Source organism: Butyricimonas sp. Marseille-P3923 (assembly GCF_900184685.1).
GTDB lineage: Bacteria > Bacteroidota > Bacteroidia > Bacteroidales > Marinifilaceae > Butyricimonas > Butyricimonas muris.
In genome coordinates, this window is sequence record NZ_FXXL01000006.1 from 1,326,442 (window position 1) to 1,384,112 (window position 57,671).

A 57,671-nucleotide genomic window follows, 5' to 3' on the forward strand; every position below is an offset into this window, starting at 1 on the left:
CTGACGGGGAGCATCGGGTGATTTTCGATGAGATGCGGAGATTGCACGAGCAAGCGAAATTGTTGCGGCGGGAGTTTAACCCGGACGTGGAGGGTACGCTAAGGAGATTGAAAGTACGCGGGGGAAAACGGATCGGGTTGCACGCATGGTGGAAGTACGCGGCGATGTTTGTTTTGCCGTTGGGTATTGCTTTTGCTTTGTGGCAGGGGTTGAAAGAAGAAAAGATTGTTTTGCATCGGCAATTCGGCGAGGTGGCTCGCCCGGGGGCGGAGCGTGCCGTGTTGAAACTTTTTGACGGGAAAACCGTGGTGTTGGATAGTACGTCTGGGAATATGTTGATTGCGCGAGGTGAGAATGTTCGGGTGGAAGTGGATTCGAATCGCTTGTTACGTTATTCCCGGGAGGATACTATTGTGACTTCGCGGGAAGAGAGGAAGAACGAGTTGATTGTTCCGAGAGGGGGGGAGTATCAGATCGTGTTGGCTGACGGGACGCAGGTATGGTTGAATTCGGCGACTAAGTTGATATTCCCTCAAAATTTCACGGGAAAGGAGAGAAGGGTGATGTTGTCGGGTGAGGCTTTTTTTGAAGTGGCACGGGACGAGAGTAAACCTTTTATCGTGGAGACTTCCAGAATGGACGTGAAGGTGTTGGGAACCCGGTTTAACGTGAATGCTTACACGGATAGCGAGATGGTTTCGACCACGTTGGTGGATGGTAGCGTGGAAGTGGCTTCCGGTACACAGAAACCCATTACGCTGGTTCCGGGAGAGCAGGCGTATGGGGAAGCGGGAGAGTTGGAAAAACGGGAGGTGAATGTGAGGTTGTATACTTCGTGGATAGATGGCAGGTTCATGTTTAATAACGTGGAGTTGGAGGAGATTGCGAAACAGATTTCTCGTTGGTATGACGTGGAAATTTTTTTCACGAACGAGAACGTGAAGAAAATCCGTTTCACGGGTGGAATGGTGAAGTTCAAACCGTTGGATGATTTGATCCGGATGATAGAGAGCACGAGTTCGGTATGTTTCAGCGTGAAAGGGAGAACGATAGTGATTTCGGAAGGATAAATAAATACCGGAAACGTGTGATGGCATTCCGGTATTTAATAGATAAATGTCTTGCCCGACGTTTGGCGATGGAGGACAAGACGAGTTATAAATCTTAAAAACAAATGTATGGAAAAAAAATGTGATTTGGGGATTAATCCCCCCAGATGGCTAAAAAAATTTTTATTGGTCATGCGAATAACAGGTATTTTGTGTTTGGTGTGCGTGATGCATTTGTCGGCGGCGGTGTACTCACAAACGGCACGTATCAATTTGAAAATGAAGGATGCGACGATCGAGCAAGTGTTGAACCGGATTTCGGAGTCGACGAAGATGGATTTCTTTTACAGTAATTCGAAGATTGACGTGGCGAAGAAAGTGAACGTCGATTTTTTTGACGCCACGTTGGAAGAGGCTTTACGTGCCATATTTAAGGGATGTGATGTTAAGTTCGAGATTGCGGATGATTTTGTGATCATTCATGATGTGCGGGCGAAGGTTGCAGTAGCGGTTGATACACTGAAGAATACGATTTGTTCCGGTAAGGTGACAGACAAGGAGAACAATCCATTGCCGGGGGTAACGGTGATATTGAAAGGGACATCTATCGGAACAACAACAGATGTGAAGGGATGCTTTGAGTTTCCGATACCTCAGACCAAGAATCCGGTGTTGATTTTCACGTTTATCGGGATGAAGAGCACGGAGAAGGCGGTTAAGGTCGGGGAAATTTTGCATGTCCAATTGGAAGAGGAGAACACGGAATTAGAAGAAGTGGTTTCCTACGGTTATTACAACGTGGATAAACGTCTTTTGACAAGTTCCGTTACTTCATTGAAAGCAAGTGATATTATGATGCCGGGTGTGAGCACAATTGATCAAATGCTGGAAGGGCATGTTCCCGGTATGATCTTTATGCAAAATTCGGGACAAGTCGGCGCCTCTCCGAAAATCAAAATCCGGGGGACTACCACGATACTGGGAAAACAAGCCCCGTTATGGGTATTGGATGGTATTATTTTATCTGATCCGGTAAATGTTGATGCTTCTCAATTGAATGATCTGGATTTCGTTAATCTATTGGGTAACGCGATTTCCGGATTGAACCCGGAGGATGTTGAACAAATTGATGTATTGAAAGATGCTTCAGCTACAGCTATTTACGGTCCTCGTGCTTCGAATGGGGTTATTGTTATTACCACGAAAAAAGGAAAAATCGGTAAACCAAGTGTTTCTTATTCATTGTCCGGAACATTTCGGAGAAGACCTCGATATTCGGATCGAGCCGTGAACGTGATGAATTCGCAAGAGCGTATAGCGTATTCGCGTGAAGCTATCGAGAGTAAATTGCCGATTCCTAATATTTCCACTTGGATAGGCTATGAAGCGGCGTATTATGATTATTCTAAAGGAATTTTGAATCATGATGAATTTACTCGGCAAGTACGTCGAATGGAAACTGTCAATACGGATTGGTTGGGATTATTGATGAACGATACTTATTCTAATTCTCACACGTTAAGTCTTTCCGGTGGAACCAATAATATGCGTTATTATGCATCGCTCGGTTATAGTGACGAGCAAGGAAATATTAAAAACGAGGAGAACAAAAGGTATTCCGGTATGGTGAAATTGGATCTCAATTACAATAAATTCATCGCTCGCTTCGGTCTTTCTGGTAGTCTGTCAAAACGCAATTACACGCCGGAAGTCATTGGAGTTACCAATTACGCATATAATTCATCTCGCAGTGTGCCGGCTTATAATGAAGATGGTTCTTTGTTTTTTTATCAAAGAGAGGTAAGTGATTTATTTGATCACTCGTATAATATCTTGAATGAGATGAAACATTCGGATCAAACAATTAGCACTAATTTATTGGGTCTGAGTGTTGCGTTAGCTTATAAATTTTTCCCTGCGTTAAAAGCTGAAGTAACATTCGGTTATAATATTTCAGATACGGATCAAGAAACTTACTTCGGGGAAAAAAGTTGGCATATCATGTCAATGAAGGGTATATTGAAGGAAACCGGACAACAGAGTGAATATGCGTCATGTCCTTCCGGGGGAGAATTAAGTTTGTCAAATACCAATAATGAAGGTTGGACTACACGTTTCTCGCTTTCTTATAATAAGATGTTGGATCATGAAGAATCACATTTGTTGAACGCCACTATGATTGGTGAGATCAGTTCTGTTCGCTATCATGGTTTCTCTATCACGAAACGAGGTTATTTACCTGATCGAGGGTTAAGTTTTGACATTATAGAGCCGGGGAAATTTAAAGAATACGATAAATGGCTATTGACGGATGAAGCGAGAGGGATCATGACGGATAATTTGACAAGGCTTGTGGGGTTGGTCGGTAGTATCAATTATTCTTATAAAAATGAATTCATACTGAATGCTAATGCTCGTATTGATGGTTCGAATAAATTTGGCGATCGAAGTAACAAAAAATTGAATCCTATCTGGTCTGTTTCCGGTAGATGGAACTTTGAAGAAAAACTCTTGTATCACGTGCATTGGGTTAATCGGTTGGCATTAAGAGCTTCTTTTGGGTACCAAGGTAATATGTCGGCGCAGGAATCCCCTCGTTTAATCATAAAAAAAATGGGAACCGATCGTTATTTTAAAGAATTCTACTCTACGATTAAAAATTATCCTAACCCGAATTTGAAGTGGGAAAAAACGTCGAATTTGAATGTCGGGTTAGATTTTAGTTTGTTTAACGAGAAATTGCACGGTTCGATAGAGTATTATTATCGTTACACGAAAGATGCTTTCTTGGCTAAACAAGTTTCAGTGGTAAACGGGGTTGAGTCTTATCTCGTAAATGGGGGAAATATTAAGAATCAAGGGGTTGAATTTTATTTTAATTTTGTCCCAATAAATAATTTGAATGCGGGTGGAAGTCGAAAAGGGTTTGTTTGGAAAATTGACCCTAATTTCGGTTCGGTGTTTAATCAGTTGGTTGACAAGATTAAGCCTAAAAATAAAGTTTTACAAGACGAGATCACGTATCGTGATTATCTTGATGGTAAGGTGCAAGTGGTGGGACGTCCGGTAAATACATTTTATTCTTACCGTTTCAAAGGTTTGAATCCTGAAAATGGAGCTCCCATGTTTTATAATACGGATAGAGTGACTATGGTGGACGGGGAAGAAGTTGAAACAGCTACGATATATCAAGATATGGATAAGGAAGAGGTGTTTACTACTGTACTTGCGCATTCCGGTTGTCGAGAGCCTTTTTTGCAAGGAGGTGTTTATAATTATTTAGGGTACGGTAATTGGGGGCTTTCTTTTAATTTGAGTTATAGTATCGGTTCTAAAATACGATTATTCAGGTTATATCCGAATGATGGTCAGATTGTTTCGCCGGAAAAGAATCTTCGAAAAGAATTATCAAATCGATGGAAACGTCCTGGGGATGAGAATATTACAAATATTCCCGGTATTTTGAGCGGATTAGATCAATTCTATGCTACTAATTTGTGGTGTAATGATAAACCTTATGTTTTTGCATCCAATATTTGGCAGATGTATGACGAATCAAATATACGGGTTGTTTCGGGCAATTATTTGAAATTATCTTCTATTTCTCTACGGTACGTGATTCCCGAATCTTTGTGTAAAAAAGTATATATGCGTTCGGCTTATCTGAGTTTTAGTGGAACAAATGTATTCACTTTATGCAGTAAAAAACTTAAAGGTCAGGATCCTTCGCAATCAGGTACAACGGATTTGATTAATATTTCCGTTCGCCCGACGTACTCACTTCAATTAAATGTAACATTTTAATTATGATCGATATGAAAAAGTATTACATGATATTGTTTTTTGCCATTAGTTGCGTGACATTTCTTTCGTGTGGCGATTTTTTGCAAGAATATTCTCAAGATCTGGTTTATGCATCTTCGTGTACTGATTTGGACGAAATTATGATTGGGGACGGATATATGCAACGTATGCCGGAAGGTAGTTACGGGGCGACAAGTATTACATATTCTCGAACCAGTCACTATTTCCCGCATCTACATGTGATGGATGATGATGTAGAAGAATTTGTTTCGGGATATTTTTCAGAAACTAGTTTAATAAGTCCGGCTTCTTGGTGTAGGAATTTGTATACGTGGCAAGAAGAGCCGTTTATGACATTAAGTAATAGTCCGATTGACAATTATGATTATGCTCGCCTTTACAAGCATATTGGCTACTTAAACGTGATTATATCCTATGTCAAAGAATTTCAAGATGATCCAGAAGAGCTTCGTCGTAGAGTGTTGGGCGAAGCTTTGTTTTTGCGCGGAGCTTATTACTACTTGTTGGTGAATCTTTACGCGAAACCTTTTTCAAAAGAAACTGCAGATTCGGATCTTGGTGTTAGTTTGAATCTCACGGAATATATAGAGGACAAGCATTTTAGTCGAGATCCGGTATCCCATGTTTATAAACAGATCGTGAAAGATCTGAAAGGTGCCGCTGAAAATTTAGCAGGTATTAAACAGCCGACAATTTATAGGGCTGATGAGCAAGATGCTAGATTGTTGTTAAGTCGTGTTTATTTGTACATGGGAGAATGGCAATTGGCGATAGAGGAATGTGATAAGATCATTGAACAAAAGGTGACTTTGTACGATTTTAACGAGTTGGCAAGAGGACAAGTTATAAACACATCGAAATCTCCCGAGATATTGTTCACGCAAGGTAGTTCAAGCGTGCAAATTTTAATGACTGACGATTGGATGAAGCCGGCAATCGGACGTTATCGGGTGTCAGATGAATTATATAATTTGTATTTCAAATATGCAGATCAGGGTGTTGTTGACCTTAGAGCTAATTTCTTTTTTAAGAGGTCAGAAAAAGAAAGTGGTAAGTATCTTTGTATAAAAGGTACTAAAGCTTATAATGGAGCGACCTCTGTGTTTGATGCTTTTGTTATGCGTGCGGCAGAGGTGTATTTGAACAAGGCAGAGGCGCAAGCCATGCTTGATGAGGCTGAAGCTAAAAATACGATCAAAATATTGATGGATAAGAGATTCGCGTACAATCAGTCGCCTAATATTTCTAATTTGAGTGGTCAAGAATTGGTAAATTTTATTCGGGAAGAACGTCGAAGAGAGTTGTGTTTTGAAGGACATCGTTGGTTTGATTTGCGTCGTTATGCGGTGTCACCAAAGTATTCGCATGCAAAGGAAATAGTGCATAAGGTATTCGATGCTGCGTCTAGTTATGGTGGAGCGGGAGTGTACAAGGGGACCTATGTTCTGAAACCCTATCCGAATGATAACGCATGGGTATTGCCTATCCCTAATCGAGAGCTGGTGTTTAATGAAGGAGTGACGGTTGATAACGAGAAACGAGAGGAGCGTACGATGATTGGTAACAACAATTAAAAATCACGAAATTATGAAGACATTATATTTTATAACATGCATAATTATAATTAGTTTTTTCGCTCGTTGTACAAATGGTGACGAGGATGTGGTAGCAACGGAAAGTTCCCCGGATTGGTTTGAAATTGAAGATAGACCGGGGGAGTTGAATCAACTGTTATATCAGATATATAGAGATTATCAGTTTTCTATTTTTGTGAATGATACCTTGGGACAAAGAGATTTGGGGGTAGATGCGTATGGTAATCCGATTATTTATATACAATTATTTGATCCGGGTTATTATGTTTGGGGTACTTATTCTGATTTGGGGACAATGGCTTTGTCCAAAGATACGTTGGCGATGATTAAAGCGGTCACTACATTTAAAGAACGTTTTCTTGCGGTTCTTCCGGAAGAAATATACCCTAGATCTTTATTGTTCGTTGATACCATAAATTCTCGAATTGAGTATCAATATGAAGCGTACAATGCTGAAAATTATGTGTATAGTAATGGGATAAGAGGATATGTTGTAGGAAAGTTATATTCGATACTTCAAATGGATGATTTGGAATTGAATCATTGGGTTGGGGAAATATTTGCCCCTCATTGTGTTAATTGGATAACAGCCAACATAAATAAGGACGAATTAGACAAGTTTTATACGATTACTGATGAGAGTGCTTGGGCATCGAAATATGATTATATGTTTGGATATAATGATGAAGAATATAAAAGAGACTCTAAATATATAGGATTTTGGCGTTGGAAGAAAGAGTTTGCAGAAAAGAATATGAAGAAGTCTATAACTAAAATAGATGATTTGCATGACTTTGCAGCTTGGGTATTTGCTTATTGGAACAGAAAAGAAGAATTTTATGAAACATATAAAGATTTTGTATGCTTAACTCAGAAATTTGCTATGTTTGAAACCTTCTTTGAGGCTTATTGTGAAAAATATAAAATTGATCTTTCAAATTAAAAGAAAGGGGAATATCACAAACATATTCCCCTTTCTCGTTTTTGTATATTATAAATCACTATGTTTATGAAAAAAAATATTTTTATCGTATTAATTGTAACTACTTGTATTACAGCCTTTGGACAAGATGGGATTCATTTTGAATCATTAACTTTTAAAGAAGCTTTAGCAAAGGCAAAACGAGAAAAGAAGTTGGTGTTCTTAGATTGCTATACATCATGGTGTGGGCCTTGCAAAAGTATGGAAGATAATATATTCCCGCTAAAAGAAGCTGGGGATTATTTTAATCCAAGGTTCGTGAGTATTAAACTTGACATGGAAAAAGGTGAAGGGGTTGAGTTGGATAAAAAACTTGGAATTGCAGGATATCCGACATTTTTTATTTTTACCCCGGATGGAAACATACAGCATAAACTCATGGGGGGTGCCCGGAGTTTGGAGATTTTTATTAGTAGGATAGAGAAAGGCATGAAGAAAGAAACTTCATACGGTTATTTACGAGATCTTTATGACGCCAATAAAATTGGTAAGAAGCAATTGATTAATTACAAGATTGCTTTAATGGATGCTTTTGAAATAGATAGACTCCGTCAAGTAGAGCACTTGCTTGACTCTCTTTTAACGGTAAAAGACAAACAGAGAAAAGAATATTGGCCTATCATAAAAGGTTATGGTTCGGATGATTTTAAGTTGGTGATAAATAATTTGTCAAAATTTCGGAAATGTATAGGTACTCAAGAAGTCAATCAATATCTATCTAACAATTTTCGTTCAGCTATTCCTCGTCCGACAAAATATAAATCAGAAGCAGATGATAAAAGGCTACAACAACTTCTTTTGGAACTTCAAATGCTAGACCTGCCACAAAAAGAAGTATTGTTAATTGAGATAGAGCTTACACAAGCTATAAAAAATAACGATTTTCCCCGTATAATTCTGTTATTAAAGAAATATGTTGTGCATGATAATCTCAACTTTGAATTAATATTTTCTATTATGAGAGAATTGTATTCATCCGTTACAACTGAAGAAAGTCAGGAACTAATGGCATTGCGAGAGTTGTTAATTGAAAAATGTCCGGAAGCGCAACAAGGATTTCTCAACTTCTTTTTTGGAAAGTTACTAGAGAACTTAAATAATTCTTCAGAATGATGGGTATTATAAATGGATTTTCTAAATTATAATTTTGTGGGAGGTTTAGGTAATATAAGGGAGGATAAAAATCACAAGTGGTCAGATGAAATTCTGGCCACATTTTTTATGTTGTTTGGGATAGTGCCTTGTTTGCGTGGGTTATATCTCCCCTTGCTTGTTTTCTTTGAATTAATTCACGTTATTTGTGCTTGTTATGATTACAGAAGATAATATAGAGTACTTTGTGACCCAAGCGCACCGGTATGGTGAGGCAGGGTTGATGCTTTGCAGTAGCGGGAATTTGTCATGGAGAGTCGGGGAGAAGGCTCTTGTTTCGGGAACGGGTTCATGGTTGCCTGTTTTGACGGGGGAGCGGGTGGCGGTATGTGATGTGGTGAGCGGGCTGTCGGAGAACGGGGTAAGACCTTCCATGGAGAGTGTTTTTCATTTGGGGGTTATGCGGGAGCGGGCGGACGTGAACGTGGTGTTGCATTTCCAATCGGAGTACGCGACTGTTGTGGCGTGCATGAAGGAGAAACCGGAAAGTTTTAACGTGACATTGGAGGTGCCTTATCACGTGGGGGAGATTGTTGTTATTCCTTATTATTGTCCCGGCTCACCGGAATTGGCGCAAGCGGTAATTGACGGTATGCGGGAACACGATGCGGTGCTGATGAGTAATCACGGGCAGGTGGTGTGCGGGAAGGATTTTGACGATGTGCTTCAACGGGCGTTATTTTTCGAGATGGCGTGCCGGATTATCGTGCAGAGTGGGGGTGAATACGATGTGCTTGGAGAAAAGGATGTGGAGAATTTGAAAAGATTGCGTTTTAATTCTCGATAATTATTTGCATCTTTGTTTTCAAATATCAAGAATATGAGCAATCTGCAGATGTACACAGAAGCCGTGAAAGTCATCAAGGAAGCGATATTACGGAGTCAATATCGTGCGGCGGCTTCTGTAAATAAAGAGCAGTTGTCATTGTATTATGGAATTGGCTGCTATGTGTCGAAGAATTCCCGTGAAGGTTTTTGGGGTAAAGGAGCAATAGAAACTATCAGCCAACAGTTGCAGAAAGAATTGCCTGGGCTTCGTGGTTTCTCTGTTGCTAATATTAAATTTATGCGTCAGTTTTATGAAACATGGTGTGATGATTTAAAGTCGCTAACCGTGGTTAGCGGAATAGGTGAAGACAAATCGCTAACTGCAGTTAGCGAAATTGATATCCAACTGTTAATACCCAGTGAAAGCATAGAAAAAGAGAATTTTGAACTCACATCGTTTTTAGCATTAGGTTTTACACACCATATGATTATTGTCCGTAAAACGGCATCACTTACAGAACGCCTGTTCTACATTCGACAATCTGTTATAAACAAATGGAGCAAAGAAGTTTTATCAGCAAGAATTGAAGATGATTTATTTCATCATCAAGGAGAGATTGCCCATAATTTCATTCAAACGATACCTGATGTCCGACAATCATTGAAAGCCATAGGTATGTTTAAGGATGAATATCTTTTAGATTTTATCAATGTCGAAGAACTTGCTGAACGGGATAAAGAAGATATAGATGAACGGGTAGTAGAGCAAGAAATCATACATAACATAAAGAAGTTTATTCTTACTTTCGGACGTGATTTTGCATTTGTTGGTAATCAATATAAGTTAGAAGTGTTCGGAATAGAGCATTTCCCCGATTTAATATTCTTCAATCGTGAGTTGAATGCATTGGTTGTAATTGAATTGAAAAAAGGTGCATTCAAATCCACTTATTTAGGACAATTGTGCACTTACTTACGTCTTATGGATGATCAAATGCGTAAACCTCATGAAAATCCGTCTATCGGATTGGTGTTATGTAAGAGTGCAGATAAGAAGTACGTGGAATATGTAATTCAAGACTACGATAAACCTTTGGGTGTTGCTACCTATAAGACCTCGGACAATATGCCCGAGAAATTAAAACGGGCTTTGCCTGATATTGAAGAATTGAAAAAATTGTTATAAGTGAAGTATTGAGGTGATAGAATTTTAGTTTGAATTGGTTATGTAGCATGGATCATTTTATTGAAAATGTGAACAAGAAGCGAGAGGGAGCGTGGAGAGAGTTGTACAGGAGATTTTATCCTGCACTCTGTAACTATGCCTTGAAAATCGTGAAAGATACGGATGTCGCGGAGGATGTTGTTCAGGATTGTTTCATTAAAATATGGGATTCATCTATCCGGTTTGAAGATGGTCCTTCATTAACAGCTTATTTGTATCGGGCGGTATATACCCGTTCATTAAATCTGGTACGGGATCAAGGGTACGCTCAAGGACTTTACGAGAAATGGGGAGAGAAAGTGCTGGAGGAGCAGGAAGAGTTTGATCCTGTGATCGAGATTGCGGTGGAGGAAGATGTCGTGAACAGGTTCTACGCGATAGTGGACGAGTTGTCCGAGCAGCAGAAGGATGTGCTGTTGATGAGTATGAATGGCGATAAAGTGAAAGAGATTGCCGAAAAATTGCAGATAAGCGAAAATTCCGTTAAGACGCAGAAAAAGAGGGCGTATGCTTATGTACGTGAACGTTTGGGTGAGGGGTGGTTCATTTTTTTGATTTTTTTTGTCACCCGTTTTTTAAAGTCATGTGTTCTTTAAATGAGAAGAAACATGAAATGATACGAGATTGGAAAAATATAGCGAATAGATCCAAGCGGGTTACGGATTATCTAAAAGGACTTTTTTTAGAAGAGGAAAGTTCTGACAGAGAATTTGTTGGTGATTCGATGGAGGAACGGATTGCCGGGAGGCTTTCCCGACCGGATTATCTGAAACAAAAGTATGAGGAACAGCGACGTTTTGATGCTGATGCGGCTTTCGGGAAATTGAGAAGGCGTAATCGTCGCCGGGTGATGATTCGGGTAAGTTCGGTAGCGGCTTCGGTAGCTGTTCTTTTAGGGGTGGTTTGGATGTTCCAAGTGGAACCGGAGCAACGGGGGAATGTGCCTTCGGTGAAAAAGGTGATTACTCCCGGGGAACGGAAAGCGATGCTCGTGTTGAATGACGGGCGGACGCTTGACCTGAAAGAGGCTCGTTCCTCGAGGATTGAAACCATGGAAGGAGTTATTCATATTGATTCCGCGGGAGTGATACGCGGAGAGGAGGCAAGTGAAGTTGTCGTGACGGAAAAGAGTTATAATAAATTGATTATTCCCCGTGGAGGAGAGTATCATCTGGTTTTGTCAGACGGTACGAACGTGTGGTTAAATTCCGAGACGGAGTTACATTTCCCGCTTCAGTTCAAGGGGGATTTCCGGCAGGTTTATTTGAAAGGAGAGGCTTATTTTGACGTGAAAAGTAATCCGGGTAAACCTTTTATCGTGAACACGGCTGCCGGTGACGTGAAAGTATTGGGTACGGGATTCGACGTGGCTGTCTACGACTCGACCACGATGATTGCGACTTTGGAACGAGGGGCAATCAGTTACGTGCATGAGTCGCAACCGGAAATCGTGTTGCGTCCCGGGGAACAATTAACTTACAAGGTGGGGGACGAATTACCTCGTGTCAGTAAGGTGAATACAAGATTGTACACGGCATGGAAAGATCATCTTTTTTGTTTCGAGGAACAGCGTTTATCGGAGATTATGGTCGTTTTAGCCCGTTGGTACGATTTGAAAGTGCAGTTTGATTCGGAGGATTTGAAAAACGTGGAGTTATCCGGAACGCTGGATAAATATTCGGATGTAAGACCGTTATTGAATTTATTCGAGTTAGGAACAAACGTGAAATTTGAAATAGAAGATAATGTTGTGATAGTGAGAAAAGCAAAATAAAAAAAGGGCTCGAAACAGAGCGACCAAACCATGTATCGAATCCCTTTTTGTTCTAAGTGTTAAACTTATAAAATCAAACAAAGTTATGAAAAAAAATCCACCCGAAGTGTGGGTACGACCACATTGTGTCAAAAAAATTTTTCAAGTGATGAAACTGACGTTATTTTTTGTGATGTTTTTCTTTATTTCAGCCAGTGCATTTACCCAAAAGGTGAATATCTCGGTAAAGTCCGATATGAATTTGAACGAGGTGCTGAAGCAAATAAAGAATCAGTCGGGAATCCGTATTCTGTATGATGCGGGTAAGACGAAACAAGTGCAGTGCCGTGAGATGAAAATCACGGAAATGGATGTAGTCGAAGCGTTGCGACAAGTGCTGAAAGATACTCGTTTCGAGTTTTTCGAAGAGGGAGGAGTGTATATTGTTCGGGAACTTGCCGTGCAACAGGCAAAGGTTATTCGTATTGTCGGAAAAGTGACGGACGCTAAGAAGCAACCTCTACCCGGTGTTACCGTTCAGTTGAAGGGATTCCCGATAGGAACGGCAACGAATAGCACGGGAGATTATCAGCTTTCAATACCGAATGCCCCGGAGAAGTTTTCTCTCGTGTTTTCTTTTATCGGTATGGAAGCGCAAGAGATTGTCTATGCCGGGAAGGATACGATCAACGTGGTAATGAAGGAGGATGTGGCGACATTGGATGATGTTGTCGTGACCGGATATATGACAGTAAATAGAGGTAGTTACGTGGGAGCCGTGACCACGGTAAAAGTGGACGATATCAAAATTGCGGGTATGACTTCTATTGATCAAATGTTGCAAGGTGTGGTTCCCGGTATGACAGTTCGGATGAGTACCGGGCAGGTCGGTGCTTCTCCGAAAATTAGGGTAAGAGGAACTTCCACGTTGTTAGGAAATAAGGAACCTGTCTGGGTGGTCGACGGCGTGATTCAGCGTGAGCCGATCCCGATGCAGGATGAGTTGTCCGGGGATATCGAGGATTTACGTTTGATTGTATCGAATGCTATCTCTTGGTTGAATCCGAATGATATTGAGACTTTGACTGTGTTGAAAGACGCTTCCGCCACGGCAATTTACGGATCGCAAGCAGCAAACGGCGTGATCGTGATAACCACGAAAAAAGCAGAAACGGGAAGACTTTCCGTGTCTTACAGTGGGAGTGTGACTGTAGGTCAACGTCCTAAATACGGGATGTACGACCGGATGACTTCACAAGAAAGAATGCAATTATCCCAAGAAATCTACGAGGAACGGGTATCGTTTCCTTTTTCGATATTGCCTATCGGGTACGAGGGACTTGTAGAGAAATTGAACAATAAGGAAATCACGGAGAGTGAAATGAAAGAGGAGTTCCGGAAAATGGAGCGGATGAATACGGATTGGTTTAGTATTTTATTCCGTAATTCTGTCAGTCACCAGCATTCGCTTAGCGTGACCGGAGGGTCGGAAAAAATTTCAAACCGGACTTCAATCAATATCTCCGAAACGCTCGGAGAGGCTATTGGGAATGAAATGTCGAATTTTTCCGTGAGTTCAAATACAACGATGAAGTTCCTGCCTACTTTACAAGCCAGTTTTTTGGTTAACGGGAGTTTGCGGAACACGGAGGGATTTGCTTATAACGTTAGTCCGTTTGATTATGCTTATAATACATCTCGGGTGATTCCTGCTTATAATGAGGACGGAACGTTGTTTTATCATGAAAAGGTAGGTGCCTCGAGTAATTCTATACCTTTGAAAAATCGGTATAATTATAATATTCTTAATGAACGGAATAATACGGGGAATGAAAACACGACGAAAAAGATTTCTACTTCTTTGGATTTAAATTGGACGATTCTTCCGGGATTGCAGTATCAAGGCGTGTTCTCCTATGGGCTGTCTTCTTCCAATATTAAATCGTGGGCTACGGAACAATCATTTTATATCACGAGTATGAGGGGATATGAGTTTGGTTCCGTGTTGGCGAATCAGGCGGAAGAGAAAGGTTCTCGTTTGCCTTGGGGGGGATTGTTGTACACGGAGGAATCATCTGTAAGGGATTATACTTTCCGGAATAGTTTGGTGTATGACAAGACGTTTAAGGATGTTCATCGTATGACTCTGCAAGCTGGAATCGAGATCGCATCGGCAAAAACGACAGGAACGAGAAACAAGAATTACGGTTACTTGAAATACCGGGGTGAGTCGTTTGCAAGTGTTCCGCTGATGTATACTCCTGTTGGGGCGTCGGCTACAAATAATGAGCTTTATGAAGAGATGCGAACGAACCGGAAAGTGGTAAATCGTAAATCAAATTCTTTGAGTGAATATTTCACGGGTATATACTCGTATGATAATCGTTATGTGGTGAATTTTAACGCTCGTTTGGATGCTTCCAACCGATTCGGGCAGGATCCGGATAAGAAATTCAGACCTACTTGGTCAGTCGGGGCTAAATGGAGAGTTGCTAATGAGCCTTTCACCCGGGGATGGAATTGGATTGATGGGTTGGATATATCGGCTTCATATGGTTATCAAGGGAATGCCGTGGAAAATGTTTCTCCTTATCTGATAGCGTCAGATGGTGGTTTCCATGAACAATATAAACAATATACGTTGAATATTAAAGGCTTGCCTTATGATAATCTGGGTTGGGAGAAGACGAAGAGTTGGAATTTCAGTGTGGATTTAGCTTTCTTGAATGGACGGTTGAACGTGTTGGCAAATGTTTTCGGTAAGAATAGCGACGTGCTTTCTTCCCGGGATGTGCCGGCGGAGAATGGTATGTTGAATTCCGTGATTTTCGGTTCTAAAATGGAAAATAAGGGGTACGAATTAACAGTAAATGTCGTGCCTGTCCGGACAAAGGATTTCTTGTGGCAATTTTCCGTGAATACGGGTGTTACGAAAAATAAACAGACGAATAACGAGCGGGTGAATACCGTGGACGATTTCCTGAACGGAACTTGTATTGTCAACGGTGAGGCTTACTCGGCATTTTATTCATTTGAATTTGACGGGCTTGACCCGGAGAACGGAACACCGTTGTTTAAAAATCTGGATATAGATGACACGGAAGATTTCACGAAATTTTTGGTGTTGAGCGGTAAGGATGAACCAGACTTCAGTGGTGGTCTTTCCACTTCGTTCAGGTATAAGAATTTCCGTTTCCAAGCTAATTTCTCCATGCAGTTCGGGGGACAGGGGCGTATTCCGGACTTCTATAATACTTCCAGCCAAAAGGGACTTCCTTCCCCGGAACAAAATGCTTCCCGAAAATTGTTGAACCGTTGGAGAAATCCCGGTGATGAAACAATATATCCTTCTTTACCCGGGCGAGGCAGTACCATGGAACTGCGTTTGCCGACAAGCGGAGGAACATATAAGTCTCCTTATCAAATGTATAATATGGCGAATATTCGGGTGGCCGATACGGATTTGATCCGGTGTACTCAATTGTCGTTGTCTTATCAGTTTGGAGAGCAAGTGTTACGGGTGCTTCACGTGAGGAACTTGAACCTGAGCGCGAGTATGGCAAATCCGTTTATGATCGTGTTCGATAAAAAATGGAAAGGCATTGATCCGGAAACGGGAGGATGGCCTACCCGGCGTACGATGTCACTCTCGTTGAGTGCTGCATTCTGATGTTGAAATTGAAAAAAAAGAAGATATGAAGAAAAGAGATATATTAAGATTGGCTGTTGTTACAGTGGGATTATTTTTGAGCGGGGGATGTTCTGATTTTTTGGAAGAAGAATCCCAAGATGAAGTTATCCCGAAAACAGTGACGGATTTTAGTGAATTGCTCATGGGATCCGGTTATCCTTCCACGGCATATTATCCGGGATCGATACTTGCCCAATTGGATGATGATAAGATGCTTGACAGGGATGGAGAAAATGTGCTTGGAAGTACTAATGCCGAGGCGTGGTTTCCTGCCTTTACATGGCAACCGGATTTGTACCGGAGAGATGAGGGGACGCCTTTGGCCTCAACGGAATACTATATGTGGTACGAGCGGATTAAGGGATGTAATGCCGTGCTGGATTATATTGACGATGCTATCGGTACGCAGTCAGAACGTGAGCAAGTGAAAGCGGAGGCTTTGGCGTTAAGAGCTTATTATTATTTCTGGTTGGTAAACCTGTACGGGGAACCGTATAATTATAATAAAGAAGCGTTGGGAGTTCCTTTGAAATTAACTTCTACGGTGCAGGAGGAAGTCGGGGGAGTCCGTAGCACGGTGAAAGAGGTGTACGAACAGATATTGAAAGACTTGGATGCTTCTGCCAAGTTGTTTGAAAAATATAACGTGGTGATTGGAAATTACCGGATGAATCTCCCTGCCGTGAAGATTTTGTTGTCCCGGGTATATCTTTACATGGAGGAATGGCAGAATGCGGTTAACGCGGCAAATGATGCGATAGAATTAGGACGGGGATTAACTGATCTTACTTTAGTGGATGAAAACGTGAACTATTGCATGAACAGTTATGATGTGAATGAGACGGTTTGTATTTTCGGTGCAAGAATAGATAATTATAGCATGGCTTACGTGGTTAGTTCAGATTTATTGAAGTTGTTTAATAGTAAAGACAGAAGGCTAGGGATTTATATTATTGCTCAATATTCTTGGATTGGAGATTTTACGGGTTGGCTAATAAATAAAAATGCTGCAGCCGGAGAGCCGGGACAGTGTTTGCGTCTGGCGGAAGCTTATTTAAACCGTGCAGAAGCTTATTCGCGGTTGACCGGAAAGCAATCCGATGCGTTGGCTGATTTGAATACGCTTCGTAAGCATCGTATTATGGATTACAGGGATGTATCGATTACCGATCCGACGGCTTTGTTGGATACCATCCGGAAAGAACGCCGTTTGGAACTTTGTTACGAGGGACACCGCTGGTTTGATTTGCGTCGTTACGGGATGCCGGAGATTACGCATATTTATCAAGAGAGTACAACCAGTCCGGCTATGGTGTACACGTTGAAGGAGAAAGATCCGATGTACACGTTGCCATTACCGAGTAGCGTGATGGATAAAAATAAGGAATTGGTACAGAATGCTTCCGACAAGGAACCGCTGAGAGTGGGTGTTAGTATGTAATGATTTAAAAAATAAGACGTTATGCGAAAGATATTTATATTTGTGATTGTCGCTTTGAGTTCGTGGACTGCCTGCACGGACAATGATAATGACTTGGGACCGGATATCCCGTTTGGCGAGAGTTATAAATTGCCGCAGGGGAAATCTCCGGCAGACGATCGGGTGGTGGCTTTGTTCGAGAAGTATGGTTCTTATTTCTTGTACGAATATTCGCAAAAGGATTTTAACTGGACGCAGGTTGCGGTCTCTACCGGTAATAATATATTCGGAACGGTATTGGGGGATCCGCAGTATTTAGGAGGGATGTTGGATTTGCTGGAAGAAGTTTGGTTGAATTATTATCCGGATGATTTTTTAGAAAAGAATCTTCCTTACCGGATACTTCTTGCCGATTCCGTGAAACAGACCTATACTTACGAGAGGCCTGCAACTTACCTTAAGTTATATCTGACGACGAATACGTTGGCTATTGCGGGATTAAATGAAGATGTGGGTTCTATGTCGCTTGCTGACAAAAAGTCGACGAAGAATTGGATACAACAGGCTTTCTTGGATCATTTATTAAATATTAATGCTATTGAAGCTCCCAATGAATTTTATCAAGTTAGCGATTACACGAAAGCTACTGAACGAGATCCGACGAATGCTCGGGAGCGAGGTTTTATTCCTAGTATAGATTTGGAGGAGCAATATGGTTCTGCGAGTGAATGGTGTTATTTCGTGGATTATTACACGAAGATGTTATCGAAAGACACTGATTTCAAGCAGTACGTGAAAAATATGATTAGTCATGCTGTGACAGAGGAGAATTCATGGGCAACTTATCTGACTTTTCCGTTGGTAAAGAAGAAACATGACATTTTGCAAGCGTATTTCCTCGAAAAGTACGGCATTGATTTACAAGCGATCGGGAATGCCAACGCCGGTTATGTCGAGTAGTTTTTATTAGTTTATAAATAATTATACTGAAAGTCACTTGTGCTATCGCCTTTCGGCGATAGCATGGGACGACTATGTCTTTTGAATTTCGTGTTCGTTGTATGGAATAATTTAAATAAATCACTAAATGGAAAATTCAATTGTAAAAGTAGAGCATTTATCTCATCGTTACAGTGTCCAATGGGCTATCCGGGATATTAATTTCGAGATTAATCAACGGGGTATCATGGGACTCCTTGGCTCCAACGGAGCGGGAAAATCAACGACGATGAATATTATATGCGGGGTGTTGAAGCAGACAGAGGGAAACGTGTTTATAGACGGGATTAACCTGCGGGAGAATCCGGTGGAGGCGAAGAAGAATATCGGATTCTTGCCTCAAAAGGCTCCCTTGCATTTAGATTTCACGGTAGACGAGTATCTGACGTATTGTGCGGATCTGCACATGGTGGATAAGAAGCAGATTAAGGCGGCGGTGGATGAGGCGAAGGCTCGTTGCGGGATTACGCATTTCAGCAAACGGGTGTTGCGGAATCTTTCCGGGGGATACCAGCAACGTGTGGGTATCGCGCAGGCAATCGTGCATAAGCCGAAATTCGTCGTATTGGATGAACCGACGAATGGATTGGACCCGAACCAAATCACGGAAGTACGCCATTTGATAAAGGAAATAGCGGAAGAGCGTTCGGTGTTGTTGTCTACCCATATTCTTTCCGAAGTACAGGCTACTTGCCGGAATATTAAGATGATCGAGAACGGGCAGATGATATTTTCGGGCAGTATCGAGGAATTTGATAATTATATCCAACCGAATACCCTGCTAGTGGAATTGGATACGCCGCCGATGGAGTGCGATTTGCTTATGCCGGGAATCTCCAAGGTGGAAACCTTGTCGGAAAGACGATTCCGTTTGCGGTATGACGGTGATCAGGATACGGCTAAACGTGTGGCTGAAACTTGTGTCACGAGAGGATGGGGATTGATCGAGCTGGTGATCGAGAAGAGTTCGCTGGACGCGATATTTGCCCAATTATCAAAAAGTGCTTCCAAGGGGAGAAAGTAGTATGTGAATTTATACGAGAAGAATATTATGAGAAGAATATATAAAATTGCAAAAGCGGAGTTGGCTACCTTGTTTTATTCTCCGGTAGCATGGTTTATTTTGGTCGTGTTTGCGTTTCAAGTAGGGATGACGTTTGTCGGGTTGATGGAAGAAAAGGCTCAGGCGAATACCTTAGGTTACGCGTGGGGGATGCAAACGGCTTCGTTATTAGGTGGTATGCGCGGCTTGTACACGATCGTGCAACAATATCTTTACTTGTATATGCCTTTGTTGACGATGTCGTTGATGAGCCGGGAATATAGCAGTGGTTCCATTAAGTTGCTGTATGCGTCGCCGGTGACTTCTACCCATATCATTCTGGGAAAATTCCTTTCCATGATGCTTTACGGGTTGGTGTTGATGGGAGTGTTGTTTATCATGGTGTTATTTGCCGGTTGTGTTATTGATAATTTCGGATTCAAGGAAGCCTTGGTCGGTTTGCTAGGACTTTACTTGTTACTGTGTGCTTACGCGTCTATCGGTCTGTTCGTGTCTTCGCTGACTTCCTATCAGGTAGTTGCCGGTATCGGGACACTGGTGATTCTGGCCGCGTTGAACTACGTGAACCAAGTAGGACAGAGTTATGATTTCGTGCGTGATATTACCTATTGGCTTTGTATTTCAGGACGTTCGGGAGAGATGATTGCCGGATTGATTTGCAGCGAGGATATAATCTATTTTATCGTGGTGTCGGCAATGTTCTTGTCACTAGCTATTTTGAGGTTGAATTCAACCCGCCAGTACGCCCCGAAGGGCGTCATGTGGGGAAAGTATCTGGGAGTGATTGCGGGAACTTGTCTGATCGGTTATATCACTTCTCGCCCGATGATGATGTGTTTCTATGATTCGACGGAAACGAAACGGATGACACTGACGCCTGTAAGTCAGGAAATCATGAACTCGCTGGAGGATGGAATGACGATAACGACTTATGTGAATTATTTGGATCGAGATGCTTATTACGGGTGGCCCGAGATGGTGAACGATGATAAAAGGCGTTTCAAGCAATATCTTCGCTTCAAGCCGGATATTAAGATGAAATATGTTTATTATTATGATACGGTGACTACTAATCCTTGGCTGATGAGTCGCTATCCGGGAAAAACAATTGACGAAATCGCAAAAGAGGAGTCTGAAAAAAGGGACTGGGATATCAAAAAAATGCTGACACCGAAACAGATTAAAAAGATAGTCGATTTGGAACCGGAAGGGAATGTTTTCGTGCGGTTGGTAGAACGGAAAAACGGACAAAAGGCTTTCCTGCGGTTGTTTAACGATATGGAAAAACACCCGAGTGAGGCGGAAATCGGAGTAATGTTCAAACGTTTTGTAATGGATATGCCCAAAGTGGGATTCCTTACCGGACACGGGGAACCTTCCATCACCGGAGAGCGGAAACGAGATTATTTGTTGTTTGCCGGGGAGAAAACATTCCGCCATTCATTGCTGAATCAAGGATTCGATACGGAAGAGGTTTCTATTTCGGGTGATGCTGATATTCCCGGTTATATAAATATTTTGGTTATTGCCGATATGTCAGAACCTTTGACTCCGGGAGAGATGACGAAATTGAACAAGTATATCGAGCGTGGCGGCAATTTGTTGATCGCGGGGGGAGCCGGGAAACAGAGCGTGATGAACCCGATCGTGGAATCGTTAGGCGTGCGTTTGTTACCGGGAACGTTGGTACAGAAAAAGGTGGATATTCTTCCGAATTCCATGATGGTGAATGCCGTGCCCGAAACGGTGAAAGAGCTTTCGTATCATTACGAGTTCATGTGGTTGGTACGTAGGTTTAAAGTGAACATGAAGGATGCCGTGGGACTGGATTACACGACGGATAAGGGCTTTACCGTGCGGGAGTTATTGCGAACCGATTCTACCGGATGTTGGAATGAGATGGAAACACGGGATTTCGTGAATGATTCCGTGGTATTGAATCCCGCGGCGGGAGAGATCGAACGAATGTACCCGACGGCTTTGGCTCTATCCCGTAAAATAGGTGATCGTGAACAACGAATCATGATCTTGGGAAATGCCAGTTGTATCAGTAATGACGGGGTAGCCGGAGAACGAGGGGTAGCCGTGGCGAATTATCCGTTGGTAACCGGGACGTTCCATTGGTTCTCTTACGGGGAGGCGCCTTTGGATGTACGCCGTCCGAACGGGTCGGATGTCGGGATTCATCTGAAACGTCCGGATATGCCGTACGTGAAGATTGCCTTTATGGGTGTTGTTCCCGTGATTCTATTGTTGTGGGGTACGATTTTGTGGATTCGTAGAAAGAGAAATTAATAAAAAGAAATTGAAATAATGGGATTTCGGATAGATAAACAAACTTTGAACGACTTGGTGATATTGAGCGCCGGGGCTAACAAATCGGTGTACGAAATCTTCAACAGGACGCATACGCGAGGAGGGGCAAAAGTACTGGAAGAGATGTTCCAGTACCCCCTTTCCGAATACGATTTGATTGCTAACCGGAGTGCGGCGATACGTTATTATCAAGAGTGCGGGATGGAATTTCCGTTTAGAGCGGCTATTTTCGATGCCATCGAGTTTTATCTGGATAACACGGATACCCGTAGTCAATTGATGAGTCAGAATAATACGCTGGAATGGAAAGTGAAAAATCTGATGGGAGCCGAAACGGGATATACATGGATACAAAACGGTATTCTGGGATGTCTTGAATTGTTGAATACCTTGAATGATTTTCTGAATAAAACCGGAAGCACGGACAGTAAAGACGTGACCGAGGTAAATGTGAACTTGAAGAATTTGTTGGACAATGAAAAGTGGGCATGGTACGCGGGTAAGAAAAAGATAAATTACGAGGAAGCCGTCGTCTATGACCGGATTCTTCGGTTCGAGGAACGGGAGAATTTCCGAAAGATACTTCATTACGTTTATTTGATGGATGTATATATCGCCGTGGCACGGGTCGCTAAGGAACGAGGGTTTGCTTTTGCTTCCGTGCTTCCTGCCGAGCGCAACGTGTTGAAGATAAAAGGTGTTTTCCATCCGTTTTTGGCGAAACCGATAGGCAACACGATCGAGGTCGACGAGAATAGCAATATCATTTTTCTCACGGGAGCCAATATGGCGGGGAAATCCACGTTTATGAAAACTTTTTCCATCGCGATATTCCTTGCGCACGTGGGGTTCCCCGTTCCGGCGGAAGCGATGGAGTTCTCCGTGCGCAACGGGATGTTCACGACTATTAATCTGCCCGATAACCTAAGCATGGGATATAGCCATTTCTATGCGGAGGTATTACGTTTGAAGAAAGTCGTGATGCAATTGCAACAGACCAAGAATCTCGTGATCGTGTTCGACGAACTTTTCCGGGGTACGAATGTCAAGGATGCTTATGATGCCACGCTTGCCGTGACGGAAGCCTTCGCGGGTGTTCCCAATTGCTTGTTTTTGATTTCTACACATATCATAGAAGTCGGTTTAGTTTTGAAAGAACGGTGTAAGAATATTCGTTTTGTTTATCTTCCGACTAAAATGGAGGGGAGCAAACCGGTTTATACTTATCGGCTGGCAGAGGGGATCACGAATGACCGACACGGAATGATTATCATCAATAACGAGAGAATCATTGATATTATAAACGGGGAAGGAGGAAAATCATGAGTTTTGAAACGGATAAACAGACTTTGGACGATTTGAACATATTGGGTAAGTATAGCAGTAATTCGGTTTATAGCCTGTTTGGTGGATTGGTAACCAGAGGGGCGGAACGATTAATGGATCAGATGTTTACCCATCTCTTGACGGATGCTGAAGAGATCAACCGGAGAACAGCGATTTTCCGTTATTTTAAAACGCATGCTCTTGAATTTCCCGGTGATTCCGAGGAACTGGAAGAGATCGACCAGTACATAGGGAATGCCGGGCGTACATCTTGGTTTGTCAATTTGTTGTTGCTGTGCAAAATGAAGTCTTTGGAGTTGATTAGTAAAGACGAGCATTTTGGCATCTGGCGTGCCGGCATGGAAGCGACTATTCATTTCTTGCGTGAAAGCAAAGCGTTTCTCGAGCGGGTGAATGAAGATATAGCGGACAATCCATTGGAAGAACGAGTGAAGTGGGGATTGAATTTGTTGAATAATAAGGCTTTTGCCCGGTTGTTGGAAGATACGACACGACCTTTGAGTTTCGGTCAGATGTTTTCTGTCGACCGTTTGTTGCGGAGCGTATGGCTCAAGCCGTTGCAGGAGTTACTCGGCCTTTTCTGCGAGATAGACCTTTACATAGTGGTCGGACGAGTGGCTCGTGAATATGACTTCTGTTTCGCGGAAGCCATGAAAGAGGGAGAGGTATCTATCGAGATAAAAGGTTTGCATCATCCCTGCATCCGTAAGGCTGTTTCCAACGATCTTTCCATAACCCGCCAGAAGAATATCTTTTTCCTGACGGGAGCGAATATGGCGGGGAAGTCCACGCTCATGAAATCTTTCGGTATCGCGGTGTATATGGCACACATGGGATTCCCCGTGGCTGCCAGAGAAATGCGTTTTACCGTGCAGGACGGGATGTATACCTCTATCAATGTGCCGGATAATATAAACATGGGATACAGTCATTTTTACGCGGAAGTGCTTCGGGTGAAGAAAGTGGCTATCGAGGTGAGCCTTTCCAAACGGCTCGTGGTGATCTTCGATGAACTTTTCAAGGGTACGAATGTCAAAGATGCTTATGATGCCACGTATGCCGTGACCTCGGCTTTGGCAAAGCGCCACGCTTGTTCCTTTATGATCTCGACGCATATCATCGAGGTCGGTCATGAGTTGGGTAAAAATTGCGATAATGCAACCTTTGCTTACTTGCCCACGGTGATGAACGGGAGTGTACCGACTTACACCTATAAGTTGGAACCGGGAATAACCAATGATAAACACGGTATGATAATCATTAATAATGAGCGGATTGTCGAGCTGATTAGGGAAGTGAAGTAAAGGGAATATTCCGGATGATATAATTACCTCGTCGATGATTAATTGTCGATGAGGTAATTTGTTTTATAGCTAATTACTGGTGTGGTTGTTTTTCTCGATTATATCGTTTATTTTTGCTGTGATAGTAATATGTACATGGAAGATAAGGAAATCGATATTTTAATTCGTTTGCAGAAGCGTGACCGGGAAGCGTTTCGGTTTCTTTACGAGCAGTATTTTGCTAAAATGGTTTTATTTGCCGAGAGTTACTTGTATGACGAGGAGGAGGCGAAAGATCTGGTACAGGATTTATTTTTTTATATCTGGGATCACGCGAAGACCTTGCAGGTGATGACCTCTTTGAAAGCATATCTTTATACCTCTTTGCGGAATCGCTGTCTGAATGTGTTGCGTGAACGTAAAATCCGGGATGAGCATAACGATAAGTTATTTGAAGCACAATTGTTTTCCGGGACGGAAGATGTTGTGATTGATGAAGAAGTACAGCGGCGTCTGCAAGAAGCCTTAGACTCATTGCCGGATCGGTGCAAAGAGATTATCCTGTTGAAGGTGGTGGAAGGAAAGAAGAATCGGGAAATAGCCGAGCAATTGGATATTGCCGAAACGACGGTAAAGACTCAGGTACAACGGGCATACCGGATGTTGCGTGAGAAGTTGGTGCCGATTCTATTGTTGATAGAATGGCTCCAGCAGGGGTAATGCGTTCGTGAGCTTAAAAATATTTTGTTAAAATCATTTTTTTTGTACTCCGTTTTTTATTCCGGTGTGTCTTAGGTGTGTAATTGTGATGAAACTATGACAGACAGGATGCATATAAATTGGGATATCATTGTGCGACGGCTATTGCATGAATCTTCGGAAGAGGAGAATCAGCTAGTGGAGAAATGGCTTGCGGAGGATGAAGCGAACCGGGAATATTACCGGAAGGCGAAGCATTACTTTGACGTGTACTACACGGGAGAGGAGTCCCGGAAAGTAGATTCGGAAGGTGCGTGGGCGGAGTTCGTTACTTATACCGATAAGTCTTCCCGTAAATTTTTATGGAAGAAAGTCATCGGGTATGCTGCAGCGGTGCTTATACTTTTTGGGGTGGGATTCACGTATTGGATGTCGGATAGCCGGGTAGAACAGCCGGAGGCGGTAGCCGTGAATCAACCGTTGAAACCGGGTACGATGAAAGCGTTTTTAGTATTTAATTCGGGAGAACAAATTGCGTTGACCGATTCGTCCGTGTTGGAACGGGTGGTTGAGGAGTACAAGCAAAAAATGGTGACCTCTCGCGATATGCAACAGGAAAAAGAAGAATATAATACACTTGTTATTCCAAGAGGAGGTGAGTACAATTTGGTATTGGCAGATGGGACAAGTGTGAAACTGAATTCCGATTCGAAATTGAGTTTCCCGGAGAGGTTTATCGGGAAAGAGAGAAGGGTACGATTGGAAGGTGAGGCTCTATTTCAAGTGGTAAAGGACACGGGGCATCCTTTTATCGTGGAAACGGAAAATGGAGAGGTCGAAGTTTTGGGAACGGTGTTTAACGTGAACGCGTATCCCGATGAAGAATTCGTGCAAACCACGCTGGTAGAGGGGAAGGTAGCATTCCAAGGAACAGGAATGCCGGATGCATTGGTAATTACTCCCGGAGAACAAGTAACCTACGATAAAGAAACCCGGGAAGCGGATGTCGTGAAAGTAGACACGGAAATCTACACGGCATGGGCTGAGGGGAAATGGATTATCGAGGGCGAGAGATTGGAAAATATCATGAAACAACTGGCTCGTTGGTATGATGTGAAAGTTTTTTATCAAAACCTGCGAGTCAAGGATTTAGTTTTCACGGGTGACTTGGAAAAATACAATAACTGCGAGGTCATATTGAATATTATATCCATGACGACAAACGTGGTTTTTGAAGTAAAGGATAATACTATAACTGTAAAAATGTAATAAATAAAAACCGGAAGGTGTTGCGACCACCTGCCGGCTGAAAATGTGTTAATCTTTGTATCAATCTTAACATTAACAAGACAAATGTATGAAAAAAAATCGAAACGAGGGCTACCCCGCTAAGTGGGTATGTCTAAAAAAAATGATTTTAGTGATGAAACTGACGTGTTTTTTTACGGTGCTCTTACTATTACAAGTTTCGGCGGCAACTTACTCGCAGAAGCGGGTGAACTTGGATGTCGAGAATGTAAGCATGTTGGATGTAATTCAAGAATTACGCCAGCAGACGGGCTATAAATTCTTTTTTAATCACAACGAATTAGAAAAGGTGAAAGATGTTTCCGCGAAGTTCGAGAACGAGGAGTTGGAGAAGGTATTGGATGCGATTCTCGGGAAAGTGAATTTGGCTTATCGCGTGGAGCAAGGTGTGATTATTATTGTATCGGGCAAGGGAAATGACGAGAAAAAGGAAGTTGTACGTATCACGGGAAAAGTGACGGACGAGAAAAAACAGCCGCTTCCCGGGGTAACTGTTATCGTGAAAGGTTTGACGCTGGGGACAGCTACCGATACGAAGGGAGCGTTCTCGTTGACTTTACCGAAAGCAGAGAATATATCGTTGCTTTTTTCATTTATCGGGATGGAAACACAAGAAGTGAAATACACGGGGCAGGATACTCTTCGTGTTGTCATGAAAGAATCAGCCGAACAATTGGATGAAGTGATCGTGCGAACCGGGTATCAGAATATTGATAAGCGTAAGTTGACCAGTGCCGTGCAAACCATCAAGATGGACGATATAAGGGTTGCGGGAGTGAACACCATCGACCAGATGTTGGAAGGACGTATTCCGGGTATGATTTTCATGCAGAACTCCGGTCAGGTGGGTGCCGCACCGAAATTGAGGATACGGGGTACCTCGACTGTTCTGGGCAATAGGGAGCCGTTGTGGGTGCTGGACGGGGTGGTTTTGACCGATCCGGTGAACGTGGATCCGGCACAAATCAATGACTTGGACTTCGTGAATCTGTTGGGGAATGCCATTTCGGGATTGAATCCTAACGATATAGAACAAATCGACGTGTTGAAGGATGCTTCGGCAACGGCTCTTTACGGTGCTAAAGCGGGTAACGGGGTGATTGTGATCACGACGAAAAAAGGGAAGGCTGGTCCTCCCAGCGTGACTTATTCCGGAACGGCTTCTTTTACACGGCGTCCGCGTTACAGCGACCGGGCTATATATCTGATGAATTCAAAGGAGCGGGTAGATGTTTCCCGAGAGTTGGTAGAGCGGGGTGTTTATTATAACAATGTGGATAGCTGGGTAGGATACGAGGCTGTGGTACAAGATTATTACAATGGTGCGATTGATTATAAGGAGTATAACCGGTTGGTTTCGTATTACGAGACATTGAACACGGATTGGTTTGATATTGTGTGTCAAGATGTGTTTTCACATAACCATACGTTAAGCCTGTCGGGTGGTTCTACCAATATCCGCTATTATGCTTCTCTCGGGATGAGCGATGAGAACGGGGCTATAAAAGGCGAGAATAACAAACGCTATTCAACGACGTTGAACTTGACGGCTAATTACGAGCGTTTTACTGCACGCTTCCAACTTCAGGGAAATGTATCGAGCCGTGATTACAATCCTTCGGAATTAGGCGTTTTGGATTATGCTTATAACATGAGTCGTGCCGTTCCGGCTTTTAATCCCGATGGTTCCCGTTATTTTTATCAGCGGACGGGTAGCACTATGCCGGTGTTTAATTTCAACGTGTTGAACGAAATGGATAATTCCGGGGATAAAACCAAGGGAAGCGCTATTAATATGCAGGCACATATCGGTTACAACGTTATTGACGATTTAAAACTGGAGGGGACATTATCTTACGCGGTAAGCAACACGAATCAGGAGATTTATTTCACGGAGGATACCTATTACGTGCATAAGTTACGTGCCGACCAGACGGAACGGAATGACTTGTGTCCTATCGGTGGTGAATTGCGGAAAAGTGAGGTGCGCAATACCAGTTGGATGGCCCGGGTGCAAGCAAATTACGTCAAGAACGTGGGAAAAGAGGGTAAGCATAACGTGAGTGGTTCTGCCGGTTTGGAATTGAATTCTCAAAGATACGATGGCTTCAATATTACACGTCGTGGGTATCATAGAGATCGGGGTAAATTGTTTTCTTCTATTCCCCAGACGTACACGGGATATTATAACCAATTTATGGCAAGTGCCAATGCTTTGGGGGTTATCACGGAAAATTTGACAAATTCGGTAGCGTGGTATGCGATGGCCGGGTACGATTATGACAACCGCTATATGTTGAATTTGCATATTCGAGGGGAGGCTTCCAATTTATTCGGGTCACGGGCAAATGATCGAATGATGCCGATTTGGGCGTTGTCCGGTCGTTGGAACGTGAAGCAGGATATTTTGAAATCTGTTGATTGGGTGGATGACATCGCGTTAAGGGGTTCTTTCGGTTATCAGGGGAATATGTTGAGTAACCAGACCCCGAATATGATTATTAGGCAAGATATTGACTATTCAGGGAAATACGGTGAGTTTAATTCGAAGGTAGCCCATTACCCGAATCCTGATTTAAGATGGGAAAAGACAGCCTCCACGAACGTTACATTGGATTTTTCGCTTTTGAAAAACAAGATTAACGGTTCGGTTTCATACTATTATAAAAAGACACGGGATGCATTTTTGACCAAGACTATTTCCGAAATCAATGGAACCAAGCAATACGTGGTAAATAGCGGGACGCTTGTAAACAAGGGAATAGAGGTGAGTTTGAATTTTACCCCGATCAATCGTGCCGGGCTGGATGGCGGGAAGAGAGGGTTTGTTTGGCGCATAGATCCTCAGTTGGGACAGGTGTTGAATGAATTGGTAAATAGTGCGATAAATAACCGGAATAACGTGTTGCGGGATGAGATCAAGTATACCGATATGTTGACCGGTGACGTGGATATTGCCGGGGAGCCTTTGAATACATTCTATTCATATCGCTTTAAAGGATTGAGTCCGGTAGACGGTTCTCCTGTTTTTTACGGGGCGGAGGATGAATTGCAGGATGAGCTGAGCAAGAAATATAACAATATGGAACGGGAAGATGTCTTTTTGGAGGTAATGGAGAGATCAGGACGGCGTGAGCCTTACCTGCAAGGGGGAATCTCGAATTATTTCGGGTATCGGAATTTCGGTTTATCGTTTAATCTGGCTTATAGTTTGGGTAACAAAATTCGTTTGTTGAAATTGTGTACCGAATACGGGACAACCAACCCCAATCCGTCAAGCAATTTGCGGCGTGAATTTGTAAATCGTTGGAGAAAGCCGGGTGACGAGAATTATACCAATATTCCTGCGTTGAATACAGTTGCGGGAGCCCATACTAATCCATGGTGGAATAGTGGATCGAATGTGACACATACAATTGCATCTAATATTTACGAGATGTATGATAATTCGGACATCCGGGTGGTAAGTGGAAATTACTTGCGCTTATCGTCGCTTTCTTTCCGTTACAACGTGGATGATCGGTTTTGCAAGAAATTAGGTCTTAAGTCTGCCTATATCAACTTGACGGGAACGAACTTGTTCACGATAGCCCATAAAAAATTGCGGGGACAGGATCCTACCCAGTCCGGTTCGTCGCCGAGTGTAAATCTTTCGGTACGTCCGACTTACTCGTGTAATCTTAGTATCACTTTCTAAAATTTGAGCGATGAAAAAAAGAGTTTTAATTTATATATTCGGGGTGCTTGCCCTTGGTCTTGGCTCTTGCGGTGATTTTTTGGAAGAATATTCGCAGAATCAGCGATATGCAACCACGGCGCAGGATTTGGACGAGTTGCTTAGAGGTGAATGTTTTATGCAAACGCCGAACCTTACTTCCAGTACTCAGGAAACGATGAGTTTCAGTAGCGGGCTTACCATGAATTATCCGTGGTTGCACGTGATGGATGATGACGCGGAGGAATTCGTGGAGGGGGTATTCCCTTACACTTCGAATTACCCGCGTAATGTACTGGGTTCTTTCTATCACTGGGGTTCCGATCCGTTTTTGACTTTGGAGAACGACCAGTACAGGGATAATGATTGGGAACGGTTTTACAAGAGTATAGGGGTATTGAATTCCATCATTTACATGGCGGACGAATTTCGTTCGAAAGAAGAGGATATCGAGTTGTTGAACAGGGTGGAAGGCGAGGCGCGTTTTCTTCGGGCAGGTTATTATTTCCTGTTGGTAAATATCTACGGGATGCCTTATAGCAAAGCTACCGCGTCCCGTGATGCCGGAGTGCCTTTAAAAATCACGGAACATATAGAGGATAAATATTTTAGCCGTAGTTCGGTGGAAGCGGTGTATTCGCAGATAGTCACGGATCTTAAACGTGCAATTGTTTGTCTGGAAGGTATAATGCCTTCTTCGACATTGCGGGTTGGGGAAGTTGCTGCCAATGCGCTGTTGTCGAGAGTGTATTTGTATATGGAAGAATATGAGGCATGTATTGCCGCTGCAGACGAGGCAATGTCGGGGGCTTATTCGGTGATGGATTTGAACAGTTGGACAGATGGGAAAAACGTGATTTCATGGACATCGCCCGAAACGATTTTCACGCAGGGGGGGAATGCTGTTGTTTCGACATTCTTGAATTCTTCGACCGATTGGAATAATCCGAATCCGGATTATACATATCCGGAGCAAGCGTTTTCGTACCAAGTGTCCGAGGAGCTGTTGAGATGTTATGGCGATGGGGATTTGCGCAGAACCGCTTTTTTCAAGAATTCTTTGCATGCGGCTATTCCCGATAAGTATAAGACGTGGACGGATTATAATGATAATGACGAGATTGGGGCGGATTTTTTGATTCGTTTGCCGGAAGTGATTTTGAATAAGGCAGAGGCATTGGCGATGTTGAACCGGGATGGGGACGCGAAAACCGAGTTGGAAAAATTGCGTTCCAAACGATTCGCGGTAGCTCCGTCGGTAACGGAAACGGGTGGGGCATTGATTGACTTTATCCGCGATGAACGCCGTCGGGAGCTTTGCTTCGAGGGACATCGTTGGTTTGATTTGCGACGCTATGCCGTGAACAGTATTCGCCCTCTGCCGGATAATTTCACTATCCGTCACCGGAATAATGCTTATGAAGCAAATTCACGAACTTGGTATGAAAACGGTTATTACGAGTTGAATGCTTACATGCGAGATCGTGCGGCTTGGATGATTCCGATTCCGAACTATGCTATTGAATTTAACCGGGGAGAACTCCAGAACGAGATTCGCCCGAATAGAGAACTTCAAAGAGATTGATTATGAGAAAGAATAAATTCCTTTATGTATTGCTTTTGTCCGTGTTATTCACGGCGTGTGACAAGGAAGATAATTTGACGCCTTCCAACCTCGGTAAAGATTGGTTCACGATTGAAAATTCGGATGATCCTGTCGACCGGGCGATTTATCAATTCTACGTGGAAACGGGGATTCCCGTGTTCTATAACGATACGATCGGGCAAGAAACCCGCGTCGACAACTGGGGTAATTCTTATACACATTACGAAATTTTACAGTTCGGTGCATCAGCGTTGGGGGGAACGGAAACTCCTAATCCGTTTTCGGCTTACGAGTTATGTCCGAGAGAAAATGTTGTTGACGGGCTTGAATTCCTGCGTGAAGAAATCGTGCCTGTTCTGCCCGAGAGTATTAAAATTCGCAGTTTCTTGTTGTTGAAATCTTTAACGCCCTATAATCCGGCAACAAGCAAGGAGGCTTTCAAAGGATTGAACACCGTGCTGATTTCCCGTGTTACCGAATTTGGGGACATGAGCGATGCGGAACGGCTGAACATGAAAGGAGCTGTTCTTAATGCAGTCCTTGCCACGCCGATCGCTGCTTATGCTGAAGAACTGGCAGTGTTCTATCAGACGACACGCGGCTGCTACACGCAGGCAGATTTGTATGGTTGTAATGGGTGGCGTTTTTATAATACTTACGGGTTCTCTGATCCGAGAACTGTCGGTTTCTTGAAAGACCCGAATCCTTATGATTATGGTAATATGCCCACGGAAACTCAGGATGTCGGTATGTATATCAGTGCGATATTTACTTCTACGCCGGAAGAGTTCGAAGCGTCGTACGGGGCATTTGATGCCGTGATGACCAAATATAGAATTATAGTGTCGGTATTGAAGGAAATAGGGGTTTCTATATAGATTATTCGTTTATTCATAGAGTGTTACTATTAATGGAAGAGAGTCAAACTCTCTTCCGTTGAGGAACACATTGCCGTAATTGAAAGAAGTATGTTTTGTATTGTATAAAATGAACTGAAATGAAAAAAATTCTATTGATTTATGTCGGGATTTTGTGTTCTGCGCTGGTTTTCGGGCAGACAAATTTCCAGAAATTGACATTAAACGAAGCCTGTGAAAAGGCGAAAGCGGAAGGGAAAATGGTTTTTGTCGATCTTTACACGTCGTGGTGTGGACCTTGTAAAGTGATGGCTGCCGATGTATTCCCGAACGTACAGTTGGGTGAGTTTATGAACAAGCATTTCGTGTGCGTGAAATATGACACGGGTGCGGAGGAAGATGGCAAAGTCCTCGCGCAAAAGTTCAACGTTCAGGCATACCCGACATTCCTGTTACTGAATACCGCTCAAGGGTTAGAAAATCAAATTGTCGGCGCCACGATTGACCCGTCAGAGTTTAAAAAAATGGTGGAAGAGGCCATGTCGGCTTCAATTGCCAGTTTGGGAAAACAGTACGCGGAGGGTAACCGGGATGCTTCTTTCTTGACAAATTATTTGCAGGAATTGTTGAAAGCCCAAATGATCGCGGAAGCACAAGAAGTACGTGCGGAATTGTTCAAGGTGGTTCCGGACGCCCAAAAGTCGAATAGAGAGTATTGGTACATTTATGATAATCAGGTATTATCCCCGATTTGTTCGGAACCGATGGATTTCCTGTTTGCACATTTCGACCAATTTCGCGAGAGCATGGGAGAGGAAAAAGTGTTGGAGAGAATCTCGATGGCTTTTGAGATAAAATTGAGGGATATGATTCGCGGTCGGGAAAAGATGGATGACTTGGATAAAGTGATAAAGCAGATGAAACCTCATCACTTTAACTCTCGGTCACGCCTTGATGTTTATGCCTCTTTGGCGCAAGCGTTGCGTGCCGCTTGGGCGGATAACAAGAATAAAGAAAAAATAGAAAAAGTACTCGTGTTATGTGAAAAAGAATTCCCGAAAATTGATGGAGAGGATTTGGTTTGGTTTTATTTTCCCGTGACAATTTTCATCGCGGGTTCCGGGACGGAGGAACAATACGCTCGTGTGGTGAAATTACACGAGTACACTTACGAGCATACCGGGCATCAACCTTTGCAAATCGGACTGGGAAATATGCTCAATGCTAGGAATCAAAAACAGAATTAATATTACAAGTAAAAGAAAATGAAAAAGTTATTATTGGTATTTGTGGGACTCTTGTGTTCCGTGGTTATCTTCGCTCAAACCAACTTTCAGGAATTGTCGTTAGAGAAAGCTCGCGAGCAAGCGAAGACAGAGAATAAACCCATATTTTTGGATTGTTATACTTCTTGGTGCGGTCCGTGCAAGATGATGGCGAATAATGTCTTCACGCTTGAAGCTGCCGGTGATTATTTCAACAAGAACTTTGTTTGCGTGAAAATCGATATGGAAAAAGGTGAAGGTCCGGCTATCGGGAAACAGTACGGGGTTGACGCGTATCCTACCTTTTTGATTATTAATGCTGATGGAAAACTGATGCATAAACTTGTCGGGGCGATGTCGCTCGAGGAGTTGATTGAAAACGTCGAGTGTGGTTTAAAGGCAAGCAGCATTGCGGAGTATGAAACGCTGTATCAGTCGGGGAAGCTGGATAAAACGGAACAAATGGCATATTGGAAATTGCTCTCTATCTCCGGAGAGGTGGTGAAGGCTCAAACCGTGGGTGATGACCTTTGGGGAAAACTTTCAGAAAAGGATAAGCTAAACCCGACTTATTGGGCATTGTTACGCTCGCGGGCAACGACCATAGAGGGCGAGGAGATGAAGTTCGTTTGCGCCAATAGGGAATATTTTGAAAAAGAAGTCGGGAAAGAAGAGGTTGGTAAGTTGATTTATAATTCGTTTATAACCGAATTGAACATGATGATTATATACCAACTACCAGCGAAAAAATATGAAAAGGTACCGGCTATTAAGGATTTGCTTAAAAATAACGATGTACCTCGTAAAGAGGCTCTTTTGAAGATGGCCGAATTGGCTGAAGCCCGGGGAAATTATGATGAAAGGGCTTATCTGGATATTCTTGATGCCAATTTGGATGTGTGGGATGATTCGGAAAAAAGAACGATATTCGAGGCGGCAAAATTATTTATCTCGCTTGCCAATGGTAAAGAACACACGAGAATGCTGGGAGATATAGCCTTACGGGCACAAGAAGCCGTGAAAGATGAGGTGGTTAAAGAGGGAATTATTAAAATAGGGCTCACTTCCAGAAGAATGTCGGGAAATGACGGCGTGTATTGGGAAGACTTGGCATCACTGAAAGAGGTCATGGAGCGAGCTTTGCTCGAGAGTAGGTATGTATTCTTGTATTTCCACAACGACGGTCAGACTTCAAAGCTTATCAATGAAAAACTCTTCTCTAGCAAAGAGGTGGGGGATTACTTGAACAAGTTCTTTATAAATTATAAAATACACGTTGGAGAAGGGGAGGGAGCTAGAATTGCCAGAAAATATGGTGTCATTGTTCCCAACGTGGTGGTTATGATCGATAAATACGGGGATGTTCGTCACCGGGTGTCCAATCTCATGCAAGGTGATTTCATCGAACGGATGAGCGAAACCTTTGATGATAATAAAGCCGTGGGAGAACTTGAAACACGATATGCAATGGGTGAGCGTTCGCCCGAATTTATGGTGAAATATTTGATGGCACTGGCTAAGATATCTAGCCCGAGAACTTCGCTTGTTGCCGTGGAGCTATTCGCTTTGCTTGATGACGAGCAGAGAGTTTCTCCCGAATTTTGGATGCTGTATCACCCTCAATTTTCCATGATTAGTTCGGATATGAAGAATTATTTGTTTTCGAATATTCAGGAATTTCGTGAGAAATCAGGTGTCGAGAAAGTGGATGAGTTGGTCGCGTATCAAATTAATTCCGACCTAAATCAAGTCCTTTATAACGCGAAAGCAAGAACTACTGCCGAAGATATAGATAGGACGATACAATTTATTAAACAAAATAAGTTACAGAACTCGGGTCAATTAATAGGGTTGGCAAATATTGTCAAACTGTTCAAGAACAAGGTTTGTAGCGTTAAGGAATACAAGAAAGCAAGTAAAGGCATGAAGCCGGAAGAGATTCCGTTCGCGGATTTATACGCGAATGTCCTCGCGATGGAGCCGGGGAGAACGGAAGAGTGGAATGCGTGGGGGAAAGAGATAGTTGATTCTCTTACCGACCCTAAATATATACAGTGGTATAAACAATTTCTTAACTTGAAGTAAAGTATATTTTTTACTTGGTTTGGAATTTTGAACAGCCTTTTGAAAGTTGAATAATGAACTTTCAAAGGGCTGTTTAAGTTTAAAATGGAGTCGATTTTCTTCCCCGTTTCTGGTAAAATAAGTTAAATAATATGTATATAAATTGTATGTTATTTATAGTTGATTTGTATCATCTCCCATTCAACTCCCATTCATATCCTATTCAAAGTCTATTTTAAAGGTAAAGAAATAGTAATTTAATTGAATTTGAATGAAACTTAATACCATGAAAATATATAGTATATTCATGATTGATTCAGGAGGGATATTTGAATATGCTAGAAACCCACCTTTTATTTTTTTTGCTTTGATGATAATTGTGTTGCGAGTGTAATTTCATTATTTTTAGGGCGAAAATTTCTCTTCAATCCCAAGGGGTAGAGGGGAGATGAGTTGTGTTTTGTATTATTTAATGATTTTGATGATGATGAGAATTGTTTGTGTTTTGTTTTTTGTAAGCGTGTGGTTATCACCGTCCTGTGTATCCGCGCAAGTGAAAGCCGTGAAAACATGGGTGGCAAAAAAAGCGGAGGAACGAAAACCGTTGAATAAATTTGCTTTTTACGAGAAGGCGTTGAATAAGGAGGAGGCAAGGGAAATCGCGACTTTGTTGTTTGACGAGAAGCTGAAAGAGGTGAAGAAGAAAAACGAGCGGATGTGGGGAGGGAAATGTTTTAGTCGGGAGGGGTTGCGGATGCCTTTTGATTATAAGGTGTTCGGGGAGAAACCGGCAGACGGGAGGAGTCTTTATATTTCCATGCATGGCGGGGGAAGTGCACCGGAGGCTGTGAATACGCAACAATGGAAAAATCAGATTCTGTTGTACCAGCCGAAGGAGGGCGTGTACGTTGCACCCCGGGCGCCTTGGGATGATTGGAATATGTGGTTTAAGCCGGGGTTGGACGAGTTTTTCGACGAGTTGATCCGGACGGCGGTCGTGATGATGGACGTGAACCCGGATAAGGTGTATCTGTTGGGTTATTCGGCGGGGGGTGACGGCGTGTGGCGTATGGCTCCCCGTATGGCGGATCGTTGGGCTGCAGCTTCTATGATGGCGGGGCATCCCGGTGAGGCTTCTCAGGTTAATTTGCGTAACGTTCCTTTCATGATTTGGATGGGGGAACGGGATGCGGCTTATAACCGGAATACTTTAGCTGTCGAGAAAGGAGTGGTGATGGATTCTTTGCACGCTTCCGACCCGGAAGGGTATATTCACGAAACGCGTATCGTGAAGGGGAAAGGGCATTGGATGGATCGGGAAGATCGTGCGGCAATTCCTTGGATGGCGAAATATCAACGAGAGCCAAACCCGACAAAGGTTGTGTGGAGACAGGAAGAGGTGGTGATGCCTTCTTTATATTGGTTGCGTGTTGATACGGATGAGGCGAAACACGGCATGGAGGTCGTCGTGGAACGGAACGGGAACACGTTTACGATTCTGAAAAATGATTACAAGCGATTGATAATTCGGTTGAATGATGAAATGATTGATTTCGAGCAGCCCGTGGAGATATTTTACCAAGGGAATAAACTTTTTAGCGGGAAAGTGAAGCGGACGTTGAAGAATATAGCTGAATCGATAGACGAGAGGGTGGATAGGCGTTTGATTTTTAGTGGGAAATTGACGGTTGTTGATAACGGGAAGGTTGAGTGAATGCTCTTTTTGATCTTTGATAAAATCGCTCGCCATGGTAATTGGCGGGCGATTTTTTTCGGTTATGGAAATGTTAAAATGGAGCGTTTTAAATGTAGGTTGAGGGTTGAAGAATTAACAAAGAATTAATGTAGAATCATTTTGAATAGTGAAATCAGGGGTGTAATTTTGTTGGTATAATTAGTGCGTGTTCTTCAGAGAACTTTAAAGAAAAATGATTAAAACATTTAGAAATGAAAAAATTAGGATTGATTTTTGTTAGTTGCGTCCTCTCGCTGTTTGCCGTCCAAAAGACGTATGCGCAGGCTCAGGACAAGTTATTGCAACTATTGAAGGAAGAGTTGGCAGCCGATATGAAAGAGCTGCAGAAGCAGGAGAATCCTCCTTACCACATGAATTTTCGGGTAATGGATGATCGTACCGTGAATATCTCGAGTGCTTTCGGGGCGACAATGCGGGCACAGGAGCAACATGTACGTTCTTTGGTGCCGCAGATTCGGGTGGGAGATACGATTCTGGATAACTTTAAATATAACGCCATGGGGGCTCAGCCTGACCGGAACGGGAATTACCGGATGGCTTATATCGGGTTGGATGACGAGAACGGGATTGATGCAACGCGTCAGGCAATTTGGTACGAGGTGATGCAACGTTATAATTTTGCCACGGAAGCTTACGAGCAGGCAAAGACGCAGAGTAAGGTAAGCGTTGCCGACGAGGATAAAGCTCCTTCTTTCTCTGCAGCCCCGGTAGAGAAATATTACGAGGCCCCGATTCCTGCCGAGAAGCAGGCTATCGATATTCCCGCGTGGGAAAAGAAACTGAACGAGGTTTCCGCCGTGTTCAAGAGTGAACCTTTATTACAGAGCGGGGAAACAAGCCTGACCTTCCGGGTATTGCGTACCTATTTCGTGAATACCGAGGGCACGGAAGTGGTGCAGAACCGCACGTATGCCCGTGTCATGATGAGTGCTTCGATGAAAGCGGATGACGGGATGGAATTGCCTTTGAATATGTCTTATTTTGCTTACGAGTTGAAAGACCTTCCTGATGCAAGCATCATGATTGCCGATGCGAAAAAAATGATTGAGCGTTTGAAAGTATTGCGTGTTGCCCCGGTCGTTGATCCTTACACGGGTCCTGCATTGTTGTCGGGTCCTGCAAGCGGTGTCTTCTTCCATGAAATTTTCGGTCACCGTATCGAGGGACATCGTTTGAAATCGGGAGGACAGACCTTCAAGAAAATGGTAGGTGAATACGTGTTGCCGAAAGAATTCCAAGTATATTGCGATCCGACTTTACGCAGTTATGCAGGGGAGGAATTGAACGGGTTCTACCTGTATGATGATCAAGGTGCAAAAGCACGTCGTGTAGATGTAGTGAAAGATGGTATATTAAGGGAATTCCTAATGAGTCGTGTGCCTTTGGACGGATTCCCTCGCACGAACGGACACGCTCGTACTTCCGGAGGTGGTGATCCTGTTTCCCGTCAGTCTAACTTGGTGGTGGAAACGACAGCCCCGAAAACGGAGGCGGAATTACGTCAGATGTTGCTGGAAGAAGCTAAAAAGCAAGGAAAAGAATACGGTTATTATTTCAAAGAAGTAACGAGCGGTTTCACGTTGACCGGTGAAGGCGGTAGCTTGAACTCCTTTAACGTGACCCCGTTGGAAGTGTATCGGATATATGTTGACGGTCGTCCGGACGAATTGGTTCGCGGAGTGGATTTGATCGGAACCCCGTTATCCATGTTCTCCAATATCGTGTGCGGTGGTGATACCCCAAGCGTGTTCACGGGCGAGTGTGGTGCTGAATCCGGTTGGGTGCCTGTTACGGCTAGTTCCCCGATGATTCTGGTAAATAAGATTGAAACGCAGCGTCGTCAGAAATCAATGGATTTACCTCCTATTTTACCGGCACCGGCGAACAATTGATTGATTTCAGATTTATGAATTATGATTTACGAGTGAAATTATGTCGGTGAATAAGTTGAATCATAAATCTAAAATCATAAATCAAAAATTAATAGGATCGTAAATTTAAAATCTAAAATTGAAATGAAATATATATTATCAATATTATTGTTTTTCCTGCTTGTGGCGCCGCTTGCCGCCCAGAATGATCAAGATCAGGTGATCTTTAAAGCTATGCAGGATGAGATGCAACGCAACAAGGAACAGTTGATGTTGCCGGGGATGCAACCTCCTTACTATATTTCTTATACCTTGGGACGTTCTCGTCAATTTCAGGTGAGAGCCTCGTTAGGCGGTATCGTTAATTTCACGGAAACGCCGTGGTCTTCCCGCGGGGCGGTACAAATGTTTTTAGGTAATGATGATAATAATAACGATTTCGCGTATAGCTGTGTTGCGGCTCAGTTGCCGATGCCGGCAGAGCCCGATTATGCCGGCATGCGCAGGAATTATTGGATGGGGTCGGATATGATGTACAAGTGGTCGTTACAGGCTGCCAACATGAAAGAATCTTACTTGAAGGCGAACCCGAGAACGCCCGAAGAGGTGAATTTGAAAGATCGCCAGAAAGTGGAGCCTGTCACGAAAATCGAGGAAGCTAAAAATGCTTACACGATAGATCGTGCCGCGTTGGAGAAGACGGCAAACGAATTATCTGCCATCTTCAAGGATTACAAGGATATATACAATTCATCGGTAAATATCAGCGGTGCGGATATTGAGATTTATAAAATGACGACCGATGGTGTTGTGTTGAAACAACCGATGAGATATACCAACTTGTATGCCACGGCTTACGTGGTGACCGAGGATGGTGTACGTATCGATGATACTTATTCCGTGATTGTAGACCGTCCGGAAGATTTACCTTCGCTTGATGAGTTGAAAAAAGGCGTGAAAGCGTTTGCCGATAATTTGATCAAGTTGAAGAATGCCCCGGTTATCACGGAGTATTACGGTGGTCCGGTTTTATTTGAAGGAGGAGCGAGTTCTTCTGTTTTGACCTCTAATTTATTGAGGAGAGGTGCTCTTTACGCTTATCGTAAACCTGCTTCTGACCGTATGCAACCGATCAAGACTTTGGATGATCGTCTGGATATGAAGATCATCGATACCCGTCTGACGGTGAAGAATTATTCTTCTTTGGAAAAATACAATGGTGTCACTTTATTGGGAGCTTATGATATTGACGCCGACGGTATCGTGCCGCCCAAGGAAATCACCTTGGTGGAGAACGGTATTTTCAAGGCGATGTTGAACGGAACCGTTCCGACATTACATGCGCCCCAATCGACAGGTAGTTCCCGGTTCACGCTTTCTTCTATGGATGGAACCTATACATTGGCTCCCGGTACAATTCATATTAAAGCCGACAAGGGTACTAAGCCGGAAAAGATGAAAGCCGCTTTGATCAAGGCAGCCAAGGAGGAAGGTTTGAAATACGCTTATATCGTGCGCGGCTTGGCAGGAAAGGCTTCCCGCATCTACCGGGTGGATTTGAAAGACGGAAGCGAAACGCAAGTACGTTTCGGTGATGTTTCCGGATTCACGTTACCCAACTTGAAACGTATGTTGAATATTTCCAACAAGGAGAATGTAAGCAATTATCTTTCTAACGGAGAGGTGTTGTCTTCAATTATTTATCCTTCTTCTATTCTGGTGGAAAATATAGAAATCAACAAGTCTGACGTGAAGAAAGACAAAGAACAGGTATTGACTTTCCCGTTGCAGAAATAGTCATTATAGAAAATAGAACACAGGGAACTTGGCTCGCTTTTACGGTGAGCCAAGTTTTTTTATGATACTTGTGATTATTTGATTTGCAATTATTATATTTGCAATAATTGCAATTTAAATAATCTGATGATGATAGCAAAGGTTAGGAATCCTTTTATAATTAGCGGGTATGTTTCTGCCGAATATTTTTGTGACCGGGAGATGGAAAGTGATGAACTTACGCGGGCTTTTTTTAACGAGCGTAATACGGTGATTGTTTCTCCCCGGCGTATGGGTAAAACAGGGTTAATAGAACATTGTTTTCATCGTAAGCAGGTGCAAGAAGAGTTCTACACGTTTTTTATCGATATTTATGCCACGGGTACGTTAAGGGAATTCGTGTTCGCTCTAGGCAAGCATATTTTTGAAACCTTGAAGCCCAAGGGGAAGAAGTTTATAGAGCAATTCTTTGCCACTATCAGTTCACTGCGTCCGGCATTTAAGTTAGACTCAATGAGTGGACAGCCTGTTTTTGATATCGGGATTGGAGATATCAAGCAACCGGAATTATCTCTTGAAGAGATTTTCATGTATTTGGAAAGAGCCGATAAACGTTGTATCGTGGCTATTGATGAGTTTCAGCAGATTGCCAAGTACCCGGAGAAAAACGTGGAGGCAATGTTGCGCACGTGTATTCAAAGATGTAAGAATGCTAATTTTGTGTTTTCCGGTAGCCAACGCCACATGATGCAAAATATGTTTTTTTCGGCATCAAGACCGTTTTACCAGAGTGCTTCTCTTCTGAATCTGGAAGCCATTCGGCAGGAGCGGTATAAGGAGTTCGTGTATCATCATTTTCGTGAAGCGGGTAAAAAGATTACGGAGGAGTGTATCACACGCGTGTATAATTTGTTGGAGGGGCATACTTGGTATATGCAGATGTTGTTTAATCGTTTTTATGAACAGGTGGAGGCAGGAGAAGAGATGACGGTAAACCTTGCTGACCAGATATTGCATTTAACGGTGGAAGCGAATAAAACTGTTTATCAAAGTATGGTTGCCATGTTGCCCGAAAGGCAGAAAGAGGTGTTGTTTGCAATAGCTAAAGAAGGGAAAGCCATGGAGATAACCTCGACGCAATTTGTCAAAAGGCATGGATTGCATTCGCCGAGTTCCGTGCAATCCGCGATAAAACAATTGCTCGAGAGAGAGTTTATAACTAAGGATGGAGGGGTGTATCACGTTTATGACCGGTTTTTCGGTTTTTGGTTGGCTGAAACGTATGGAACAGGATATAAGCTTTAATTCAAAACAGTAGTGGGGATAATGAAAATGTCTGTGAATAAAATGAATCTGGCGGATAGGTTCGAGCAGGTCTATAGAGAATACTCGAAGCCGATGTTTTTGTATGCCCTTAGTTTTTTGATTTCGGAGGAGGAAGCGGAGGATGTTATACAAGAGGTTTTTATAAATTTCTGGAAGGACAAAACGTATCAAAAAATCCGGAGTGAGGTCACGAAGACTTACTTGTTCCGTTCGGTAAAGAATAGTTGCCTGAATCGATTAAAAAAGAAAGATATTTTGCGTGATCGACTGGATGTGTTGCGGGAAGAAGTGGTTGAGGAGGAGATGGTGAAGTGGAACGACGCGTTGATTCAGGAGGTGGAGGCAGAAATAGAGCGGATGCCGGAACAGACGAGGGAAATTATTAGAAGCGTGTTTTTTCATGAAATGAAATATCAAGAGGTCGCGGATGCGTTGGGAATATCTATAAATTCCGTGAAAACGTTGTTGAAAAACGGGATGAGGCATTTGCGGGAGCGTTTTGCCGAACGGATGGATTTGTTTCTTGTTATGGTGCTGATAAATTGATGGTTATGCTTGATGCTTGATTTTTTTTGAATTTTTTCTCTTTTTGATTCACCCGATTTTCTTTTTTATTGTCTATACGGAAAAGAAAATAGGTCATGGATACATGGAATGAAATAGACGAGTGGATTGCCCGATACCTGCAAGGGGAGCTTCCGGAACAAGACAAGAGTAGTTTGATTCGGTGGTTGGATGCTTCCCCCGAGCATGAAAAGTATTTTCGGGAGATACTTCGGACAAAGGTGCATGTGGATGCTGTCGGAAAACGGAGTAGATTGGAGCGGATGCAAGAAGATGTGTGGAAGCGTATAACCCCGATTTTGGAGAGGCGAAGGAGATTGTGGTACGCGTGGGGAAGTAGTGTCGCTGCCGTGGTAATGGTGTTGGTAGGGGCGTTTTTCGTTTGGAGAGGACAACGGGAAATCAAGGGTGAATCAAATGTTTTCGCGAGTGTTTTACAAGTTGAATCCGGATCGGCTAAGGCGATTTTAGTGACTTCGTCGGGAAAAAGGATCGAGTTAAAGGAAGGTGAAACTCGTCAAGTGGCGGATATTTCCGGTGTAGGTGTGATACAGGATTCAACGGGAGGAGTTCGATTCGAGGATAAAGGGATGCCCGGGGAGGGGATGCGTGAGAACAACACGATCGTGGTGCCTCGGAAAGGGGAGTACTTCGTGGAGTTGAGCGATGGTACGAAGGTCTGGATAAATTCGGATTCGCGGTTGGAGTTTCCCAATCGCTTTTACGGGGATTCCCGGGAAGTGAGTTTGCAAGGCGAAGCTTACTTCGAGGTGGCGTCAAACCCGGATAAACCGTTTTACGTGCATCTGGGGGAAGTGAAAGTGCGTGTGCTGGGGACGGCATTTAACGTGACGGCTTACGAGAATGACGGGTTGACGGAAGTGGCGCTTTTGCACGGGAAAGTTAGTTTTGACGTGGGAAAGGAGGCTTATGCGCTTGAACCGGGAGAGGTTGCATCTTTAAACAAAGAGAACGGTAAAACCACTATTCGGGAAGGTGATGTCCGGATGATTATTGATTGGAAAACCGGTAAGTTTAATTTTGAGGATATGCCCTTGGAGGTATTGACCGTGAAATTATCTCGTTGGTATGGAGTTTCTTTTGTCTTCGTGGATGAGGAGGCAAAAGGATTACGTTTTTCCGGGGCGGTGACTAAATACAGGAGTTTGGATTACGTGTTGAATATGATATCGAAGACGACAAACGTGAAGTTCGAGGAGGAGGAAGGGAAAGTCGTGATTCGTGCGAAAAGATGAAGCTTATATAAAATGAATTATCCCGAATAGTGGTGACGCACGATCCGGGATAGGGCTTATTAATAATAATATACCTATTTGCAAAAGTATGAAAAAAAAGCGAACGAGGTGGTTTTTCATGCGAGGTTTTGAACCACGAAAATTATTGAAAGTAATGAAACTAAGCGTAATTTTATTATTGGCAAGCATGCATCTGGCGGTTGCCGGTGTTAAGGCTCAAGCGAAGATCACGGTTGAGGCGAAGACCGTGACTTATTTGGAGTTATTTAAACAGATCAAAGAACAGACGGGGCTTACCGTGGTGTATAGTAACAACGAGTTGGATAAGTCGCAAACCGTGGAAGCGGGATTCGTGCAGACGGATTTGAAGGTTGTGTTGGATAGAATCTTAGAAGGCACACGTTTGACTTACGAGATGATGGATGAGTTTATCGTTTTGAAATTAGCCCCGGAGGAAAAGAAAAAGTCGTTGAATATTGTGGGGCGAGTGTCAGATAAAGACAAGTTGCCTCTCCCCGGGGTAACGGTGATGGCGAAAGACTTGAAGTTAGGGACGACGACGGATCTTAACGGGTTTTATTCTTTGCTTTTGCCGAAGACGGATAATCTTTCTCTCGTGTTTTCGTTTATGGGAATGAAGACTGTAGAGGTGAAGTACGTGGGGCAGGATTCGATTAACGTGGTGATGGAGGAAGACATTAAGGCTTTGGATGACGTTGTGATTACCGGCTACGGGAGAACGGCGAAGGGGAATTACACGGGAGCGGCGACCACGGTGAAAGTGGCGGATATTATGATGGCGGGAGCTTCTTCTATCGACCAGATGTTGCAGGGGGTGGTTCCGGGAATGCTGGTGCAGTCGGGAACCGGTATGGTGGGTTCTTCTCCCAAGATACGCGTAAGGGGTACTTCTTCTTTGCTAGGGAGTCAGGAACCGGTATGGGTGGTTGACGGCGTGGTGCAACGGGATCCCCAACCGTTTAACTCGGAGGATAACACGAAGTTTTCGGTGGACGCGGATGATATTTCTCAGTTAGCGGGTAATGCAATTTCATGGTTGAATCCCAATGATATAGAAACAATCACTGTTTTGAAGGATGCTTCGGCTACCGCTATTTATGGTTCTGAGGCGGCTAATGGTGTCATTGTTATCACGACGAAAAAGGCAAAAGCAGGTAAAGTTTCGGTATCGTATAGCGGGGATTTTTCTATAGGTCAGAGGCCTCGTTACGGGTTGTATGATCGGATGAATTCACAGGAGATGATGGAGTTCTCGAAGGAGATGTACGAGGATCGGGTGGTTTACCCTAACACGATTTTGGAGGTCGGGTATGCCGGATTGTTGAAATCTTATTTGGATAAAAAGATTTCGAAGGAAGATTTCGATAAGGAATACAGGAAAATGGCCGAGCGAAACACGGATTGGTTTGATTTGCTGTTCAGTAATTCGTTTAGTCATAAACATAGTTTGAGTTTGAGCGGTGGTTCTGAAAAGATTCAGAACAGGACTTCGTTGGGATACACGGACGAGAGGGGAGAAGCGAAGGGGAATAACGTGGCGTTGTTTACGGCTACCTCTAACACGACGGTGAATTTGTTTGACAATGAATTGATGGTGAATTTGTTGTTGAAGGGTACTTGGCGGAAAGCGGAAGGTTTTGCCTATGACGTGGATCCTTTCAAGTACGCGTATAACACGAGCCGTGTGATTCCTATGTATAACGAGGATGGTACTTTGCATTATCATGACAAATGGGCGGAAACCGGAAGTACGGTGATTAATAATAAATATAATTACTTGTATAATATTCGGAATGAGTTAGATAACACGGGAAGCGAGAACAACACGAAGAGTTGGGGGGCGACCTTGGACTTGAAATGGAATATTTTGCCGGGATTGGAATACCAAGGCTTGGTGTCTTATTCTTCCTCGTCGGCTGACGTGAAAAAGTATGCCACGGAGCGTTCTTTTTACGCTTCCACTCTCCGGGGTTATGATTTCGAGGCTTACGAGAATTCTGCCGAGGAGTTCGGGTATACCCGTTTGCCTTTCGGGGGATTGTTGGAAACCGGGTTGACGGATGTGACTACCATCACGGTGCGGAATGCTTTGGTGTATGATAGAATGTTCAAGGATGTGCACCGGATGACGTTGCAGTTGGGTATCGAAACCAATTCTACTAAAACGAGAGGGTCGACCGGAAAGCGTTACGGGTATTTGAGGGATCGGGGCGAAACTTTCGTGAAGTTGCCGATGACGTATAAAGATAGCTGGGGTGATCCGATAGATAATGATTTGGCACAAGGAGAAGCTACCGTGTTGAATAAGATTGACAATAAACTGAGCGAGTATGTTTCCGCTGTGTATGCTTATGATAATCGCTACGTGTTGAATGTCAGCGCTCGTCTTGATGCATCCAATCGTTTCGGTCAGGATAAAAATAAACGTTTCGAGCCGACATGGTCGGTGGGAGCGAAGTGGAGAGTGGCTTCGGAGAGTTTCGCGAAAGGTTTGTGGTGGTTGAATAATTTGGATTTGATTGCTTCTTACGGTTATCAAGGTAACGCGGTGGAAACGGTTTCACCTTATTTGATAGCGGAACAGGGAGGCGTGAACGAATATTATAATGATTACGTGTTAAATGTGAAGTCGTTGCCTTATTCTGATCTTGGATGGGAAAAAACGAAAACCTATAATTTCGGGGTAGATGCTGCATTTTTGGAAGGACGATTGAATTTCACGGTGAATTATTTCAAAAAGGTCAGTGACGTACTTTCTTCCCGTAATATTCCCCGGGAAAATGGAGTGGAGAAAGCTATCGTGGACGGAGGTGAGATGACGAATACCGGTTATGATTTCGTGATTAACGTGATTCCGGTTCGGACGAAAGATTTCACTTGGCAGTTGTCATTGAATACGGCCGTGACCAAGAATAAGGTAAATAAGAATCAACGGATCAATACCTTGAACGATTATCTGGATGGTAGTGCAGTGGTGAACGGGGAGGCTTTTTCCACTTTCTATTCTTTCAAGTATGCAGGTCTGGATGATGAGAATGGTTTCCCGAAATTTGATTATATGGATGTGGTGGACGGGGAGAGTCCGTTGGCCTATTTGGTGAAGTCCGGTAAGTTTACCCCGGATTTTTCGGGAGGTTTGAACATGATGTTCAAGTACCGGAACTGGTCGTTGTATGCTTTGTTCAACGTGCAGTGGGGAGGACATGCCCGTTTGCCGAAGTTGTATGACACGGATAGTAATTACGGGATTCCAACCCCGGAGCAGAATGTATCCCGGGATTTAGCCAAGCGTTGGCGGAAAGCGGGAGATAAAACCGATATTCCTTCTATTCCGACGAGCAAAGCCTATATCAATCTGCCGACGACAGCCACGGTAGCGAGTTCGGAAAGACGGTTGTATGATATGTATAATAATTCCGATTTGCGAGTGGCTAACACGGATTTTATTCGTTGTCGTTCTTTGTCATTGTCTTATGATTTTGAACAGAAGTGGTTATCTCGAATCGGGGCGCAACGGTTGTTGCTTAAGGCAAGTATGACGAACCCGTTTATGTGGGTTTCCGATAGTAAATGGAACGGGTTGGATCCGGAAACGGGAGATTGGCCGACGAGAAGGGTTACTTCATTGTCTTTACAAGTGATGTTTTAAGAGGTAAGTTGAGTGTTAAATAATAAATAATGATATGATGAAGAAATTACAATTCATGATATGCTTATTGGGATTGCTGGGGCTGGGGGCTTGTTCCGATTATTTGGAGAAAGAGTCCTCGGATGAGGTAATCGTGAAGACTGTTTCCGATTATAGTGAATTGCTTTTGGGGGCTGGCTATCCGTCACCGACAAAGGCGATCTATAATACGCTCTATTTGTTGGATGACGATTTTATGCTGAATGATAATAATTTTAACGACGAAACGGATAATGCTGGTGCAGTGGGTGTTTTCCCGTTTTTTACATGGCAACCGGATATGTGGGAACGACAGGAGGTGGATAAATCTTCGTATGATGAGACTTATTCCCCGACATACGAGCGGATTATGGGAGTGAATGCCGTGTTGGACGGGATTGATGAGGCAACCGGTGATGTGGAAGAGCGTGACCGGGTGAAGGCGGAAGCCTTGGCATTGAGAGGTTATTATTATTTTATGTTGGTAAATCTTTACGGGGAACCTTATAATTATAATAAAAAGGCATTAGGAGTACCTTTGAAGTTAACGGCTGATATGGAAACGAACGGGAAAGCCCGGAGTACGGTGGAAGAGGTGTATGGACAGATCGTGAAGGATTTGACGGAATCGTCAGCTTTGTTTGAAAAATATACCAAGCGTAGGGGAAGTTTCCGGATAAATTTGCCAACGGTTAATATTCTTTTGTCACGTGTTTATTTGCACATGGAGCTATGGAAAGAAGCTATTGCTGCAGCCACGAAGGCGATAGAACATGGTAATTTGTTAACGAATTACGTGAATTTACCGGAAAGCGCAATTTGTATTGCCAATTATAGTTATTCGGAAGTGGAGTGGGTGTATGGTAACGGAAATACACCGAGTCGATTGAATACGGTTCTTGTTTCTTCGGATTTGCGTGAAAAGTTTGATGCAAACCCGAATGATACCCGTCGGGTACTTTGGTTTGATGCGAACTGGAATATTACTAAAAAACGACTGAGTTACCCGAGCGGTACGCCAAGAATGCCGACAAATTCGATTCGCATGTCGGAGGCTTACCTGAATCGGGCAGAAGCTTTGGTACAAGATAATCAAATCGGGTTGGCATGGGATGACTTGGAGCATTTGCGGGAGAATCGTTATCGGGATTATGATGAAGCGGAAATTACAGATGCGGTGGCATTGCTGGAAGCAATTCGTGAAGAACGTCGATTGGAACTTTGTTATGACGAGGTGCGTTGGTTTGATTTGCGGCGTTATGGAATGCCTGCTATTTCTCACCGGTATAAGGCAAGGAGTTCGGCGAATTGGCAGACTTACGTGTTGACGGAAAAAGATCCTTTGTACACGTTACCGATTCCTAATGAAGTGATGGACGAGAATCCGGGATTGCAGCAAAATGAATCGGCAAAGCAGCCTTTGAGGCAAGGGAAATGAGAAATGTAGAATCTAAAATGTTACAACGATGAAGACGAGTATATATGTATTCTTGTTTGCACTCCTGTTTTTAGGAGCCTGCGCGGAGGACAAAGAGATTGGGGAGATTCAAATAACTGACCCGGATTACGTGTTGCCACAGGGAGGGAATGCTGCCGCGGATGAGGTCATTTTGAAGTTGTATGAAAAGTACAATACTTATTTCTTGTATAAATACACGGAAAAAGATATAGAATGGACTCAGACGGCTCTTTTGACTTATTATGATTATGAGCCGATAGAACCGGATGATGTTATGAATTTATTAAACTTGTTGGAAATTACTTGGTTTGATTTGTATGATGCGGAGGTTTTGAAGAGAATGATGCCTTATCGGGTATTTTTAACGGGGATGTTGAAGGAAGATATTGGCTCTTGGTGGGAAAATTGGGTAGATATTCCGGCTCGTTATCTGGAAAACCAGATTGCCATTAATAAGGTGGAGAAGGATGTGGCTGATATGTCTGCCGCGGAAAAGAGAGAATTTAAATCTTATTTGCAAACCACGTTCTTGGAATACTGCGTGGCTTATGGTGTGATAACTATTCCTGATGAGTTTTATGCTGGAAGTGATTACACGAAATCTTATGCAAGTAGTTCGGAAGAAGCGAGAGAGTGGGGATTCGTGTACAATCCGAAAACGGATAGTGAATGGAGTTATGATACTTACCAAATCACTTCTACAGATGATGTAAACGCTTATTTGGCTTCTTTGGTATATCGCACTACCGGGGAGTGGGCTGAGGATTTGGAATACCCGTTGATTCGGGAGAAATATCAAATACTGGTCAACTGTCTGAAGGAGCAATATGGTATAGATGTTTGTAAAATCGGTAACACTGTTTATGAATAATGTTGTATGTTTAAAATGTATTGTATGAAAAAAAGTATTGTAGGTTTATTACTTTTGGTGTTTATGGCACCTTGCGTGTGTAAATCTTTTGCGGCAGAAAGGAAAAAGAAAAATGTCAAAGAAGAGACGAATGTCGCGAAGGAAACGAAATACGAGAAGTTGATGAAAAAAGCGGGACGGGAGACCGCTTCAGGGGAGTTTCTTTCTTTGCACAAGATTGGGGGAAAACTTTACGTGGAACTTCCTTTGAAATATTGCGGACGTGATTTATTGATTGCTTCCACGACATCGGAATCCAGTAATTCCAGATTGGCTATGGTCGGGTATAAAACACTTGATCCTTTGCATGTCAGATTTATAAAGATGGATAGTACGATTGTACTCCAGAACGTAAATGCCGAGATGGAGGGGGATAAGGAATTGGAGATTGCCATAAAACGAAATTACATGGACACGTTTTATAGGAAGTACCCGATAGCGGCTTATAATAATGATTCTACTTCGGTTGTATTTGATATGACGGAATTGTTCGTCGGGGACGAGGAAGCTTTGAAGCCGGTTGAGAGCAATTACAGTATTCTGGGGATCTCTTCTCGGTTAAAACCGGGATTTGGTATGTTGGATAAGATCAAAGCTTTCGATGATAACGTAACGATAGCGTCGTACATGACTTATGATTATAGTATATCCTTTTTTGGGCAGAATATCGGGTCGGGAGAATTGACGACTAAAGTAATGCGTACGATATTGTTGTTGCCGGAGGAGCGAATGAAACCGAGAATCGCAGATTCCCGTGTAGGTATATTTCTTACCGGCAAACAAAATATCACTATGGCGGCAGATGGGATTGAAAGTTATGCATTGGCTAACCGTTGGAGATTGGAGCCTAAGGATATGAAGGCATGGGAACGCGGGGAACTGGTGGAACCGGTGAAACCTATCGTGTGGTATATTGATGATGCTTTCCCCGAATCATGGAAGGAACCTTTGAAACAATCGGTTTTGATATGGAATCAGGCTTTCGAGAAAATCGGTTTTAAAAATGTGATGGTTGCACGTGATTTCCCGAAAGATGATCCTAATTTTGATCCCGACAACTTGAAATATTCATGTATTCGTTATGTGCCGATCTCGGTTGAGAATGCCATGGGACCTTCTTGGGTAGACCCGAGAACCGGAGAGATTATTAACGCGACCGTACTGGTTTATAATGATGTAATTAAATTGATTAATAGCTGGCGTTTTATCCAGACCGCGCAGTTAGACCCGAGAGTGCGGGGTAAGAAATTGCCGCAAGAGGTGGTGGATGAATCCTTGGCTTACGTGTTCGCCCATGAAATAGGACATACGTTGGGATTGATGCATAATATGGCTGCTTCCAGTGCTTATCCCGTGGATTCGTTACGTTCTGCTTCCTTCACGAATAAATACGGTACGACACCCTCTATTATGGATTACGCCCGTTTTAATTACGTGGCGCAGCCGGGTGACGAGGGAGTACGTTTGTCACCCCCGGATATGGGTGTGTATGATGAGTATGCCATTAAATGGTTGTATTCTCCTATCCCGGGTAATAAATCAGTACGGGAGGAAGCTAAAATATTGGAAAGTTGGGTAGACGAGAAGGCTGGCGATCCTATCTACCGTTACGGGAAACAGCAAGTGTATTCTCGTTATGACCCGAGTGCCCTTGAGGAAGATTTGGGAGATGATGCTTGTAAAGCGGGAGATTACGGGATCAAGAATCTGAAATATATTTTGGAGAACTTGAATAGTTGGATAAAAGATGATGAATCGACAGCTCACAGACAGGAGTTGTATTCGGGACTTTGTAACCAGTATACCCGTTATTTGTTGAATGCCTTGACTAACGTGGGAGGTATTTATTTAACGGAGGTGAAAGACGGAACTCCGGGTGAGCGTTGGAGAGCGGTTCCTCGAGATGTACAACAAAAATCGTTGAAATGGGTTATTAAACAATTGCGTGAAAGCGATTGGTTGGATCAAAAAGATGTGACGAGCAAATTCCCGTTGGCTATCAATCAATCTCTTATGTTGAAATCTCGAGTGGGGAAAAAATTATTCCAACTTAATAAAGGCATATTATTGTCTTCTCATGTCAGCACTCAACCTTATACATTGGAGAATTACTACGATGATCTTTTTGCCGGAATCTGGGAATCGGCTATGAAAGGGCGTAAGTTGACGGCTGGTGATAAAATATTGCAGAGGTTGGCTGTGCAGGAGGCGATAGCTGCAGCCGGAAAAGTTATGGATAAAAAAGGAGGAGGTAAATCTCTTCAAATTGCAGATATGATTTATGCTCCTTCTGTAGATGAGATTGCCCTTTACGGGTTGGATGAAACGGGTTGTGTTAATGAATATTTGCCGGAATTGCGAGCTCTCGAGGAAGAACACGGGAAAGGTTATGTTGCAGCTTGCTTGCGGGAGAAATGTCAGTTTGGGGATACTGGCGATTACGGTTGGCAGAAAGAGGTGAATGTAAGTGATATAGATGAATCTGCTGCTTATTGTGCCGCTATGTTGAAGAAAATAGAGAATTTGATAAAAACAAAACAGGCAACGGCAAATGTAGGGGATAAAATTCATTATCAATCCCTTTTGTTAATGATTGAAGCACAGAAAAAATAGCGTGTCAATAAAAAAAGTCGGTCAATTTTTGACCGACTTTTTTATATTGGTTACCTTAATCTTATTTTATCTCAATGGTTCTTTGTTCTTTTTTAATATCCTCGATGGAAATCTTCGGTAGATCGATGGTTAATACACCGTGTTCTACACCGGCGGCAATCTTTTCTTTGTCAACATCGTCGGGCAGAATCATTGTCTGCTGGAATTTAGAGTATGAAAACTCGCGGCGTAAGTAGCGTTGTTCTTTCTTCTCCTCGTTGTTTTCAATTTTCTTCTCCATGGTGATGACCAGATTATTATCTTCGTCAATGCGAACGTTAAAATCTTCTTTTGTCATACCCGGGGCGGCAACTTCTACTTTATAATCTTTTTCCGACTCGATCACGTTGATTGCAGGTGCAGTTGCGTTTGTTCTAGTCATCCACTCGTTATCAAAGAAATCATTAAAGATACTTGGTAACCAATTTTGAGTTCTTCTTACAGGCATCATAATTTCAGTCTCCTATCTTTAAGTTTAACATTCAATCTTATCTTTGGACTCCGGTTCTTTTTAGGAACCGTCGTTTGATAAGGAATAGTGCAAAGCCTGTGCCATCGTGATTTACGGACTTTTTGTCATGGATATTATGTCAAATTTTCATTTTTTGCTTCGTCATATGACAAATATTTTCAATTTCAAGTACGTTTTTGTGATAATAATTGTAGCTTTATGGCTGTTTAAATAGGTATGTACTTAATAAATACATTATGCATAGATCAAATAATAATTACAATTGGGCTAGAACAATATTTGTTGTAGCGTTGGTCGTTGGCCTTGGATGGATGTCTTCTCCGGTAATGGCACACGGCACGGAAGTGTGTTTGGCAGATGGTGATACTACCGTACATGTGGTTGCAGATGTACAGCCGGAGTTTAACGGTAATCTGAATCAATGGCTCGGGGAGAATATCATGTACCCGGAAGAGGCTCAACAGGAGCGTATCGAGGGCAAAGTGTTCGTGACTTTCACGGTAGAAAAAGACGGGGCAATATCTCATGTTACCGTCGTGCGTTCGGCTCACCCGATTCTGGACGCGGAGGCTGTGCGCGTGATCCAAAGTATGCCGAAATGGAAACCCGCCATGATGAACGGTGAAGCGGTACGTTTTTCCAAGACTTTGCCGATCACGTTTAAATTGGCAGAGGAACAATTGACTTACGGGCAATACCTGAAGAATCTGGAAGAGGAGCAAGAGCTGCTGAAACAAGGCAATCAATTAACGCCGGAGGAACAGACAGCCCGCGTAGAGGCTTTCAAAAAACAGTTGGGAGATGATGCCACGCTTTACAAATTGTTACTGGAAAAGAGTCAGGCTATCAAAGGCGAGATCGACAGTGTGGTGAAAGCTCAAACCAAAGTATTGAAGTTGAAAAAGACGGATGTAAAAGAATTGACAAAAATATACGAGAACGAGATTGATGCGAAGATTAAATTGATCGAAAGTCTGGGAACAGATGATTTTGTCAGTAAGTTTGTATCTTCCGAGATAAAGATGAGACAACTCGAGATGGACAAGATGTTGCAGATAAAAGATTTATTGAAAGATCGTTTTAAACTCTATTTCGAGAATTATATTTTGCAGCAATAATTATTACAAGGTATTAAATGACGGGTCGGGATGTAAATACCCCGACCCGTCATTGTTAAATTCAGTCTTAAGATAAGACATTTCAATAATTTTGTCATATATTTGACACTCCAAGATAAGACTATATGGTGATAGAGGATAGTGTCATATTAAATTCAATCCGGAATAATAAACCAGAAGGTATACATTTACTTTTTGATCGATACTATCGTCCGTTAGTTCTATACGCGGATGAATTCTTGAAAGACCAAGCTACTGCCGAGGATCTGGTTCAAGAGTTGTTTTTAAAATTATGGGAAGGTGATTATCTCTTGGAGGTATCTGAAAAGAATCTGGCGACTTATCTGTTTTCCGCGATAAGGAATAAATGTCGTACTTATTTTGAAAAGAAGGATGTTTTGCAAAAACGGGAAATGTTGGAAGATGTTGACATCCCGGTAGAGATGGTCGTGCGGATTGACGAGGAACGGATGGACATCGTGATGAAAGAAGTCAATCTTCTTCCCGAGCGCACCCGACAGATCGTGGAGTGTATCATGTTGAGGAACTTGAAATATAAAGAGGCTGCCGAGGAATTGCACATTTCTGTAAATACCGTAAAATTCTTGCTTAATAAAGGTATCGTGCGTCTGCGCGAACGTCTTGCTCATAGAAGCAGCGAAATTCTTCTATTTTTCTTGCGTCGGTTACACTTGTTTTAGTATTGGGAGATAATGCATTAGGATTTTCTAGGAAAAAAAACGGAAAAATACCTACCCATTTTTCTATTTTTTCTGTCTTCCTAGAAAAATATGTATTCGTATGCCAATACAAGAGGAAATATATGAACTGATATTCACGAAACTTAGTCAAGGTCTTGACAAGAACCGGAAGGAGTGTCTGCAGGCGTGGCTGGATGAAAGTGAACAAAACAGAAATGCTTACCGGGAAATTTGTTCTTTATGGTATAGTGGCAAATGGGCTTATAAAAGAGAACAAATACAAAAATCCGAAGGATGGGAGAAAATACTTGAAATCAAGAAAGGAAGACGGAAGAAACGTTTACTCAAAATATGGAGTGCGGGAGTTGCAGCTTCTGTTGTATTGATTATGGGAGCCTTTTTCGTCTCCCGATTTATGGATAGAGGACATGTAGAGCGAGTGACGGAATCCAGACAGGCTAATGTAACATTGATTCTGGCTTCAGGTGAACGAGTGGATGTAGGTCATAGGACAGACCGGATGATTCGGGAAGCCGGATCGGTGATTCGTTCGGATTCCGCGTTGCTGGTTTACGAGGAACATAGCATCGATACTCTTTCGGAAGAGACCGTGTATAACGAACTCGTTGTTCCGAAATGCGGGGAATATAAATTGCGTCTCTCGGATGGAAGTTTAATCGTCTTGAACTCGGAATCCAAGCTCCGGTATCCCGTGAATTTTAATGGTGATACCCGTGAAGTCTTTTTATCCGGGGAGGCTTATTTCGAGGTGGCGAAGCATCCCGGTAAGTCTTTTGTGGTTCACACGGATCATGCGGATGTTCAGGTATTGGGGACATGGTTTAATGTTTCAGCCTATCCGGATGAGGAAAACACGGAGGTTACTCTTTTGAACGGAAGCGTACAGGTGGGGCGTGAAGAGGAACAAGCCATATTATTGCCCGGACAGCAATTTTTATTGAATAACCGAACATCGGAAAAGACAATACGTGACGTGGACACGAGCGTGTATGTCGCTTGGACTCGTGGTTTATTCCGGTTTGACGCGATGCCGCTGGAACAGTTGATGTTGAAATTGAGTCGCTGGATTCCTGTTACTTACACGTTTAAAGATGAAGCGATAAAGAAAATTCGCTTTACCGGGGGATTTCGGAAATATGACGACGTGGATCATACGCTCAAGATGTTGGAAGAAATTATAAATATTTCATTCAAAAGAAAAGGGCAGGAAATAATCATAGATTGGTACCAAAACTAACATAGAACGTAAAAACTTAAAATTCAAATTTATGGAAAAAAATCAAAAGGAAGGGCCTGAACCTTTACGGTACAGGTCGTGGAAGCTTTATACTGTCATGAGATTGACTTTGTTGATGAATGTCTTCTTTGTGCTTTTCTCTTTTGGAAATGGTTTTTCTCAAAAGAGGGTTACGATAGATTTGGGTGAGACAACGATAAAGGAGGCTCTGGTCGAATTTCAACGTCAAACCAATAAGATTGTAATTTACAGCGACGAGCATTTGGCCAATGACCAACGGGTGGTACTGAATTGTAAAGATGTGGAACTGGAAGAGTGTTTGAAGTTAATCTTGAAAGGAAGCGGTATGACTTATCGTTTTGAGGATGATTATATCTTGATAGTCCCTCTTAAAGTCTCTGAACAGGATTCTACTAAAACCGTCGCTAAAGTGGTTATTTCGGGTGTCGTGAAGGATACTGAAGGACTTCCTCTTCCGGGAGTGACGGTGCTGTTGAAAGGTATGAAGTTGGGGACTTCAACAAACTCGAAAGGGGAATTTACTTTGGAAATACCAAAAGTAAAAGATAAGGAAATACGCCTTGTCTTCTCTTTTATCGGTTTGCGAACGAAAGAAGTGATCTATAAAGAGAATGAACAGAAAACTCCGTGGGTGATCGTGATGGAAGAAGATATCCGGCAGTTGGGAGAGGTGACGGTAAGTACCGGTTATCAAACCGTGAACCGGAAAGATATGGTGGGGGCGTACACGACGGTAAGGGCTTCCGATATCATGCAACCGGTATATACTTCTGTCGACCAGATGCTGCAAGGGCGGGTAGCCGGAATGATCGTGATGAATACCAGTTCCCGGGTGGGGACGAATCCTAAAATACAGATTCG

General features: G+C 42.9%; 38 protein-coding genes (2 of these 38 only partly in view). 37 read left to right on the forward strand and 1 reads right to left on the reverse strand.

All coding sequences use genetic code 11. The features are described 5' to 3' along the window. The 33 genes from CS948_RS11195 to CS948_RS11355 all read left to right on the forward strand — a co-directional run. On the forward strand, window positions 1–1,070 hold the 3' portion of the coding sequence (locus CS948_RS11195) for a FecR family protein (protein ID WP_099291749.1). The gene continues 97 nt to the left of window position 1, outside the view; the window shows 1,070 of its 1,167 coding nt (coding positions 98–1,167); its start codon lies off the left edge, out of view; its stop codon occupies window positions 1,068–1,070. Between the two features lie 108 nt (window positions 1,071–1,178). Next, the gene (locus CS948_RS11200) at window positions 1,179–4,853 is read left to right on the forward strand and encodes a SusC/RagA family TonB-linked outer membrane protein (RefSeq protein ID WP_099291750.1); all 3,675 of its coding nucleotides are present in this window, start codon (window positions 1,179–1,181) and stop codon (window positions 4,851–4,853) included. Between the two features lie 11 nt (window positions 4,854–4,864). Then, window positions 4,865–6,448, forward strand: coding sequence for a RagB/SusD family nutrient uptake outer membrane protein (locus CS948_RS11205; protein ID WP_176555022.1), 1,584 nt, complete (start codon window positions 4,865–4,867; stop codon window positions 6,446–6,448). Between the two features lie 13 nt (window positions 6,449–6,461). Continuing rightward, window positions 6,462–7,412, forward strand: coding sequence for a hypothetical protein (locus CS948_RS11210; RefSeq protein ID WP_099291752.1), 951 nt, complete (start codon window positions 6,462–6,464; stop codon window positions 7,410–7,412). Between the two features lie 66 nt (window positions 7,413–7,478). Beyond that, window positions 7,479–8,564 (forward strand): thioredoxin domain-containing protein, encoded by a 1,086-nt coding sequence (locus CS948_RS11215; protein WP_176555023.1) that lies wholly within the window; start codon window positions 7,479–7,481, stop codon window positions 8,562–8,564. A 196-nt stretch (window positions 8,565–8,760) separates the two neighbouring features. After that, the gene (locus CS948_RS11220) at window positions 8,761–9,390 is read left to right on the forward strand and encodes a class II aldolase/adducin family protein (protein ID WP_099291754.1); all 630 of its coding nucleotides are present in this window, start codon (window positions 8,761–8,763) and stop codon (window positions 9,388–9,390) included. Window positions 9,391–9,423: 33 nt separating this feature from the next. After that, window positions 9,424–10,557, forward strand: coding sequence for a YhcG family protein (locus CS948_RS11225; RefSeq protein ID WP_099291755.1), 1,134 nt, complete (start codon window positions 9,424–9,426; stop codon window positions 10,555–10,557). A gap of 47 nt (window positions 10,558–10,604) precedes the next feature. Further along, on the forward strand, window positions 10,605–11,192 hold the full coding sequence (locus tag CS948_RS11230) for an RNA polymerase sigma factor (RefSeq protein WP_099291756.1): 588 nt from the start codon (window positions 10,605–10,607) through the stop codon (window positions 11,190–11,192). 17 nt (window positions 11,193–11,209) lie between these two features. Continuing rightward, window positions 11,210–12,370: a FecR family protein gene (locus CS948_RS11235; protein WP_176555024.1), complete on the forward strand. Its 1,161-nt coding sequence runs from the start codon at window positions 11,210–11,212 to the stop codon at window positions 12,368–12,370. A 148-nt stretch (window positions 12,371–12,518) separates the two neighbouring features. Next, entirely contained in the window at window positions 12,519–16,019 is a 3,501-nt protein-coding gene (locus CS948_RS11240) for a SusC/RagA family TonB-linked outer membrane protein (RefSeq protein WP_255301966.1), read from the forward strand. A gap of 25 nt (window positions 16,020–16,044) precedes the next feature. Further along, window positions 16,045–17,481 carry a RagB/SusD family nutrient uptake outer membrane protein gene (locus CS948_RS11245; protein ID WP_099291758.1) on the forward strand — a complete coding sequence of 479 codons (1,437 nt, stop codon included), beginning with the start codon at window positions 16,045–16,047 and terminating at the stop codon, window positions 17,479–17,481. A gap of 21 nt (window positions 17,482–17,502) precedes the next feature. Further along, window positions 17,503–18,420 (forward strand): hypothetical protein, encoded by a 918-nt coding sequence (locus CS948_RS11250; protein ID WP_099291759.1) that lies wholly within the window; start codon window positions 17,503–17,505, stop codon window positions 18,418–18,420. Between the two features lie 127 nt (window positions 18,421–18,547). After that, window positions 18,548–19,483, forward strand: coding sequence for an ABC transporter ATP-binding protein (locus CS948_RS11255; RefSeq protein ID WP_099291760.1), 936 nt, complete (start codon window positions 18,548–18,550; stop codon window positions 19,481–19,483). Window positions 19,484–19,510: 27 nt separating this feature from the next. Then, on the forward strand, window positions 19,511–21,817 hold the full coding sequence (locus CS948_RS11260; protein ID WP_099291888.1) for a Gldg family protein: 2,307 nt from the start codon (window positions 19,511–19,513) through the stop codon (window positions 21,815–21,817). Window positions 21,818–21,835: 18 nt separating this feature from the next. Then, window positions 21,836–23,164 carry a DNA mismatch repair protein gene (locus CS948_RS11265; protein WP_099291761.1) on the forward strand — a complete coding sequence of 443 codons (1,329 nt, stop codon included), beginning with the start codon at window positions 21,836–21,838 and terminating at the stop codon, window positions 23,162–23,164. Next, a complete protein-coding gene (locus CS948_RS11270) occupies window positions 23,161–24,489 on the forward strand; it encodes a hypothetical protein (RefSeq protein WP_099291762.1) in 1,329 nt (442 codons plus the stop codon). The genes CS948_RS11265 and CS948_RS11270 overlap by 4 nt, the downstream gene beginning before the upstream one ends. A gap of 135 nt (window positions 24,490–24,624) precedes the next feature. Continuing rightward, window positions 24,625–25,188 (forward strand): RNA polymerase sigma-70 factor, encoded by a 564-nt coding sequence (locus CS948_RS11275; RefSeq protein WP_255301967.1) that lies wholly within the window; start codon window positions 24,625–24,627, stop codon window positions 25,186–25,188. Window positions 25,189–25,284: 96 nt separating this feature from the next. Then, window positions 25,285–26,436: a FecR family protein gene (locus CS948_RS11280; protein ID WP_255301968.1), complete on the forward strand. Its 1,152-nt coding sequence runs from the start codon at window positions 25,285–25,287 to the stop codon at window positions 26,434–26,436. Between the two features lie 88 nt (window positions 26,437–26,524). Further along, window positions 26,525–30,172 carry a SusC/RagA family TonB-linked outer membrane protein gene (locus CS948_RS11285; RefSeq protein ID WP_099291765.1) on the forward strand — a complete coding sequence of 1,216 codons (3,648 nt, stop codon included), beginning with the start codon at window positions 26,525–26,527 and terminating at the stop codon, window positions 30,170–30,172. A gap of 10 nt (window positions 30,173–30,182) precedes the next feature. After that, window positions 30,183–31,775 (forward strand): RagB/SusD family nutrient uptake outer membrane protein, encoded by a 1,593-nt coding sequence (locus tag CS948_RS11290; RefSeq protein ID WP_099291766.1) that lies wholly within the window; start codon window positions 30,183–30,185, stop codon window positions 31,773–31,775. A 2-nt stretch (window positions 31,776–31,777) separates the two neighbouring features. Continuing rightward, window positions 31,778–32,674, forward strand: a complete 897-nt coding sequence (locus tag CS948_RS11295) for a hypothetical protein (protein WP_099291767.1) — start codon at window positions 31,778–31,780, stop codon at window positions 32,672–32,674. Between the two features lie 119 nt (window positions 32,675–32,793). Next, window positions 32,794–33,900, forward strand: a complete 1,107-nt coding sequence (locus CS948_RS11300) for a thioredoxin family protein (protein WP_099291768.1) — start codon at window positions 32,794–32,796, stop codon at window positions 33,898–33,900. A gap of 18 nt (window positions 33,901–33,918) precedes the next feature. Beyond that, the gene (locus CS948_RS11305) at window positions 33,919–36,003 is read left to right on the forward strand and encodes a thioredoxin family protein (RefSeq protein WP_099291769.1); all 2,085 of its coding nucleotides are present in this window, start codon (window positions 33,919–33,921) and stop codon (window positions 36,001–36,003) included. 463 nt (window positions 36,004–36,466) lie between these two features. Beyond that, a complete protein-coding gene (locus CS948_RS11310; RefSeq protein WP_255301969.1) occupies window positions 36,467–37,696 on the forward strand; it encodes an alpha/beta hydrolase in 1,230 nt (409 codons plus the stop codon). Window positions 37,697–37,929: 233 nt separating this feature from the next. Beyond that, window positions 37,930–39,630 carry a TldD/PmbA family protein gene (locus tag CS948_RS11315; RefSeq protein WP_099291770.1) on the forward strand — a complete coding sequence of 567 codons (1,701 nt, stop codon included), beginning with the start codon at window positions 37,930–37,932 and terminating at the stop codon, window positions 39,628–39,630. A 123-nt stretch (window positions 39,631–39,753) separates the two neighbouring features. Beyond that, window positions 39,754–41,406, forward strand: a complete 1,653-nt coding sequence (locus CS948_RS11320) for a hypothetical protein (protein WP_099291771.1) — start codon at window positions 39,754–39,756, stop codon at window positions 41,404–41,406. A 129-nt stretch (window positions 41,407–41,535) separates the two neighbouring features. Beyond that, on the forward strand, window positions 41,536–42,690 hold the full coding sequence (locus tag CS948_RS11325) for an ATP-binding protein (protein WP_099291772.1): 1,155 nt from the start codon (window positions 41,536–41,538) through the stop codon (window positions 42,688–42,690). 21 nt (window positions 42,691–42,711) lie between these two features. Beyond that, window positions 42,712–43,257 carry an RNA polymerase sigma factor gene (locus CS948_RS11330; RefSeq protein ID WP_099291773.1) on the forward strand — a complete coding sequence of 182 codons (546 nt, stop codon included), beginning with the start codon at window positions 42,712–42,714 and terminating at the stop codon, window positions 43,255–43,257. 95 nt (window positions 43,258–43,352) lie between these two features. Beyond that, a complete protein-coding gene (locus tag CS948_RS11335; protein ID WP_099291774.1) occupies window positions 43,353–44,531 on the forward strand; it encodes a FecR domain-containing protein in 1,179 nt (392 codons plus the stop codon). Between the two features lie 154 nt (window positions 44,532–44,685). Further along, window positions 44,686–48,201 (forward strand): SusC/RagA family TonB-linked outer membrane protein, encoded by a 3,516-nt coding sequence (locus CS948_RS11340; RefSeq protein WP_255301970.1) that lies wholly within the window; start codon window positions 44,686–44,688, stop codon window positions 48,199–48,201. 34 nt (window positions 48,202–48,235) lie between these two features. After that, window positions 48,236–49,657 carry a RagB/SusD family nutrient uptake outer membrane protein gene (locus tag CS948_RS11345; protein ID WP_099291776.1) on the forward strand — a complete coding sequence of 474 codons (1,422 nt, stop codon included), beginning with the start codon at window positions 48,236–48,238 and terminating at the stop codon, window positions 49,655–49,657. A 28-nt stretch (window positions 49,658–49,685) separates the two neighbouring features. After that, a complete protein-coding gene (locus CS948_RS11350; protein ID WP_099291777.1) occupies window positions 49,686–50,549 on the forward strand; it encodes a hypothetical protein in 864 nt (287 codons plus the stop codon). Window positions 50,550–50,573: 24 nt separating this feature from the next. Beyond that, window positions 50,574–53,201, forward strand: coding sequence for a zinc-dependent metalloprotease (locus CS948_RS11355; protein ID WP_099291778.1), 2,628 nt, complete (start codon window positions 50,574–50,576; stop codon window positions 53,199–53,201). 61 nt (window positions 53,202–53,262) lie between these two features. Here CS948_RS11355 and CS948_RS11360 read toward each other — a convergent pair whose 3' ends face one another. After that, on the reverse strand, window positions 53,263–53,691 hold the full coding sequence (locus CS948_RS11360; protein ID WP_099291779.1) for an Hsp20/alpha crystallin family protein: 429 nt from the start codon (window positions 53,689–53,691) through the stop codon (window positions 53,263–53,265). 257 nt (window positions 53,692–53,948) lie between these two features. On the opposite strand from CS948_RS11360, the gene CS948_RS11365 reads away from it, so the two are divergent. The 4 genes from CS948_RS11365 to CS948_RS11380 all read left to right on the forward strand — a co-directional run. Next, the gene (locus tag CS948_RS11365) at window positions 53,949–54,830 is read left to right on the forward strand and encodes an energy transducer TonB (RefSeq protein WP_099291780.1); all 882 of its coding nucleotides are present in this window, start codon (window positions 53,949–53,951) and stop codon (window positions 54,828–54,830) included. Window positions 54,831–54,955: 125 nt separating this feature from the next. Beyond that, a complete protein-coding gene (locus tag CS948_RS11370) occupies window positions 54,956–55,531 on the forward strand; it encodes a sigma-70 family RNA polymerase sigma factor (RefSeq protein WP_099291781.1) in 576 nt (191 codons plus the stop codon). 100 nt (window positions 55,532–55,631) lie between these two features. Next, window positions 55,632–56,789, forward strand: coding sequence for a FecR family protein (locus CS948_RS11375; protein WP_099291782.1), 1,158 nt, complete (start codon window positions 55,632–55,634; stop codon window positions 56,787–56,789). A 31-nt stretch (window positions 56,790–56,820) separates the two neighbouring features. Continuing rightward, window positions 56,821–57,671, forward strand: the start of a protein-coding gene (locus CS948_RS11380; RefSeq protein ID WP_255301971.1) for a SusC/RagA family TonB-linked outer membrane protein. It continues 2,797 nt past the right edge of the window; the window shows 851 of its 3,648 coding nt (coding positions 1–851); the start codon lies at window positions 56,821–56,823; its stop codon lies beyond the right edge, outside the window.

Coding starts and splice junctions, on each gene's coding strand:
- CS948_RS11275 (WP_255301967.1), top strand. CDS start 24,625: ATGGAAGATAAGGAAATCGATATTTTAATTCGTTTGCAGAAGCGTGAC.
- CS948_RS11335 (WP_099291774.1), top strand. CDS start 43,353: ATGGATACATGGAATGAAATAGACGAGTGGATTGCCCGATACCTGCAA.
- CS948_RS11330 (WP_099291773.1), top strand. CDS start 42,712: ATGAAAATGTCTGTGAATAAAATGAATCTGGCGGATAGGTTCGAGCAG.
- CS948_RS11240 (WP_255301966.1), top strand. CDS start 12,519: ATGAAACTGACGTTATTTTTTGTGATGTTTTTCTTTATTTCAGCCAGT.
- CS948_RS11200 (WP_099291750.1), top strand. CDS start 1,179: ATGGAAAAAAAATGTGATTTGGGGATTAATCCCCCCAGATGGCTAAAA.
- CS948_RS11290 (WP_099291766.1), top strand. CDS start 30,183: ATGAAAAAAAGAGTTTTAATTTATATATTCGGGGTGCTTGCCCTTGGT.
- CS948_RS11350 (WP_099291777.1), top strand. CDS start 49,686: ATGAAGACGAGTATATATGTATTCTTGTTTGCACTCCTGTTTTTAGGA.
- CS948_RS11370 (WP_099291781.1), top strand. CDS start 54,956: ATGGTGATAGAGGATAGTGTCATATTAAATTCAATCCGGAATAATAAA.
- CS948_RS11355 (WP_099291778.1), top strand. CDS start 50,574: ATGAAAAAAAGTATTGTAGGTTTATTACTTTTGGTGTTTATGGCACCT.
- CS948_RS11375 (WP_099291782.1), top strand. CDS start 55,632: ATGCCAATACAAGAGGAAATATATGAACTGATATTCACGAAACTTAGT.
- CS948_RS11300 (WP_099291768.1), top strand. CDS start 32,794: ATGAAAAAAATTCTATTGATTTATGTCGGGATTTTGTGTTCTGCGCTG.
- CS948_RS11280 (WP_255301968.1), top strand. CDS start 25,285: ATGACAGACAGGATGCATATAAATTGGGATATCATTGTGCGACGGCTA.
- CS948_RS11310 (WP_255301969.1), top strand. CDS start 36,467: ATGATGAGAATTGTTTGTGTTTTGTTTTTTGTAAGCGTGTGGTTATCA.
- CS948_RS11345 (WP_099291776.1), top strand. CDS start 48,236: ATGATGAAGAAATTACAATTCATGATATGCTTATTGGGATTGCTGGGG.
- CS948_RS11360 (WP_099291779.1), bottom strand. CDS start 53,691: ATGATGCCTGTAAGAAGAACTCAAAATTGGTTACCAAGTATCTTTAAT.
- CS948_RS11285 (WP_099291765.1), top strand. CDS start 26,525: ATGAAAAAAAATCGAAACGAGGGCTACCCCGCTAAGTGGGTATGTCTA.
- CS948_RS11245 (WP_099291758.1), top strand. CDS start 16,045: ATGAAGAAAAGAGATATATTAAGATTGGCTGTTGTTACAGTGGGATTA.
- CS948_RS11320 (WP_099291771.1), top strand. CDS start 39,754: ATGAAATATATATTATCAATATTATTGTTTTTCCTGCTTGTGGCGCCG.
- CS948_RS11260 (WP_099291888.1), top strand. CDS start 19,511: ATGAGAAGAATATATAAAATTGCAAAAGCGGAGTTGGCTACCTTGTTT.
- CS948_RS11270 (WP_099291762.1), top strand. CDS start 23,161: ATGAGTTTTGAAACGGATAAACAGACTTTGGACGATTTGAACATATTG.
- CS948_RS11325 (WP_099291772.1), top strand. CDS start 41,536: ATGATAGCAAAGGTTAGGAATCCTTTTATAATTAGCGGGTATGTTTCT.
- CS948_RS11365 (WP_099291780.1), top strand. CDS start 53,949: ATGCATAGATCAAATAATAATTACAATTGGGCTAGAACAATATTTGTT.
- CS948_RS11295 (WP_099291767.1), top strand. CDS start 31,778: ATGAGAAAGAATAAATTCCTTTATGTATTGCTTTTGTCCGTGTTATTC.
- CS948_RS11265 (WP_099291761.1), top strand. CDS start 21,836: ATGGGATTTCGGATAGATAAACAAACTTTGAACGACTTGGTGATATTG.
- CS948_RS11235 (WP_176555024.1), top strand. CDS start 11,210: ATGATACGAGATTGGAAAAATATAGCGAATAGATCCAAGCGGGTTACG.
- CS948_RS11315 (WP_099291770.1), top strand. CDS start 37,930: ATGAAAAAATTAGGATTGATTTTTGTTAGTTGCGTCCTCTCGCTGTTT.
- CS948_RS11340 (WP_255301970.1), top strand. CDS start 44,686: ATGAAACTAAGCGTAATTTTATTATTGGCAAGCATGCATCTGGCGGTT.
- CS948_RS11250 (WP_099291759.1), top strand. CDS start 17,503: ATGCGAAAGATATTTATATTTGTGATTGTCGCTTTGAGTTCGTGGACT.
- CS948_RS11225 (WP_099291755.1), top strand. CDS start 9,424: ATGAGCAATCTGCAGATGTACACAGAAGCCGTGAAAGTCATCAAGGAA.
- CS948_RS11230 (WP_099291756.1), top strand. CDS start 10,605: ATGGATCATTTTATTGAAAATGTGAACAAGAAGCGAGAGGGAGCGTGG.
- CS948_RS11220 (WP_099291754.1), top strand. CDS start 8,761: ATGATTACAGAAGATAATATAGAGTACTTTGTGACCCAAGCGCACCGG.
- CS948_RS11205 (WP_176555022.1), top strand. CDS start 4,865: ATGAAAAAGTATTACATGATATTGTTTTTTGCCATTAGTTGCGTGACA.
- CS948_RS11305 (WP_099291769.1), top strand. CDS start 33,919: ATGAAAAAGTTATTATTGGTATTTGTGGGACTCTTGTGTTCCGTGGTT.
- CS948_RS11210 (WP_099291752.1), top strand. CDS start 6,462: ATGAAGACATTATATTTTATAACATGCATAATTATAATTAGTTTTTTC.
- CS948_RS11215 (WP_176555023.1), top strand. CDS start 7,479: ATGAAAAAAAATATTTTTATCGTATTAATTGTAACTACTTGTATTACA.
- CS948_RS11255 (WP_099291760.1), top strand. CDS start 18,548: ATGGAAAATTCAATTGTAAAAGTAGAGCATTTATCTCATCGTTACAGT.